A 57230-nucleotide genomic window follows, 5' to 3' on the forward strand; every position below is an offset into this window, starting at 1 on the left:
TCGCATCCAGGCATTGAGGAGTTCATCATGGATTTGGGTATCAAGAACCGTATCGCGCTTATCAGTGGCGCGGATTCCGGCATGGGCCGGGAAACCGCACGCCTGCTGCTCGAGGCGGGGGTCCGCGTTGCGATCACCGATCGGCCCGATGGTACGCTGGACGAGGCGATCGCGGACCTCGCCCCACTCGGCGAGGTCATCGCAGTCAAGGGCGACGTGACCAGCCTCGACGACGTGCGGTCGATCTGGGCGCAGGTGCGCGACAGGCTCGGCAACCCGGACATCTACGTCAACGCCGCAGGCGTGACGGGAGCGACGGGCGACTTCCTCGATGTCGACGATGCCGGCTGGCAGAATACGCTCGACATCAATTTGATGGGCGCGGTTCGGATGTGCCGGGAAGCCATTCCGGCAATGCGTGAGAATGGCTGGGGCCGGATCGTCTTGTTCGCCTCCGAAGATGCGGTCCAGCCCTACATCGACGAATTGGCCTATTGCGCATCCAAGGCAGGTATCCTCGCCCTCGCGAAGGGGCTGTCCAAGGCCTATGGCGGCGACAACGTACTGGTTAACACCGTTTCGCCCGCGTTCATCGCGACACCAATGACGGACACGATGATGCGCAAACGGGCGGAGGAACGCGGCGAGAGCTTCGATGAGGCGATCGCGAGCTTTCTCGAAGAGGAGCGGCCGGGCATGGTGCTCAAGCGGCGCGGGCGGGCCGAAGAGGTTGCCGCAGCGGTCGCTTTCCTGTGCTCCGAGCGGGCGAGTTTCATCAATGGCGCCGGCATCAGAGTCGATTCCGGTTCGGTCTTCACCATCGCCGGATAACGGTTTGCCGCGGTATCGTCGATACCGCGCATTCATCGGACGCTGGGGTGACGCAGCCAACTGGACGAGGCATCGCCGGCGATTGCTGTTGAAAGCCGTCGCGCCGGCGTCGGTGTCCGGCAGAAGAGGCTGTCTGTAACGCAGAGCTACCTGCATCCGCTGAAAAAATCTTCTAACGCGTGACGCGGCTTCCCGTAGCGCCAGAGCATTCCCGAAAAGGAACCCACGGTAGGAAAGCAGCTATTGTGGACCCCGTTGACGCCCCTCCTCGTGACCGCTTTCTCAAAACTCGTTCCAATTGCTCCTTCTTGAACCTGCATTGCATAGACGAAGTTTGGAGAACGTGAGGCGTTCTGCAAAACGCGTTTCGAGAGGGCTACCAAGACCCAAAAACGGTCATCAAGAAGCGCCGATGCGCTTCCCGGGACCAGACGTTCGTTCAAGAGGAGACTGGCCCGACCGCTACGTCAAGCGCCCGAAACGAGCGCGATGATCGATTGAGCGGCATCGATCCAATTGTCCGTGCACTGATCGTCGGTAAGCCGACGCCTCGCTATCCAGCAAAGGCGTTCGCGTCGAGTGAGCCCGCCGCGCGTAGCAGTGTCGCCTCGTACACCAGCAGATCGCTGCGACTGGCGGCGAGCGACAGCTGGGCGGCGCGGAGGCTCTGGTCGGCGATGACGATGTCGAGTGTGTTGCGCAGGCCGTAGGCGTATTCGGCCTTGATGCCGGCAAGCGCCTTTTCGGCGGCGGTGACCGCGGAGGCGTCCGCAGTGACGCGCGCGCGGGCGGCGGCGAGGTTCGCCCAGGCGGTGTCGACATCGCGCGTCACGTCGCGGCCGGAGGCGTCGACGTCGTAGCTGGCGGCGCGCGCGCTCGCCCGCGCTTGACGGACCTGCGAGGCAACGAGCCCGCCGGTGAGGAGCGGCACGCGCAACGACACGCCGGCCGCCGCGCTCCGGGCATAGCCGTCGCCGAATCCGAGCCGTGAGCCGAGCCCATAGGAATAGCCACCGACGAGGTCGACGCTGGGCGCGCCGTTCGCCCGCGCCACGCCGATCCGGGCGTCGGCCGCCTCGCGCGCGGCGACTGCCTGTCGGTATAGCGGGTTGCGTGCGAGGGCGGCGGTACGCGCCTCGTCGCGCGAGGCGGGAAGATGCAGGAGATCGGCGGCCGGCATCGCCAGATCACCCGCGTCACGGCCCACCACCGCGCGGTAGCGGGCCGCCGCCGCCTCGCGCGATGCTTCGGCGGACGCCTGCGTCGAACGGGCCGAGTCGGCCTGCGCCTCGAGCCGCGCGACGTCGGTCAGTGTGCCGGTGCCGAGGCGGAAGCGCGCGTTCGCCTCGGCGACCTGATCGTCGAGCAGCTTGATCTGCGCCCGGGCGATGGCGAGCGCCTGCTGCTGAAGCAGCAGGTCGGCATAAGCCTCGACGACATCGGATAGGACCAGCGCCAGCGTATCGCGCAAACCCTCCTCGCCCGCGCGCACGTCGGCGCTGGTCGCGCGCACCGCGCTCCGCACGCGACCGCCGGTCCAGATCGGCAGCGTCGCTGCGGCCGAGCCGGTGCCGCCGCGGCCGTAGTCGAAGCGATCGTAGCCCAGGCTGGCGTCCGCCGTGGCGGTCAGCCGGCCGAGCGAGCGCGCCTGCTCGGGCGTTTCGGCTAGCGCCTCCTGGCGGGCGGCGGCACCCGCCAGCGTCGGATTGCCCGCGATCGTCGCGCGCACCGCCTCCGCCAGCGTCTCCGCCGCCGCCGGCGTCGCCGCGACGAGGGAGGCGGCGGCGAACAGCCAGGCCCTAGTCATGGCGCAGGGCCCAGGCGGGGGTGGCGCGCGAGGCGCGGACCGACTGACCGAGCACGGTCGCCACCGCGATGATCGTCGCGAGCAGCGTCGCGCCCAGGAAGTAGAGCGGCGACAGTGCGATCCGGTCGTCGAAGCCCGCGAGCCACGTCCGCATCGCGAACCAGGCGAGCGGCCAGGCGAACAGGTTGGCAATCAGCACGGGTTTGAGGAACTGGCCGACGAGCAATCTCACCACGTCGATTGACGACGCGCCCAGCGTCTTCCTGATCCCGATCTCGCGCACCCGCCGTGACGTGGTGAACGAGGCGAGCCCCCACAGACCCACGCAGCCGATCGCCACCGCGAGGACCGATCCGATCCCGAACAGGTTCGCCATCTGGTCGTCCGACTTGTAGAGCAGGTCGAGCGACTGGATCACCGTGCGCGCGTCGAACGGCACCGCCGGCGCCTCCGCGCGCCACGCGGTGCGCGCCGCCTCCAGCATCGCCTTGGCGTCACCGTCGAAGCGGACGATCGCGACGCCCGATTCCACCGGCTTCAGTTGGAAGACGTAGACGGTCGGCGAGACCGGCTCGCGGGGGGAGTCGACGCGCATGTCCTCGACGACGCCGATGATCGTGCGCGGCGTGTCGCCGCCGATCGTCTTGCCGATCGCGGACTGCGGCGAAGCGAAGTGGAAAGCGCGCGCCGCGCTGCGGTTGATGACGATCGCCGCGATCCTTGTGTCGACGGACGGGTCGAAGATGTACGACGCCGGATCGACATCGGCGGGTCGCGCCGGGTCGAAGAGCCGACCGGCGAGCAACCGGGCGCCCAGCACGTCGAAATAGCCGGGCATGACGTGGTAGCGTTCGGCGGAGACGCCGTTCCCTGGAATGCCGGGAATCGCGAAGTTGGTGGTCGAGACGAAGAGGCCCCGACCTGGCACCGACTCGCCGGCGCCGACCGCGCGCGTGCCGGGAAGCGCGGCGAAACGATGGAGCAGGCTTGTACGCTGACCGGCATCGAGGCCGTCCCTGCCGAACGAGCGTACGAGCAGCAGTTGCTGCCGGTCGTAGCCGACATCGGCGCTCCGGACATGGCGCGTCTGCGCGGCCAGGACCATCGTCCCGACGATCAGCGCGATGGTGATGGTGAACTGGAACACGACCAGCCCCTCGCGGATGCGCGAACCAGCCTTGCCGCCGCCGGGCGAGCGCGACGCAGCGAGCACCGCCGCCGCAGGCACCCGCGCCAGAATCACCGCCGGGTAGAGGCCGGCGACGACGCCGACAACCAATGCGAGAACGAGGAGCGGCAGCAGCACGCCGTTCCAGCCGACGTAGTCGATCGACAGCGTCAGACCCGTCGCGGCGTTGATGAGCGGCACGCCCAACTCGGCTAGGCCGAGGCCGATCACCGCCGCGATCAGGGCGGTCGCGACCGCTTCTCCCAGGAAGTGCCGCATCAGCGTCGCGCGATCGGCGCCCAGCACCTTGCGCATCGCCACCTCGCGCGCGCGCAGACCCGCCCGCGCGGTCGCCAGGTTGACGTAGTTGACCACGGCGATGACGAGCGTCAGCAGCCCGATGATGCCGAGCGTGGCGACCATCAGCGTCGCGCCCGGAGTCTCGAAGCGGGTCTCGGCGAAGGGCTTCGCCCACATCGACAGCGTGAAGTTGTCGCTGTCGGGCGTCTCGTTGGTGACATGCCGGTCAGTGACGGCCTTCATGGCGCCGTTGAACCGCTCGGCCGCCGCCGCGTCGGGCAGCCGCACGAGGGTGAGCGGGCCGCCATAGTTCCACTGGAAGAATTCGGCGTTATCCGGCTTCGTCCGGTCGGCGGGCAGCACCAGCGGCGCCAGCAGGTCGAAGCGCAGTGCCGTGTTCGCCGGCAGGTCGTCGATTACCGCGATGACGCGGTAGGCGTGGCGCTCGGTGCCGATCGTCACGGGGAGCATCGCCCCGATCGGCGACGGCGAGCCGAAGTATTTGGTCGCAGTGCGCTGGGTGATGACGACCGAGCTCGGGTCGCGGAAGGGGACCGGCAGGGCACCCTCGACCGTGTGGAGGCGCAGTACGTCGAACACGGCTGGGTCGACCAGCGCCAGCCGCTCGCTGACGCCGACGCCGTTCCTGACCACAGTGGCGTTGCGGCCGAGCACGCGCGTGCCGACCGAGCCGGGCAGGTCGGCGGCAATCGCCGACCAGGCGGCGACCGGCGTCGACTGGCGGCCGCGCACGTTCTCCAGCGTGTCGCCGGTTTTCGACTCGATCAGGTAGACGTGCTGATAGTCGGGCAGCCACGTCTCGAAGCTGGTCTCGAAGCGCACGTAGAGACCAAGCACGAGAAAGACGGCGATACCGAGCGCGAGGCCGCCGATGTTAAGCGCGGCGTAGAGCTTGTGGCGGACGAGCGAGCGCCAGAAGCTGACGAAGGCGAAGCGGTTCATGGGTAGGCGCTCCCGATTACGACCGCGGACTGCAGCGGACCGAGCCGCTGCCGCTCTTCGACACGCGGCAGTCGGCCGTGCCCTCGACGCGCACAGAGCCGCTGCCCGAGGCGTCGATCGTCGCGTGGCGCGACGCGCGGGCGCGGATCGACGACGAGCCGGACGCGTCGACGTCGAGGTCGCCCGCGGCGACGCGCGTGGTATCGACCGAGCCGGAACCCGACGCGCCGATCCACAGCTGCGGCGTGCTGCCCGACGCGGTGACCGATCCCGATCCGGCGAGCGACAGCCTCGCTTCGGTGGCGCGGAGCCCTTCGACGACGATGTCACCCGAGCCATTCTCCTCGGCGGCGAAGCGCGGGCCGACCGCGGCTGTCGCGCGGATCGACCCGGAGCCGTCGAGCGTCACCGAGACGAGGCGCGGCAGCGTCACGGTGACCGTTGCACCACGATCGTGCCAGGAGCCCGGCAGCCGCCCTACGTGGAGCGTGTTCCCCCGCGTCTCTACGCGGAGCGCGGCGATGGCCGCGGGATCGCCGGTGGCGACGACCGAGGCGGCGGCGCCGGCAGTGACGATCACGCGGTCGCCGCTCGAGAGCGTCACCGCGTCGAAGCCCGAGGCAGCGAAGCGGCGCTCCCCCGGATCGGCGGCGGCGAGCAGCATGGGGACGAGGACGAGCGGGGCGAGGACGATCTTGCGCATGGGAGTTCCTGTTCAGATCTGGCGGGCGACGGAGGCGACGACGCGGCCGTCGAGCATGTCGATGCGCCGGCCGACCATGTCGGCGTGGGCGGGGCTGTGGGTGACCATGACGACCGTGGCGCCGGCCTGGTTGAGGCTCTCCAGAATGCCCATCACCTGCGCGCCGTTCTCGGTGTCGAGATTGCCGGTCGGCTCGTCGGCGAGGATCAGCTTGGGGTCGCCGACGATCGCGCGGGCGATCGCGGCGCGCTGCTGCTGGCCGCCCGACAATTGGTGGGGATAGTGGCGCGCGCGGTGCGAGATGCCGACGCGGTCCATCGCCGCCTCGATTCGGCCGCGCCGATCTCCCTTCCCGTCAGTACGGTAGGCAAGGCCGAGCTCGACGTTCTCGGCGATCGTCAGCTCGTCGATCAGGTTGAAGCTCTGGAACACGAAGCCGAGCGTGCGGGCGCGGAACTGCGCCAGTGCCTTCTCGTCCTCTACCGCGAGGTCGCGGCCGTCGAACAGGTAGCGGCCACCGGTCGGCCGATCGACGGTGCCGAGCGTGTTGAGCAACGTCGACTTGCCGCAGCCCGACGGCCCCATGATCGCGACGAACTCGCCGGCGGCGACCTCCAGGTTGATGTCGGCGAGCGCGGTGGTCTCGACCTCGTCGGAGACGTAGCGGCGCTGGATGCCTTGCAAGGTGATCATCGGCGTTGCTTTCACTTGAGGTTGATCGAGGCGGACTTGTTGAAGCCGCTGGTGTCGGAGGTGACGATGCGCTCGGCGGGCGCGAGGCCGGACAGGATCTCGACCTGCTCGGCGTTGCGACGGCCGATCCTGATCGGGCGACGGACAGCGCGGCGGCCGCCGTCGTCGAGGACGTAGGCCGCTGCGCCGCCATCGCTGTCGAGCCAGCCGCCAACGGGGGCGACGATCGCCGGCCGCGCCGCGCCGAGCGTGATCCTGGCGTCGAGCGCCTGGCCGCGATTGAGCCCGGCGGGTGGGATACCGCGGAAGCCGAGCTCGACGCGGAAGCGGCCGTCGGTAACGGCGGGCAGCACCTTGATGACGAAAAGCTTCAGTCCGCCTTCCGCACTCGCCGGCTGACCCACCGCGACACGGCCGAGGAAATATTGGTCGACATCGGCGACGAGCTTCCACTGACCCTCGCTGTCGACCTGCCCTGCCGGATCGCCAGGCTTCAGGGCCTGACCGGGCTGGATGGTGAAATTTGTCAGCCGCCCCGTCGCGGGCGCGCGCAGCGTCAGCGCGTCTAGGCTGTCGCGGACCGCGGCAAGGTTGCTCGACAGCCGCGCGCGCGTCTCGGCGAGGCGGCCGGCCTGGAGACGCGAGATGCCGCGTTCGGCGCCTTCGGCGGCGTGGAGTTGCGCGGATCGCTTCTGCTGATAAATCGCCTCCTCCTGGTAGCTTTTGAGTCCGGCGTCGGAGACGAAGCCCTGATCGTGGAGCTGCTGGCGGATCTGCAGGTCGCGGCGCGCCTTGATGAGGTCGTAGTCGGCGCCTGCTACCTGCGTATCGCGGTCGCGCGCGCCGCGCTCGAGGCTCAGGTCCTCTCCCGACACGGTGCCGAGCTGCGACGCGATCGCCGCCTCGCGGGTCAGGATGTCGAGCTTCAGCTGCGGGTTGGCAAGCGTCGCCAGCGGCTGCCCGGCGACCACCGCCGCGCCGTCCTGGACCAGCAGCCGCTCGACTTGGCCACCAGAGATCACGCCGACGAAGGTCGAGACGCTCGGTGCGACGGTGGCGCGGACGGGAACGATGTCGTCGAACGGCACGCGGGCAACGGCGCCGGTCTCGACGTCGGCGGTGGCCACGTCGGTCGAATTCGCCGACGGCAGCAGCCACCACAGCGCGGCGAGCGCGAGGACGAGGAGCATGCCGCCGCCGACGAGCTTCTGTCGGCGACCGAGGCCGCGGCGTCGCTCGACGCGGCGGTCCATGTCGGCACCGCTCGCCGGAGCGGAGGGAGAGGAGACGATCAAGGCCGATGATCCATGCCGGTGTCCGGATATGGACGGACGCTGTCCGGTTCCGGACGACGCCCGCCCCGCTCAGTTGCTCTCGACATCGGCGATCCCGGCGTCGCGGCGTGCCTGCGCCAGTACGTCGTGGCGGCAGGCCGTCTCGTTGCTCTCGATCGTGCGGGTCGGCTGGCTGCAGACCTGGTCGGCGGCGGCGGCGACGCGACGATCGAAGGTCGCCCGCCCGGCGGCGGCGGCGAGATTGAGGTCGGCGGTGACGACCGTGGCCTGGCGCGCCTCGCCGATCGAGGCGGCCGATGAGGGGTCGGAGAACGACACCAAGCCGGCAGTGCCCGCGAGGCTGAGGCAGGCGAAGACGATGCGGTTGCGGAACGTGGTCATGCGATGATCCTTTCCGTCGACGTTGGCGGTCGACGGTGACCATAGAGCATGGAGCGTGCCAACCTTGCCGAAGCACCGACAACTCGTACCTTCCTTGATCCTACCCGGGCGGCGGTCACGCTGGCGCGTCCGGTTCCGCACAATCGCTGTCCGGAACTGGCCACTGGCACGCATCTTGATTGTTGGCGCGACATGACCACAGCTGCGCCGATGAACGCTTCCCGCTACGATCTCTGCCTCGTCGTCGACGATGACGAGGACATCCTGCTCTCCGCCCGCCTCCTCCTGGCGCCATTGTTCGCCGAGGTCGCGACGATGACCAGTCCGGCCGATGCGGTCGCGGCGCTGCGGCGGCGCCACGCCGACGTCGTGCTGCTCGACGCCAACTACGCCCGCGGCGCGACCGACGGAGCGGAGGGGTTCCGCTGGCTCGCCGAGATGCAGACGGTCGACCCCGCCACGGCGATCGTCATGATCACCGCGCACGGCAGCGTCGCGGTCGCGGTCGCGGCGATGAAGCACGGCGCCACCGACTTCGTGTCCAAGCCATGGAACAACGATCGGCTCCTCGCGACCGTCCGCAATGCCGCTTCGCTCGGTCGATCGCGGCGGAACGACGGCGAGGCGGCGCCGACGACGGCAGGAACGTCGCCGCTCCTCGGCACTTCGGCCGCCATGGCGCGCGTCCACTCGCTGATCGAAAAGGCGGCGCCGACCGAGGCGAACATCCTGATCCTGGGCGAGAACGGGACCGGCAAGGAACTGGTTGCGCGCGAGATCCACCGGCTGTCGCGCCGCGCCGACCGCGACCTCGTCACCGTCGACCTGGGCGCCGTGTCGGAGACGCTGTTCGATTCGGAGCTGTTCGGCCACGTCAAGGGCGCCTTCACCGACGCGCGCACCGACCGGATGGGGCGCTTGCAGGCGGCGAACGGCGGCACCTTGTTCCTCGACGAGATCGGTAACCTGCCGCTCCATCTCCAGCCCAAGCTCCTGTCCGCGCTCGAGCAGCGCCGCGTCACGCCGGTCGGCGCCAACCGCGCGGTCGACATCGACGTGCGCGTCGTCTCGGCGACCAATGCCGACCTCGCCGACGACCGCCGCTTTCGTCCCGATCTCCTCTTCCGACTCAACACCGTTGAGATCGAGCTGCCGCCGCTGCGCGAGCGGCACGAGGACGTGCCCATCCTCCTCGCGACCTTCCTCGCGGACTATGCCCGGCGATACGGCAAGCCCGAGCGTGCGCTGCCTACCGACGTGCTCGCCGCGCTGGCCGCGCACGACTGGCCGGGCAACGTCCGTGCGCTGCGCCACGCCGCGGAGCGCGCCGTCATCCTGGCGGAGGGCAGCGCCTACGCGCTCGCCGACTTCCCGCTCGGTCGCACCGCCCCCAACACGATGCCGGCGGCGGCCGAGCCGATCGTGGTCCCCGCGGCCGACGACCTCAACCTCGACCGCGCCGAGCGCCAATTGATCGAGCAGGCGCTCAAGAAACACGCCTTCAACATCTCGACCGCCGCGGCGGAGCTCGGCCTGTCGCGCGGCGCGCTCTACCGCCGCATGGAAAAGCATGGCCTCTGACCATGACCTCTAGGCGCCGCTTCGCGACCCGGCTGGTGTGGCGCACCGCTGCGCTGTCCGCGGCCGTCGTGCTGACGGCGTTGCTCGCCGTCTGGGGCCGCGCGCCCGTCGCGGCGCTCCTCGCCGGACTCGCCGCGGTGGCAGCGCTCGTCTCGCTGTGGCAGCTGGTCGACCAGGGCAACGCCGACCTTGCCCGCTTCGTCGGCGCTCTCGCGCGCGGCGACCTGACCCAGTCGTTCCTGCGCCCGCGGCGCGGCTCGCATTTCGACCGGGTCGGCATTGCCTACGAGCGCGCGCTGGCACGGCTCCGCGACGAGCGCGCGGCGAGCGCCGCGTCGACGCGCTTTGCCGAGTCGTTGGCCGACGGCGCACCCGTCGCGCTGCTGGTGCTCGGCGAAGACGATCGCGTCACGCTCGCCAACCAGGCGGCACGACGACTATTCCGTCGGAGCGGCGACGTGCCGCTCGCCGCGCTGGCGCCGTCCGGCCCCGCCTTCCTCGCCGATCTTGCCGCCGTTGCGCCGGGGAGCAGCCGGCTGTCGGTGCTCGCGGGCGGCGGCATGCCGCAGCGGGTATCGCTCGACGCGACGCTGATGGAGGCGGGCGGCATTCGCCGCCGGATCGTCGCCGTCCGCGTCGTCCAGCCCGAGCTCGACCGCGCCGAGCTTGACGCGCAGGTCGACCTCGTTCGCGTGCTGACGCACGAGATCATGAATTCGCTGACTCCGGTCGTGTCGCTCGCCGCCACCGCCGATCGGCTGATTGCGGGCGTGGCACCCGACCTCGCCCCGGGGATAGCCGACGCGCGGCTCGCCGTCGCCGCGCTCGCCCGTCGCGCCGCCGAGCTCGAGCAATTCGTCGAGAGCTACAAGGGGTTCAGCGAGGCGCCAACGCTCGTCCGTACCCCCATCGTGGTGGACGAATGGCTTGGCCGCGTCATCCACTTATTCCGCGCGACGCCGCACGGTGAGACCGCGCGCGTTGACATCTCGGTCGCGCCCGAGATGCCTGCGATCGACGGCGACGCGGCACTCCTCACCCAGGTCTTCCTCAACCTCCTAAAGAACGCCGCCGAAGCGGCCCCGGCCGGTGACGGTGTCGCCATCCGCGTCACCGCCGCGCTTGGGTCCGACGGCGAGATCACGCTCAGCGTGTCGGACGGGGGACCGGGCGTGCCCGCGCATTTGCGCCACGACGTCTTCCTCCCCTTCTTCACGACCAAGCGCACAGGCACCGGCATCGGCCTCAGCTTCGCCCGACAGGTGATCCTGCTTCACGGCGGACAGATCGGCATCGGCGAACAACAACCCAGCCGTATCGAAATCCGGCTACCCCCGCACGCACGAGACCGGGGTGCAGGCTTGATCGACAAGATGGCATGAATCACATTCCGAGAGACGACCCAGTTACGGAAATTCTCGAACAGTTTTCGGCTTCCTACCTTCGGCCGCTCGTTCGTCTCCCCGGTCTGACCGCTTCTGATAACTGATGTTATGGCTTCGAACGTCAGGACGTGGGCGCGAACAGAAGCCCACCGCTACGGTGTCACCTTATCCTTCGCGCCGGACAGGGTTTCTCTTTTGGCCTCTTGCTGGACATCGATGGCCCGTAATCGGTAGCGGCCCGGCGGCAGCATGAGGGCAATGTCCTCGCCGGGGCGGATCGCTACCCGGTCCATCGGCACGGCGGTGGTTTGTTCGTCCTCGGGCCGGGCTTCGATCACGCGCCAGCCTTTCTTCGGGTAGAGTTCTGCAGGAATGCTGACCAGCATGTCGCCCGCCGCGATCCGCCAGACGGGGCGGCCGCGAGCGAAGCGGGCGGAAGGGTGATCGATGACGAGGTCGAACGTGCCGGCGGGTTCGTCGGCCGGGAGCACGGCAAGCCGGCGAACCTTGCCGCCACCGCGGCAGGTCGTCTGAGAGATGGTGAGCGGATCGATCCCGGTCTTGGCTTTGAGGCGCGTCGCCATCCAGCGGTCGCCCTTGGCTGTAGGTACTTCCGTCGCGTGGTGATACCCGACATGGACGATCATCTTGACGCCTGGATGGGCACCGATCCAGGCGGCGAGAGCGGTCGCCTGCGCCTCTTCACGCCGGGCGATGCTCTCCGACGGGGACATCTTGGCGTCCTGATCATTATGCGGAGCTTCGTAGGGAACGAGACTGTAATCCAGTCGCTTCGCCGTCCGTCCCAAGCGGCCGAACTCTGCTTCGCCGAGATAATAGCCATCTTCATCTTCGAGTTGTGCCGGGCTCGTCTTACGCATGAAGGAGGGATAGTATTCTGGCGGAGTGCCCGGTTCCGGGTTGGAAAGCGCTTCGATCGCCAGCGCGGAATAACCCTCGGCACGCAAGGGAGCAAGCAACTCCGTTGTGAAGCCGCGGTGCTCGGAACGTTCGTGGCTTTCGTTGATAATGACCAGCGACGTCTTGCGGGCTTGCTTCACTATCTCGTCTCTCGCGTCCCCGGCGCCCATTGCTGGAGCACAGGTGGTCGGTTGATAGTCGTCGCTGGTCGCGGCAATCAGGTCCTCGCGTCCAAACAGGCTGAGGGTCTGCAGATTGGGGTCACCCGCCAGCGGGTCTTCCGCATCGACGCTGGCGAGTGCCTTGAGCCTGAAGTCGTTCAGGCTCCCCTCCTTCGGCGTCACCGTCGCGTAAGGCTTGATTAGAACGACGCTGCTTGCCTTTGGCGCAGGTTCAGCCGCCCTGACGGTGGCGAGCGGAACTTGGGCCGTTGCGACGGTGGCGCACAAGGCGATCGCGGACAGTAGCGTCTTGCGACTAACCATCTGGCAACGAAACATGATGCGATGATCTCCCAGCGATGCGTCCTCGTTCCTGAAAGCCGCAAGGTGGAGGGTAACAGGGCTGATCGGACCGTCAATCAAGGTGAACACTGGGCAACTGCTGCCCGGATGCCTGTAGGCGCTCGCCTTCAGATAGCTGTCGTCTTACTGCAAGAAGTTGGTGCTTTTCGATGACACTGCGATCTAGACTCGAACGACCAGAGAATCCGAAAAGTGGCACTGTTACCGGGTAGACCCAAGCGCGGTCATTCCCGCCCCCTTCGGTGGCTCCCGAACTTCCGACATTCATAAAGGGGGCCGTCTCTCCGTCTGGACCTTTGCGATCGTAGCGTCGTCCGGTTGCACGACGGTTTCCGCCGATATACACAGTCATCGTCGACCTGTTCCATGCGAGCGGGCCGGCATGATCGCGTCGGTGCCCCGAGAGGGGCTTAATAGGGAACGCGGTGAAGGTGGTTCGCTGCCTGAATCCGAGGCTGTCCCTGCAACTGTAAGCGGCGAGCGCGATGCATATCGCTTCTTCCTGCACGGAAGGGGCAGCCACTGGGCCGGACGTAAGTCAGCGGGCCTGGGAAGGCCGTGCATCGTGTGATGACCCGTGAGCCAGGAGACCTGCCGGCGTCTGGTCGCTCTTGCCTGGCCCAGGGGGTGGCCGCGGCACGGTACTCCGTCGAGCGACGACGTGTGCGGTGGGGACCGCACGGGCATGCGTGCCGGTCGCGATGGCGTCCGGCCGGCGCGAATGTCGGCCGTTCGCGGAAGGTCCCTGCCGGGTTCGCTCGACGCCCGGGGATTATCGTAATGCCGTTCCTGTCATCCCGCCTCGCGTTCGCGGGCGCTTTGATGTCGCCCGTCTTCGCAGGTCCGCTCGACGCTCAGTCCACGGTCACCGCCGGCGACGAGGACATCCTGGTCGTCGGGCAGAATAGCCGTGACACGCTAACCGAACCGAATACCACCGCGAGCCGCCTGGGCCTCACGCCGCTCGAAACCCCGGCAACGATCACGGTCATCGACGGCGCGACGATCCGCGCGCGTGGCGACATGTCCGTGGTCGATGCGGAAAGCCGGGCACCCGGAGTCAGCAACGCCGGTAATCCCGGCAATGGCGGCACCGCGCTCGCCGCGCGTGGCTTCAGCGGTCAGGGATCGGTGTTGCGGCTCATCGACGGCGTACGGCTGTTTCCGGCCGCCGGCACGATCACCTTTCCGACCGAACCGTGGATGGTCGAGCGCATCGACATCCTGAGCGGTCCGGCCTCCGTGCTGTACGGCCAGGGCGCGCTTGGCGGTGCGGTCAATGTCCTGATGCGCAAACCCGATACGCAGCGGACCCAGGTGGAAGGCGAGATCGGCTACGGCTCGCAGGACAGCTTCCATGTCGCAGCGGGCGCTGGCGGACCCGCCACCGAGCGCCTCTCCTATCGGATCGATGGCAGCTATCGCCGATCGGACGGCTATGTCGATCGCGGCCGGTCGCGCAGCTATGCCGTGTCGGGTACGTTGCGCTGGGCGCCGACCGACACGCTCGTCGTCACCGCGCGCGACGACTACGGCGACCAAAAGCCGATGCGCTATTTCGGCACGCCGCTGATCGACGGCCGGCTCGACGACGGCATCCGGGAACGGAACTACAACACACGCGACGGCGTCATCCGCTACCGCGACAACCGTACCAGTCTGCAGGTCGACTGGACGGCGAACGATGCGCTCACCGTCAGCAACCAGGCCTATCGCCTGACGTCCAGACGCTCGTGGCTCAACCTCGAGAGCTATTGCTGGATCGCCGCGGACGGCGCCTGCCCCAACGGCAGCGGCAACGTCGGCACCCCCGGTCGCATCCTGCGCACCGACATGACCGGGATCGTCCACGACCAGACGCAGTGGGGCGATCAGGGCAGCGTGACGCTCAGGACGGGCATCGCCGAGGGCATCGGCAACGCGCTTGTCGTGGGTTTCGACGTCAACCTCATCAAGCTGACCTATTCGCACAATTTCGGTTCGGCCCCGCAGATTTCGGAGGTCGATCCCTCGGCTTTCGATCCCGGCCGCATCATCGACACACAGGGCATCGCGCCGCGCTATCGCACGCGGACCAACGAATATGCCGTCTTTGCCGAGGATCGGCTGACGCTCGGCAGGCACGTCTCGATCGTCGCCGGCCTGCGCTACGAGCGGGACACGATACGCCGCTGGTCGATCGACTATCCGGGAGGCGTCGCTACCGAGACATTCGCGCTCGCCAAGCATCTGCACAATGCGACCTGGCGGGTGGGAAGCGTCTACCAACCGACCTCGACCGTTTCGCTCTATGCGCAATATGCCACCGGCGTGGACCCGCTGGGGACGCTGACGACCTATTCGACCGGGCAGGTGCAGTTCAGCAACGCGGTGGGCGACCAGGTCGAAGTCGGCGCCAAGGCTGTGTTCCTTGACGGCCGCGGCACCGCAACGCTGGCCTCCTACCGCATCGTCAAGAAACGCCTGCTGGCGCAACTGACCCCATCGAGCCCGATCGAGCAGGTCGGCCAGCGATCGGCCAAGGGCATCGAGGCCGCGGTGTCGCTCGATCTGCCTTACGGAATCGGCATCGATGCCAACGGCAGCGTGCTCGACGCGACGTTCGACGATTTCCTCTCGGGCGGCACGCGCTTCGATGGCAATACCCCGCCGGATGTACCCGAGACGCTCGCCAATCTCTGGCTGCGCTGGAATGCCACGCGCGCGCTGCAGGCGCGCGCCGGGCTGCGCCACGTCGGGCGCCGCTATTCGGACAACGCCAACCGCTTCCGCGTTCCCGGCTACACCACGCTCGATGCCACGCTGTCCTATGCGGTGACGCCGCACCTCGCGGTCGATATCCACGCCTATAACCTGGTCGACCGGGACTATGCGATCAGCACGTACAACAACCAGCAATGGGTGCTTGGCCGTCCCCGCTCGGTCGACGTCTCGCTTCGTGCGATCTTTTAACGCCGGCAGGTGGCCGGCACCTGGCAAGATTGCCCGGCGCTGGCTCTACCTCGTGCATCGCTGGATCGGCATCGCCAGCTGCCTGTTCTTCGCCATGTGGTTCCTGTCCGGGCTGGTGATGCTCTACGTGCCCTATCCCTCCCTCTCGCCAGCCGAAAGGCTGGCTGGGGGCGAGGCGATCGACTGGGCGGCGGTAGACGTCCCGCCCCCGCTTGAGCGAGGGCGAGTGCCGCAGGAGCTGCTGCTCGACATGCGCGACGGCATGCCTGTCTGGCGCGTGACGGGATGGAACGGGACGCACACCACGGTCTCGGCGCATCGCGGTGCCGTCTTGCGACTGGTCGATGTTCGTTACGCCAGTCGGGTTGCCGGTCGCTTCGGAAACGCGCCGATGAAGCACGTCGAACGACTCACTCGCGATCAGTGGACAGTCGCCGGCGGCTTTGATCGACATCGACCGCTCTGGAAGGTCGCGCTCGCGGACGCGTACGGAACGGAGGTCTATGTGTCCTCGAGCACGGGCGCCGTAGTGCAGGCAACGACACGCCGCGAGCGTTTCTGGAACTGGATAGGTTCGGTGCCGCACTGGCTTTATCCGACGGTGCTGCGGCAGGATCAAACGGCCTGGCGTCAGGTCGTGCTGTGGGTATCCGGCCCCTGCATCGCCGCAGCCGTCGCGGGGATATGGATTGGCATTCTGCGCACCCGTGTCGGCGCACGCCGCTTCAAGGGCGGACGCATGACGCCCTACAACGGCTGGATGCTCTGGCATCATGTCGCGGGGATGGTGAGTGGCGTCTTCCTGATCGCGTGGATATTCAGCGGGTGGCTATCGGTCGACCCCGGCCATCTGTTCGCTGGGACGGAACCGGACGAGGCAGCGATGCGTGTCTATAAAGCCTCCGATCAGATGCCGGTCGTATCGCTCGACCGGCTGCGTGCCGTCGGGGCCGGCGCGGTAACAGCCCAACTTATCGACAACGCCGGGACGCCGCTCGTGGTGCTCTCCTATCGCGATGGCCGACGATTGGCATTGGGTGCCGTAACGCTCACGCCATCGCGCCCGACCGGACAAGCCATCATCGCTGGGGCTCGTCGACTAGCTGGACCTACGCCATCGCTTACCGTTGATCGCCTGACGGCGCCCGATGCATATTGGTATGCGGTCGCGACCCTGCCACGACTGCCGGTGTTGCGGCTGCGTCTCGCTGATCCGGCACAGACCTGGTTTTACATCGATCCCGCTACCGGCGAAATTCTGAAGAGCGTCGATGCGCGGCAGCGAGCATATCGTTGGGCATTTGATCTCCTCCACAAATGGGATCTCACCGCGCTCACTCTGCACCGACCGGTTTGGGACGTACTGATCTGGCTGGCTTCCGTCATCGGCACGATCACCTCGATAAGCGGCATCTGGCTGGGATGGAAACGGCTCCGACGATGACAGGTCCGACCCATTTCCGGCCATTCGAGTGCCCTCCTCCGCTTCTCAACTCCAGACACTAATCCATGTCCAAGGGGGAGGCAGTGCCGCAGGCAGTTCCGCGACCAATCGGCGAAGTCTCTGGTCCGTTGCTCTACAAGGCGATCCCCGGCCCCAGGATCGCGACAAACGCTACCGTCCCGAGGATGGCAACCACGCGCAGCAGCCAATTCGGCGGAAGGGTGGTTGTCGATGCGGCAGCCGTTGGCTTAATGAACCGACCCATGCTCAACAGGCCGGCATTACCGCCGAGTGCGACCCCGATCGACGCGCCGATCGTAGAGCGCCAGTCGCTGCCCGCAGCGAGCGCAGCGGCTAGCGAGATCACCCCTGTCGTCATCCACGCGATGACTGCATACCGCCGTGCCTGCGCAGCGACATCTGCACCGTTGAGCATGGGCGACAGCATTCCTGCGGCGAGGCGAACAACGGCATAGTAACCGGCGATGCCAATAACTGCAGGCGCGACACGCGCAAGAACAGGATCGGCCACCCCGGTCATCACTCCGCGCCCGTTCCAATCGCCGATCCCGAAGACTGCGGAGAAGACGAGATAGCCGAAGGTGGTCAATCCGTTGAGCGCGAACACGATCCAACCTGCAAGCCGGCCCCTCAGCACACCGCTCCCTCGCCAGACGAGCCAGCCAAGCGCGGCGAGGATGACGTTGACCGCGGTTCCCGCTCCCGCGACGATCCGCCGGCCCCACAGCGACATGGCTTGTGGGTCGCAGCCGAAGTGGAAGGTGCTCCAGTTCGACGGATGCCCCCCCAACGCGGTGCAGGCGAGGCCATGCCCCACGCCCTCGTGCAGCGCGGCCGCTGCGACCCATGCCAGTGCCGTCAGCGCGACGATGTCGGCGGGCGGCAGGCGCAGACCGGCGGATGACCCCGGCGTCATGCCCGCACCGTCGTAACGGTCAGGCGCGTCAGCACCAGCCAGCCACCGGCGACGAAGAGCGCGAGGTTCAGCGCGATCATCAATGGCCAGTGGCTGCGCGGGTCGCTCATTCGGCTGACGCCCATCATAAGATTGACCAGCAGTTCGGTGACGAAGGCCATCCACACGCCGACATAGCTCATCGCCATCCGTCGCTGATGGGTGACGAGGTCGCCGGGTTCATGCGTTAGACGCCACGGACGTAGCGCCAGCAGTCCCATCGCCAGCGTAGCGAGATTGGCGAGCGCGATGACGTGAAAGACGTTGGGTCGCCCTGTAAGGTCGTACATCGAAAGAGCGGTGCCATTGATCGCGAGGTTCGCGGCGGCATAGACTCTGTCAACGCGCCCGTGCCGCGCTGTCCCCTTGGCCAACATCAACACGGCGGCGGCGCTGACCAGCGCCACGCTTCCCATCGAAACATGCGCCGCACCGATTGTCGATATCCCACCCATCGCCCGTCCCCTTTCCCCAATACGGGAGCGGTGATGGTCGGCGGATCGCGGTTCGGTAAGGTGTGATTGCGCCGGATAGATACAAATTTCGCGAAACCGGTCTGGAGTTACGCCAGTCCACCGCGCTCCAGCCAGCCACGCGCACGACACAGTGCAATGCTGGTCTCGCTGACCGGCACGCGCGACCCGTCGACGAGCTGCAGCGACCAGCGCCGCCCGGTGCGCTCGCTGCCCGTGACGGCGCGATCGGCGACCCATGCCCCGCGGTGGACCTGAGCACCTAGCACGTCGGCAAGATCGCCGACCGCATCGCGGAAGCGATAATGGACCAGCAGCGTCCCCCCACCGCGTACCGCGAGGCGGCAGTAATGATCTTCGGCACGAACCGAGAGGAGGTCGGCCGGATCAATGCCGGCGCGGGCGAGAATGCCGAAACTCGTTGCCGGCATCGCTGGCGAGCGAGCAGTGTCGGCCACCTCGTCGTCCTGCCCGGCCGGCGTATACCGCGCGCGCGTGGCGCGGAGCAGGACCATGACGAAGCCCGTCACCAGCAGACCATAAGCGAACGGTTTCCAATCAACTGAGGCGTCTCCCCGCCCCATCAGGCGATAGAGCAGCAACACCTCGATCGGGAGCAGCAAATTAAGGACGAGGGCCCCAAGCGCCGTACGGCCGGCGCTGTCACGCTTCCCCGGCAGTGATCGTCGCCAAGCGGACCAGCCGAGCATGTTTACGCCGACCAGTGCGCCCCAAAAAACCAGCGCGAGCATTAATCCGAACGCCGTAGCGACGCCAAAGGCGTCGACGATCGTGAGAATGATTGTGATAGCTAACCAGATCACCGGTGGCATTGCGCCCGGCGCCGAGACGGTCGCAAGTCGTATCTTGGCGGACCCTGTCACTATAATCCTGCACCCCGGCTGGCTATGAAGACCGTTTAGGCGCCCCATTCGCTTACGTCGATGGCCCCGCCACCATTGTGGTCACAGCCCCCGCATCGCCGGGGTGACGACCGGATTTCGGTCACTAGGGGATCGATGCTCGCGTACCCAGCTTCGGACGTTCGTTCAGGGCGATGGGCGTCAACTTCTAGCGCTAGGAAGGTCGGCCATTTGAGCTGAGCGGCGGTCCAAACACCGACCAACCGGTGCGCGCCGCCAGCATCTCGAGCGCGCGAATTCCAAGTATCGAGTTGCCGTGCTGGTCTAGATTTGGCGACCATACGGCAATGGATGCAACCTCGGGAGCGACCGCCAAAATGCCGCCGCCTACGCCGCTCTTGGCCGGCAGCCCCACCCGCACCGCGAAGTCGCCCGAGCCGTCGTAGTGCCCGCAGGTCATCATCAGCGCGAGAACCGTGCGCATGCGTTTCGCCTCAACCTGACCGGCGTCGTCCTTTCCGGCGAGCCGAGTATGAGCTAAGAAGTGACCGGCCCTCGCCAGTCCTTCGCAGTCGACCATAATCGCGCACTGCCGCACATAGGCGTCCATTACCGACTCGCTGTCCGAGCGGACGTTGCCGTGGTGGCGCATGAAGCTGAGCATTGCCCGATTGAGGTCGCCGCCTTCGTGCAACACATCGTCATCGAGCGGGACAGTATTGCCGTCGAGTTGCTCGGCGACGAAGTCGACCACCGAGTCGGGGCCGCCGCTTTGCTCTACCAGCATATCGGCGATGACAAGCGCACCGGCGTTGATGAAGGGGTTGCGCGGTAGGCCGCCCGTTCGCTCTAGATCCACGATCGAGTTAAAGGGATCGCCGGACGGCTCGCGTCCCACCCGCTCGAATACGGCATCCCCCCACTCGCATAGAGCAAGGTTGAGCGCTAGCACCTTCGAGATGCTCTGGATCGGGAAGGTGTCGATCGCACCCACTTGAACGACGGGGCCGTCGACGGGCACGATCGCCATGCCAAAGCCGCCCGGCTCCGCGTCGGGGTTTTTCGCGTCGGCCGAGCCCTCGATCTCCAGCGCCCTTACGTCAATCTCGTCGGCGATGGCAGTCACGATGCCGGTCAGGTCCATACGGTCACTCCAGAATGTCGTCGGCCGAACGAGCATCGCGCGAAATCGGGTGCGTTATGCGACCTTGAACTGGCGTAGCGTCAGACGCTCCCTACGGAGTAGAGCTCAATCGCTCTCGGGAACGAGGTGCAGCGGCTTACCCTACGCCGTATTCCCGATGCCTGAGTAGCACCGCCGATGATCGGTCGCTCCGCGATCGCAAAGACCCACAACCGGCCATTAAGGTAGCGCTCGCTCCTTTCCGCGACCCGCCATCAATTCATGTTTGTCGCACGTCCCTTTTCCAAGAGGATCAAAGGCAAGCAGGGTCGTTTGGGCGCAGGTGCTCGGACCTGATCGGATCCGCTGATGTAGCCTAGTTCGACAGCTAGTCATCCGTCCGGGACCATGTCCGAATGGCGAATTGACCCGGATCGATTACGTTTGTAGTCATTTGCTATGAACAAGCTTTGGTCAGCACTCGGGGGCTTCGCCCTGCTTCTTCCAAGCGCAGCGCCGGCGCAGCTTCATCCGATCAAAACCGCTAGCGCGCTGCAGTCGGCTCCCGCCCGCTTTGCGGCGGGCATCGACACCGTGGTCGCCGATCAGATGCGCCGTCGGGCGATCCCCGGCATGCAGGTCGCCGTCGTCCGCAATGGCCGTATCATCTACGACAAGGTGTTCGGATTCGCCGATGTCGAGACGAAGACGATGGTGACACCGGCGACCGCCTTCACCCTCAACTCTGCGACCAAGAGCTTTACCGGGGTTGCAATTATGCAGCTGGTCCAGGACGAAAAGGTCTCGCTTGACGCGCCGATCGGGCGCTACCTCGACGACCTTCCCTTCGCATGGCAGCCAATTACTGTGTCGCAGCTGCTCTCGCACCTGTCGGGACTGCCCGACGTGCTGATCCAGCCTAAGGGTCAGGGCACGGGCTCGCTGGTCGGCGACGGAGACGAGGCGTCCGCCTGGACGGCGGTGAAGGCGATGCCCTTCCAGTCGGCGACGGGCACACGCTTCAGCTACAATCAGACCAACTACGTGCTGCTAGGTAAGATCATCGACCGGGTGTCGGGCATGCCGTTTACGCGGTTCATCCAGCGACGCCAGTTTGCGCTCGCTGCGATGCGCTACGCGGCGTTCGGCGATGGGCGCGACGTAATGCCGGGTCGGGCGCGCACCTACCGCTATCGCGGCGGCGCGGTGCAAAAGCAGACGCGAGCGATCGAACATGGCTGGGACGAGTTCTCTCCCTTCATGCGTACCGCGGGCGGGCTCAACGCAAGTGCCGGCGATGTCGCACGCTGGCTGATCGCACTGCGCAACGGCACGCTGCTGTCACCTGCGAACCGACAGGCATTGTGGAACCCCGGTCGCCTCAACGACGGCCGCCCCCGCCCGTGGGCGATGGGCTGGCCCGTGTCCGACCATGGTGGCTATCCGGTCGCGGCGGGCACCGGTGGCCGCCGCTCGGCCTTCTTCGTCTATTCGCGCGACGACTTGGCGGTAGTTGTGCTCACCAACCTCGCGGGCGCCAATCCGGAAGAGTTCATCGACGAGATCGCGGGGCAGTTCCTCCCCGACCTGCTGGCGTCGAACGGCGGCGGCCTTCCGCTGCCCGTAAAAAGTCTCAGGACCGCGCTGATCGCCGACGGCTTCATCAATCCGATGGGAACCTACGATCGTCTCAAGCGGAAGCCGGACTTCCGAGTTAGCGAGGACGATCTCAACGTCTGGGGCGGTATGCTGCTCGATGCCGGCGACGCGAGGCAGGCGGTCGCGGTGTTCGGCCTCAACGCCACGCTTCACCCGGACAGCGCGAACGCGCTCGACAGCCTCGCGATGGGATATGAGGCCGCGACCGACCGCCCGCACGCGATCGCCAACTACGAGGCGTCTCTGAGGCGCGATCCCGACAACGGCCACGCGGCTGCCCGATTGGCGGTACTGAAGGAACAGGCAAAATGAGACGTCCAACCGGGCTATCGGCGTTTGCCGCGCTAGGTCTCGAACGCAGCACGGCAAGCCGTTCATCGAGGCGTATCTGCCCCAGCTTACCGATATCGAGATCGTTTCCTCCGCCGCGATGCTCGACGCGACGCGACGCCGGAGGGCTATTGAGGACATGACCATGCACAAGGGCTTGATCGCACTCACCATTCCGTTGCTAGCCGCCGCAGCTGAGCCGCCCCGCGACTGGTCGGCAACGCTGCGGGCCGATGCGATCGCCTTCCACGACGCGATAGCGGCGAACCATCCGGGCCCGGTCAATCGCCTCGCCCCCCGTTTCACCGAGCGCAATGATGCCGGGCTCGCACTGGCGCTGCGCCGGGCGGCGAACGCACGCGACTATCCTGCCTACCTGTGGGCGATGCGCGCTTATGTCGCTGGCTTCGACGACGGCCATGTCGCGTTCGATGTCAACCAGCCGGTGCCGCTGCCGCTGCGCTGGCCGGGCTTCCTGACCACGCTCGACGGTGCCGAGCGGGCGGTGGTTGTCACCCGTGCCGACGACGTTGCCCTGCCGCTTGGCGCCGAGCTGGTAAGCTGCGACGGCATCCCCGCGAAGACCCTCGCCATGCGGAACGTCGGCGATTTCCGCGGCCGCTGGAGTCTTTTCAGCCAGCGGGCCTCAACCGCGGGCCGCCTGTTCATCGACGCGGGCAACCCGTACGTCCGTCGCCCCGCACGCTGCCGCTTCACGGTAGACGGCAGATCGCGCGAGGTCGTGTTGCAATGGCGCGACCTGCCCGACGCCGAGTTTGACACCCGCTTCGCGGCGGCGAGCCCGCGCGCGCATCCCGAGATCGGCGGGACGACGCTGCCCGATGGCACTCGCTGGTACACACTCTCGGGTTTTGACAGCGACCCTATGGGTAAGGACGCCAAAGCTCTGGTGCCGCTGATCGCGAGCATGAAGGCCGATACCGCAGGGCTCGCGGCGGCGCCGCGCATCGTGCTCGACCTGCGCGGCAACAATGGCGGCTCGTCCGACTGGTCGAGACAGGTTGCGACGATCCTATGGGGCGCCGCTGCGATTCGGAGGCTGCCATCGGATAGCGAGGCGGTCGACTGGCGCGTTTCGCCAGGCAATCTTGCGACGATCGACGGCTATCGCTCCGCCTGGCGAGCGGCGCCGGACGCTTCGCCCGAGGCGATGCGCTGGGGGGATCGTGTCTCTGCGGGGCTCAACAGCGCGCTCGCGCGCGGCGACGCGCTGTGGCGGGAGGCCGACGATGAGGCCGCGGCGCCGCCCACCGATATCACGGCTCCCGTGCTGCCGCCGAAGGGCCGGGTGTACGTGCTGACCGACCTCGGCTGCGCGTCCGCCTGCCTCGACGCGGTTGACCTGTGGACTGCGCTCGGCGCGGTGCAGATCGGGCAGGAGACGGGCGCCGACTCGCTCTATATGGACATCCGCCGCGTCCCCCTGCCGAGCGGCTTCGCGCAGGCGATCGTGCCGATGAAGGTCTATCGCGGCCGCAAGCGCGGATCGAACGTCCCTGCGGTGCCGGTTCACCGTTACACCGGCGACATGCGCGACACTCCCGCGCTGCAACGATGGGTCGCGAGCCTCTCGTGAGCGCGCTGGACTGGGGCGCCAGGGAAAGGCGGATCCGAGCGCTGCGAATGCCATAATTTGCCCGGGCGAGGTGGCGCGCGGTCGACGGATCGGTGCGCGATAGCCAAGTGTAGCCGAGCTGGAACGCTCGGTCGCTCTCTACGCAGTCGGGCCCTATCGGAATGGCCGGCCCGACGAGCGGCAAAGCGAGGGCTGCTCTCCCGCACTCGCCGCCACTGCGCTATCGCGCGGCAATGGCTAGGAAGAAGCGCTACCTGACCGCGACGATGGCCGACGGCTATGTAAAGACAATAGGCCCCACGGCTGCGCCTTTCACCCATTACTGGCGTATCGTCGCGCATCTTCACAATGGCAGGACCGAGGTGTTCTGGGGTCACACAGCATCCGCAAAGGAGGCGGCCAGCAAGAAGGCCTTACTGGAAGAAGCGGCGAAGCGGCACGGATGGAGGCGTTTCGACTTTGAGGTCGTCGAACTTGAAGAGCATTCCCGCTTCCTCAGCAACGAACCTATTTAGCGCTAGTCGGCCGTTCGGGATCTCACCTGACCGAGCGCATCAGCCAATTAGATGGGCGGCTTCGACCCAATGTCGGTCATTGAAGCCTGCTGACCTTGCTCCAGAAGCGGACGCTCATCAATGCGAAGGCATGCAGCCCCGGCCGCTATGCCTTGTCCTGCGTTGAAGAGCCCATGACGACGTTCCGCATCGCTTGCAGCGTCGCGTCGCTGACGTGGTGCTCCATTCCCTCAGAGTCGATCGCGGCGATTTCCGGATCGATCCCCAATGCGACCAGGAAGTCGACCACCACCTGATGCCGCTCGCGCGAGCGGGTGGCGAGCGCCTTGCCGGCGTCCGTGAGAAACAACGCACGGTAGCGGCGGTTCTGCACCAGCCCGAGGCTCTTCAGCCGCTGGATGATCTTCGCGACCGTCGGCTGGGTCACCCCCATGTGCTGCGCTAGATCGATCACCCGAGCTTCGCCGCGCTCCTCGATCAGATCGCCGATCAGCTCGACATAATCCTCCGCCATCTCGCTGGCATGGGCCTCGCGGGTGGCGCGAAACGCCGCGGCACGGCGGACGGCGGTATCATCGGCCATTGGCGCACCTCCTGCTCCTGTTTGCGCTTCTGCCAGCCGAAGTGCTCGCTGACCAGTCAGCTTGACATATTAGCTATGGCTAAAACAGATAGCCGAGCTGTTTATGGGGTGCCATCATGTCATGCGCAATCGTCTGTTCGTTGCTCCTTTTCGGCGCGAACACGCTGCCGATCGATGAAGGCCGCTCATCCGCTCCAGACCTGCATAAGGCAGCAACGCAGCCTACCGACGATCCGTCAAAAGACATCGTGGTGATCGGTCGCGGCGAGCGGCGGGTCGGGAGCGACCGCGCCGCCAGCGCCGGCGCAATATCGGGTGAGGACATCCGCACCCGTCCGCTGCTGCGCGCCAACGAACTGGCAGAAGCGGTGCCGGGACTGCTCGCCGTCCAGCACTCGGGCGGGGGCAAGGCGGCGCAATATTACATCCGCGGCTACAATCTCGACCACGGCACCGATTTCAGCATCTCACTCGACGGCGTGCCGATGAACCTGCCGAGCCACGCGCACGGCCAGGGCTACCTCGATCTCAACGGTCTTATCCCCGAGACGATCGACAGGGTCGAATACCGCAAGGGACCCTATTACGCGCAGGATGGCGACTTCTCGCTCGTCGCGGCGGCGTCGATGCGCACTCTCGATCGCGTCGAACGGCCGATGGTGGCGATACAGGGCGGCAGCTACGGCTATGGTCGCTTGGTCGCGGTCGGCTCAGAGCAGTTGGGGGGCGGTGACCTGCTGCTCGCGGGCGAGCTGACGATCAACAATGGCGTGTGGGCGTTGCCCGAGCGGCTGCGCCACGCGTCAGCCTTCGCCAAATACACGATCGACACCGCGCTCGGCACCGTCCGCGCGAGCCTGTCCGACTACAACGCGACCTGGCAGCCGACCGAGCAGATTCCGGTGCGCGCGATCGGCACACTGGTACCCGACCGGTTCGGCACGCTCGATCCATACCTGCGCGGCGAGACGCAGCGGCAGATCGCGACGATCGGCCTCACGAGCGAGCGGACCGACGTGACGCTCTACGCGCAACGCTACCTCTTCGACCTCGTCTCTAACTTCACCTTCTTCCTTGCCGACCCAGTTCGCGGCGACGAACTCGAGCAGGCGGAGCGCCGCTGGACCTTTGGTGGTCGGGTGCAGCACCGCATAGCGCTCGGTACGGCGTGGCAGATCACCGTCGGCGCCGATGCTCGCGCCGACCGGATCGATGACCTGGGTCTCTACCATACCGAGCGTGGCCACCGGATCGGCACCACCAGCCTTGTCGACGTCAGCGAAACTGCGTTCGCCGGCTATGCAGATTTGCGGTGGCGGCCGATCGAGCGGCTGACGCTGTCCGGCGGGGGTCGGATCGATCGCTACCGCTTCCGCTCGCGTGCGCTTGCGGGAGCGGCGACCACCGGCGCACGGAGTGAAACGGTCGTCACGCCCAAGACCAGCGCGGCGCTGACGCTGGCACGGGGCGTCGCAATCTATGCCAACTACGGCCAGGGCTTTCACTCGAACGACGCGCGCGGGGTGCTCGCCACGACTGATCCGGTGCCGGGTCTCGTGCGCGGCACGGGGTATGAGATCGGCACCCGTATCGAGCGTGGGCCGGTGGTGCTCACCGTCGATCGCTGGTGGACCCGCTCGGCGGGCGAACTGGTCTACTCGGGCGACGACGGCACGGTAGAGCCGTCAGGTGCGAGCCGCCGCCGCGGCTGGGAGACGACGCTGTTCGTGCGGCCGTTCCGATGGCTGTCGCTCGACGCGGTCTACGCGACCAACCACGCCCGGTTCATCGGGGTAACGGACGCCGACCGCATTCCGAACTCGTTGGAGGCCGCGGGATCGCTGGGCGTAACCGCTGATGCGCACGGCTGGCTCGGCGCGTTGCGCCTCCGCTACATCGGCGTTCGTCCGCTGATCGAGGATGACAGCGTACGCGGGCCTGCGACGACGATCGTCAACCTGAGGCTCGCCAAGACGATCGGCCACGTCGAGATCGCGGTCGATTTTCTCAACTTGTTCGATACGCAACGCGCCGACGCCGACTACTTTTACGCCTCGCGACTTCCTGGCGAACCGCTAGACGGTGTCGAGGGCATTCACAGCCGAGCCGCGGAACCCCGGCAAGTGCGCGTTGGAGTCAAGATAACGCTCTGAATCAGATGCGACATTCGGACTGTCATTTCGTTGCCTCAACTTCGGTGGTTCGTTCAGCTAAATATGAAGGCGGTTATCGCACGTTCACGAGGTGAGTGCCGGTGGGCTGCTGGGTAAAGACGCAACGCCGATCCAAGAACCGCTCAATCACCGTCGCCGCGGTCATACTGTGTCGGCTCGGCTTCACCGTGGTAAAAGCGCCGCCGCCGGCGAGGGCGAACGGCAGCAGTAGCTGATCCGCTAGATACGGCCCGGCAAACGCATCGGAAGCGAGATAACCTGCCATTCGCGCCGCTGCCGTCTGCGCGACCCGCTCCGCCGACACGCCGAGCTTGCCGAAGCCGCTGACCACCTCCGTCACTTGCTCGAACGCCGCTTCCAGCAGCAGGATGTTTCCCGGCCCCTGGCTCTCGGGCAACTCACGGACGGCGAACGCGTCTTCCGGCCAGTCGGCGAGCAGCCTCTTCGCCGTCGCGATCTCGCGATCGGCGACGCCGGGCGGGATGGCCGCAAACATAGCCAACGCCGAACAAGCGATCTGTGCTCCTCGCTCGAGGCAGTCGATCGGACGCAGCGGCCCGGGCATGATGTCTACCTCGATCCGCCCGCCGCCACGCGGATAGAAGCCGGGCCGCACCAGCCGCGCGGTGACGGTCGGCCCCATCCGGTTTACGATCGGTAGGAAACTACGGGCGATGAAGTCGAACGGCGGAGCCAGCATGTTGTGCGTGCCGCCTTCGAAAACGAGCCGCGACGGCGCATCAGCGATCGCCAGCGGCATCAGCACCGTCTGAAGCACCAGCCCCGTCGATCCCGCAGTACCGACGGCGAAGTGATACTCGCCCGGGGTGACCCGCCCGGGGCGGAACGTGAACGCCGACGCGCCGACGGTCAGCCCTTCGCATTCCGCTTCGCCGATCGCGCATGCCGCCTCGATCGCGGTGACGTGCTGGCGCATCAGACCCGGCTTCTCACGGCCGCCCCGCACATTGGTCATCCGGAACGATGAACCTGTGACGAGCGCCAGCGCACACGCATTGCGCACCACCTGTCCGCCGCCTTCGCCTTCGGAACCGTCGATCTCGATCATTGTCTGTCTCGTAGTGTTTGGTGTGCGTCAGCCCTTGACGCACACCACCTGCTTCAGCGTGTGGACGATCTCGACGAGGTCGGCCTGCGCCGCCATCACCGCTTCGATCGGCTTGTAGGCGCGCGGACTTTCGTCGATCACGCCTTCATCCTTGCGGCAGGCCACGCCGGCAGTCGCGGCGACGTGCTCCGCCACCGTGACTTCGCGCTTCGCCTGTGTCCGGCTCATCACCCGTCCGGCGCCGTGCGAGCAACTGTCGAACGACTCCTTGTTGCCGAGCCCGCGCACGATGAACGACTTTGCGCCCATCGAGCCCGGAATGATGCCCATCACCCCTTCCGCCGCGCGCACGGCACCCTTGCGGGTGACGAGCACGTTCTGGCCGAAGTGGTTCTCTCGGCGAACGTAATTGTGATGGCAGTTGATCGCCTCCAGCTCCGCGTCGAACGGCTTGGCGATGACGCCGCGCATGGCGCGGATCACGTTCGCCATCATCATCCGCCGGTTGAGCGCCGCATAGTCCTGCGCCCAGCCGACCGCCTCGACATAGTCGTCGAAATGCTCGGTTCCTTCCGGAAAATAGGCGAGATCCTCGTCGGGCAGGTTCAGGAACCACTTGCGCATATCCTGCTTCGCCAGCTCGATGAAGAAGGTGCCGATCGCGTTGCCGACCCCTCGCGAACCCGAATGAAGCATCACCCACACGCGCTGTTCGGCGTCGAGGCACAGCTCGATGAAGTGATTGCCCGTACCGAGCGTCCCGAGATGGACAAGGTTGTTGGTCTTGCCCAGCTTCGGATATTTGGCAACGATATGGCCGAACCGTCCGGCGAGCGTTGCCCAGGCTTCCACGATCTCGGCGGGCGGGTCGCCCCACGAGCCCGGATCGCGCTTGCCCATCTTCTTGTCGCGGCCAACGGGCACCGCCCGCTCGATAGCGGCGCGGACGCCTTCCAGATTGTCCGGCAGGTCGCTCGCCATCAGGCTCGTGCGCGCCGCCATCATGCCACAGCCGATGTCGACGCCGACCGCCGCCGGGATCACCGCGCCCTTGGTCGCGATGACCGAGCCGACGGTCGCGCCGATGCCGACATGGACGTCGGGCATCGCCGCGACGTGCCTGAACACGAACGGCATCTTCGCCGCCGACGCGAGCTGGACGCGCGCCTTGTCGTCGACCGGTACGCCGCGCGTCCACATCTTGATCGGGACGCCGCCCTCGACGGTCTGGACATCGTAATTCGCAGTCATGTTCGCCTCCGGTGATCTGTGCTCTAGGGGCGGCTGGCCTATTCCAGCCGCCCCGGCCGCGCCGTCGGATCGATCAATGCCATTCGACCCGACGCAGTTAACTAAGCAGGCGTCGTGCCAATTTGCGGTTTTTACCCCATACTTCGTCCAGGTAGCTGCGATTCCTCGCTTTATTCCTAACATAGCTATGCTGCCGATCCATAATGCACGCTCGATAGTGAGTGACAGGGATACGAACTTATCCTAGCGGATATCCATGAAGCCGCTCGTCGTGATTGGATTTCTCGGTTCCACGCTGGACGGCAGCAAGCACGATGCCTCCCGCTGGAACAAGTGGCGGCCGTCCGTAGGCCTCGCCATGCATGAGGACCTCCGAATCGATCGGTTCGTCCTCATTCACGGCTCTCCCCACCAGCAGCTCGCCGACTTCGTCGCGAAGGACATCGCGTCGGTCTCCCCCGAGACGCGTGTCGAGCCGCAACTGATCGACTTCGCCGATCCGTGGGATTTCGAGGAGGTCTACGGCAAGCTGCTCGACTTCGCCCGCGGCTGGCCGTTCGATCCGGAGACGGAGGACTATCTCGTCCACATCACCACCGGCACGCACGTCGCCCAAATCTGCCTTTTCCTCCTCACCGAGGCGCACTATCTGCCCGGCCGCCTGCTCCAGACGCAACCGCGCCGCGGGACGGCCGAGCCGGCAGGAACGTGGAACACCATAGACCTTGACCTGTCGCGCTACGACAGCATCGCCACGCGATTTGCCGTCGCGAGTGCGGAGAGCACCTCTTTCCTGAAGTCCGGCATCGAGACGCGCAGCGCCGTATTCAACGCCATGATCGATGAGATCGAGCAAGTCGCGACCCGCAGCCGCGCGCCGGTGCTACTGATGGGGCCGACAGGTGCCGGCAAAAGCCAGCTGGCGCGGCGCATCTACGACCTGAAGCGGCTGAAGCACCAGGTGAAGGGCGCCTTCGTCGAGGTGAACTGCGCGACGCTGCGAGGCGATAGCGCCATGTCCGCGCTTTTCGGGCACAAGCGGGGGGCGTTCACCGGCGCCGCCGCAGACCGGGCCGGATTGCTGCGCGCCGCCGACGGCGGCATGCTGTTCCTCGATGAGATCGGCGAGCTCGGGCTGGACGAGCAGGCCACCATTCTGCGCGCGATCGAGGACAAAAGGTTCCTGCCGGTCGGTGCTGACAAGGAAGCTGGGTCCAACTTCCAGCTCATCGCAGGGACCAACCGCGACCTCGGACAGGCCGTCGCTGATGGCCGCTTTCGTGACGATCTCTATGCTCGCCTCAACCTCTGGACCTTCACGCTGCCCGGCCTTGCCGACCGGCGTGAGGATATCGCGCCCAACCTCGATTACGAACTCGACCGCTTCGCCGAGCGTGAGGGCAATCGCGTCACCTTCAACAAGGAAGCGCGCGATCGCTATCTCGCCTTTGCGGGTAGCTCCGACGCGCGCTGGGCCGGCAACTTCCGCGATCTCGCCGCCAGCATCACCCGCATGGCGACGTTCAGCCCCAAAGGCCGCATTGATGTCGCTTGCGTCGAAGCGGAGGTCGCGCGTCTGCACCGGCTATGGTCGACCGGACCAGCGACGGACGATGGGCTGGACGGGGTTCTGCCGCCGGACCGGATCGCCGCGCTTGACGTGTTCGACCGTGTCCAACTGGCCCAAGTCGTCCAGACCTGCCGGCGCAGCCGCTCGCTATCCGAAGCAGGTCGCTCGCTGTTCGCGGCGTCACTGGCGAGGCGCGGGTCGTCGAACGATGCTGACCGGCTACGCAAGTATCTTCAGCGGTTCGACCTGACATGGCAAGAGCTGCGAGCCGAACCTTAACGACGGCCTCTCCAGCGTGTTCATGATGCAGGTTGGCTTACTTCCGGTGACCAAGGCCGTCCGCCTGTTTCCCACCTTCGGTCATTCATTCAGGACCAAGGGAAGGGTGATGCCGGAAATACCCCTTCCTGTCTGCCAGCACAGGCTCGTCCCGAAAACGATCGGGAAACGGGAATCATCCTTTGACGGCGACAGGCTCGATCAGGTCCCAGCGGTGGGCATAGAGGTCTTCGAAGACGGCAACGATGCCATAAGGGTCTGGCCAAGATTCCTCGACGAAGCGGATACCCCGTTACGTGTAGGCAAGGTGGTCACGGGCAAAATCATCTGTTTCGAGAAATAGGAACACGCGACCACCACTTTGATTGCCGATCACCTTGCACTGCCGGTCACCGACAGTCTGCGCCGGTAGCAATGGAGCCGCCGCGCCGTGCGGCGCGACCACGGCCCATCTGGGATGGCGAAACGGGAATAACTAAGATGATGCTGGTCATTGTATGCACGAACCTGAACAGCATCGTTCGTTATTGAAGGCTCGTCCATGTCCCCCCTGTTTACCGGCCTCTCGGCCTTCCCGCTCACACCCGCCGATGCCGCTGACGTCGTCGATACGGACGCGCTGGGGATTTTAGTCGATCGTCTCGCGACCGCCGGTGTCGATTCAATCGGCCTGCTCGGCAGCACGGGGAGTTACGCTTATCTCGATCGCGCCGAGCGCGTCCGTGCGGTCGCGGCCGGCATCGAAGCTGCGGCCGGACGCGTCCCTGTCATCGTTGGCGTCGGGGCGCTGCGGACAAGCTGGACGGTCGAACTGGCCCGCAACGCCGAGCGCGCCGGCGCAAGCGGATTGCTGCTTGCCCCCATGTCCTATTTCCCGTTGAAGCAGGACGAGGTGGCGGCCCACTACCGCGCCATCGCCGGAGCGACCGCGCTGCCGCTTTGCATCTACAACAATCCCGGCACGACCGGCTTCACCTTCTCCGATGCACTGATTGCCGATCTGGCAGCCGTGGCGGGCATAGCCGCGATCAAAATGCCGCTGCCGGCGGACGCGGACTATGTCGCCGAACTGGCCAGACTGCGGGCGATGACGCCGGAGACGTTTGCGATCGGCTACAGCGGTGATTGGGGCGCGACCGCGTCGCTACTTGCCGGGGGCGCAGCCTGGTACAGCGTCGTTGCCGGCCTGCTGCCCGAACCGGCGCTTCGCCTGACGCGAGCTGCTCAGGCGGGACGCCGGGACGAAGCCGAAGCGATGGACGCGGCATTCGCCCCGCTGTGGGCGCTGTTCAAGGCCTATGGGAGCCTGCGTCTCATGTATGCGATAGCAGATCGCCTCTCGCTGTCCGTCGGTGACCCACCGCTGCCGCTCATGAGGGCACCCGACCCGGTCGTTGCCGCGGTCCATGCGGCGCTCGATCGCCTCGGCGTCTGAACCCTCGTCGCCGGTGCGGTCGCGCTCACTTCATGGGCGGCGCTGCGGCCCCGTATCGGGACCGAAGACGGTTCCCGGCAGTTTCGCGATGCAGTCCCCGTTCAGGGGCGCGCCGGGATCATGAAGGAACGCCAGCGTCATCTGCCCGCCGCACCGGTTGAACATCGCACCGTGAGACTGGCCGGGTATCTGCACGAACCGCGCGTTCGGCATGGTGCGGAGCAGGCGACGCCCCCACGCGGGAGGGGTGACGGGATCGAACTCTCCGGCGAGGACGAGGACCGCACCGGCTCGTTCGCCGTCGCGTCAGCGGATGACACGCGCCATGCGGCACACATCTCAGGCGTGGCCGTGCGAGTATCCACGCCACCCAAGCCCAGCGCCGGGGACGTCTGCGAGGCCATCCGCGAAGCCGTCTCGAACGGCATCTCCTCGCCGCACTAGATCGACAGACGTAACCCCCAGTTGAATTTCGACGGAGTCTGCCGGGTCAGCGGCAGCAATCCGGCCAGCCGTCCTTCTGCCGCCTCGCTGATGATCCCCGGCAGGGCAGGGATGGTAGCGGGCTGCTGAAGACCCGCGCCGACGGCTTCGACGATATCGCGACCGCGTAGTATACCGGTCGGTGCCGCGACCCCGCTCCGATCGGCGTCGGCGACGAGCTTGGCGAAGCGAGCGTGAAGGTCAGGGTATCGGGCGTCGCACGCCGGGTCGTTCGCGCACCCGGCCAGCAAGGCGTCGATCGCCCGTCGCAGCGACGACGCGGCGGTTTCGTCTTAGTTGACGTCGATCGGCAGGACCGAATCCAGCACGACACTGCGCACCCCCTCGGGGTGGCGTTGCAGCACCGTCTGCGCGAGGCGCGTGCCATAGGAAAAGCCGATCAGGTTCCATTGCCGGATACCCAGCAGCCGGCGGAGATCATCGAGGTCGTCGGCGGCTTCGGCCGAAGTATAGCCATCGAGGTCGACCCCGGATGCAACCAATGCCGCCCGACACCGTGCGACCGCCCCGGTCTGCCTAGCAGGATCCGCATTCTGCGCGCGGAGGACGTTGATATCGGGACAGGCGAGCGACGGGCGAGCGAATGTGTTGCCCCGTCCTTCGAGGAGGATCAGGTCGCGTTCCATCAGGAACGGATTGCCTTTGCCCGTCGTGCGCCCGTCGATGCTGCTCAGGCCCGACCGCCGGGAAGATAGACGACCGGATCGGCCGCGGGAGCGGCGGCCGTGCTGCGAAAGATCATCACCGGCAGGCTGATCGTGCGACTGCGGGCCTTTCGACGGTTTTCCGGCACATACAGGAAGCCACATTCGATCCGCTCGCCGGGCATCACCTTCACGGCGCATTCGGCTTTCTCGAAGCGCGGCGCGGGACGCTTGGCATCGGACGCATGTGCCGCCGTCGCGATCATCATGAGAGCGACGATGACGGGTAGCTTGGCGAGGTTGGTTCGTATGACCATCGTTCCTGGATGCCGTCGTTGCCACTGTATCACATCACCAACACACTTTGGCAAGCGTCAGACGCTTTGCAACCAGTGCGATCAGACCATGAGACGGGTTTGCCATCGTAGCGATGCTCAATACCTCGAACCGTATTGTTATAGTAATACACATATGCGAGGATGACGGCGGGCTTTCTCCTTCGGGGTCATCGCATGAACAAGCTGGTACTGGCGGCTTTCCTCCTGTTCGCGACGCCTGCTCATGCTCAAGTCGCGAGCGACGGATTGGCAGCATTTCTCAAGGCGAAGATGCAGAAGGAGCGCATACCGGCGCTCCAGATCGCCGTCGTGCAACATGGGACGATCGTGGCATCGGCAGCCTATGGCATCGCCGATGTGGAGCATGACGTGCCCGCTACCACGTCCAGCATCTTCTCGATCAATTCCTGCACCAAGGCGTTCACGGGCGTCGCGATCATGCAGCTCTCCGAGGCAGGCAAGCTGCGGGTCGACGATCCGGTTTCCAAATATCTCGATGACCTGCCGCCGGCGTGGCGGGCGATCACGATCCGGCAAGTCCTTTCGCACGTGTCGGGGCTGCCGAACATCATCGATGACAAGGAACATCTGATCGGTGACGGCACGGAGGCGTCGGCATGGGCGGCGGTGAAGACGCTGCCGCTCGAGTTCAAGGCGGGGGCACGATACAGCTATAACCAGACCGGCTACGTCATGCTGGGCCGGATCATCGACAAGCTGAGTGGCATGCCGTTTGCGGCGTTCATCGCGAAACAGCAGTTCGCGCCTGCCGGGATGGTGCATACCCGGTTCGGCGATTCCTCCGACGTCGTGCCCCAGACGGCGCGCAGCTATTCCTATCTCGCCAACACCGATGGCGTCTGGCGGAAAGGCGACCAGCTATTGGCGACCTATGCGACCTTTCCGGGCTATTTCAGGACGGGGGCAGGCATCCTCTCCACGGCCGACGATGTGGCGAAATGGCTGATCGCGCTCCAATCCGGCAAGCTCCTGAAGGACAAGGCCAGCGTCACCGCCTTGTGGACGCCGATCGTGCTGAACGACGGCACCACGGCGGGGACCAACGAGCTGCTCAACGGATCGGGGCTGGGCTGGCCGGTGACGATGCGGACCGACCATCCGGCGGCCGGCCCGATTGGCGGAATGCGATCGGCCTTCTTCGTCTATCCGAAGAATGACCTGTCCGTCGTCGTGCTGACGAACCTTCAGGGTGCCAACCCGGAATATTTCATCGACGAGGTCGCTGCCTATTACATTCCCGGGATGCACGAGGCCGAGGGCTTCGGCCTGCCGCCGGCCGTGAAGGCATTTCGTGCCGAACTGCTTCGCCATGGCTTCCAGCAGGCACCGCGCATATTGCGTTCGATGCAGGCGAAGCCGAGCGAGGCCGAACTGAACGCCTGGGGCTACAAGCTGCGCGAGCAGGAGCAGCCGGATCAGGCTCTTGCCATCTTCAGGCTGAACGCGGCCAATAACCCCGGAAGCTGGAACGCGCATGACAGCCTGGCCGAAGCGCTGGAGGCGACGGGCGACCGCGCCGGTGCGATCGAGCATTTCAAACGATCGCTGATCCTTAACCCCGGCAACGGCAATGCGACCGAGCACCTGGAGATGCTGGAAGCGCCGCGAAGACGGCCAAATTAAGTCGGATCAGGACGACGAGCGGCGCTGCGGAAGTGGCGCGTGGATACCGCAGGATTCCCCAAAAGAACGGGTGATCGGGGTCGGACGCCTTTCCGTTGGAAGCGAGTTTCGGGAAAGCTGGCGGCAATTGCCGACGCGGATTATCGACTATCGTGCTGTCGCCGTTCCGCTCGCCATCGGACGGATAAATCGTTGTGGGAGTCGCCGTCGTTGATCGTTCACCAGGCCACCATCGCTGATCTGGACACATTGGTGCCGTTGTTCGACGCCTACCGCCAATTTTACGAGCAATCGTCCGACCTGATTGGCGCGCGATCGTTCCTGTTCGATCGCTTCGAACATCAGCAATCCATCATTCTGCTCGCCTGCAACGGAAGCCGGGTGGTTGGTTTCGCACAGCTATTTCCGTCATTCTCGTCAGCAAGGCTCGCCCGCACGTTCATCCTCAATGACCTGTTCGTCTCCCCTGACGCGCGCGGCATGGGCGCCGCACGCATGTTGCTGGATGGGGCATGTGAGTATGGCCGGAACGTCGGTGCCACTCGGCTTTCGCTCTCCACCGCCGTCACCAACACGATCGCCCAGTCGCTTTATGAAAAGGCCGGGTGGAAACGGGACAACCATTTTTACGCTTATGGCATCCCATTGATCTGACTCGGAGACGCTTTTCGTTTGAGAACGGGCCGCAAGATGGCCGGGGCGTTCCCATTGAGATGCTAAATCGGGAAAACGCATCGGTGTCAGTATAGGGTATCGGCAATCCGCTGCGGCAATGGTCGATCATAGGCGTCGCCGTCGATCGCGGCCTGCGACAGCGTTCGCAGGATGGCTCCGGCGCTGGGCAGACTGTCCCGCGCGACAATGCTCTCCTGCTTCCACAATCCAGCGCGGATCACGGCGCGGCTGCATTGAAAGAATACACTGTTCACGGTGATTCGGAGTATCAACTTCGGCAGTTGTCCCGCCGTCGCGAAACGGGCGAGCTGATCCGGATTTGCCAGTATCTCCGCGATGCCGTTCACCCGCAACGTCTCGCCGATGCCCGGCACCATGAACAGCAACGCCACACGCGGATCACCGATGATGTTTCGCAGGCTGTCGATGCGATTGTTTCCGCGTCGATCAGGCAAGATCAGGGTTTTGGCGTTTTCAATCTGGACGAAGCCCGCTGGGTCGCCGCGTGGGGTAGCGTCCAGTCCTTCCGGCCCCGCCGTCGCCAGAACGGCGAGGGGCGCAGCTTCGATGAAGGGACGATAGACCGGGTGGATATGGCCCACCTCTTTGATGACCGATGGCGGAGGCACGGTGCCATACAGCGCCTCTAGCTCTTCCACCGTCGTGATATGCCGGTCGTGGTCCATGGCCCTCGCCGCCTGCCTCACCGCTCGATCGTATACTGGGAGTAGAAGAGCGGCAACGGCAATCGCAAGCAATTCCGATTGGGAACCTGTGACGGTAATCCCGCCTCGCCGATTGAGCTGACGGACGCCTGCGAAGTCCGCTTTGCCAAAATCTGTTCCCAAATACATTTTCTCGAAACTGTAAGGTGAAGACGGAGAAACAGGAAAGCTGCGACCTTTCCACATGGCGCGTCTGAGAAGCACGATCCGCACGGTGAGCAGCCAAGATCGACTAGGTCGCTATCCGTTGCCCCGTTGCAGAGGCCCACATGCGGTCATCGGCAGGTCGTTTTCGGTTCCCCAACTTCAGTCATTCACTCATGTCCGCGGAAGGTGATGCACAAGCACCTTCGTGCCCGATGGCCCGGCAGCGCTCTTACAAGGATGGTAAATAAGGAAAGACGGATCGAGGCGACCTAAGCCTCGTCGCCTGTGTCCAACCACCCCGCGCGCGTGAGTAGATCGATCGCATCGTCGATACGACGTGTGGCGGTCGCATTGAGCTGCGCGCGATCGTCACCGATCAGCGCGCGCATCTGGTGGGGGACGAACACCATGTCGATGAACCGGCCCGCAACATCTGATGCTTGCGCGATCCGGTCGGGCATCGCGTCGGCCCCGGCAATCGCCTGAGCGACGCACGTAACGCCGCCATCGCGGCCGATCCGGTCCACCAGCCGGGCGAGATCGGGCATCCGGTGCGCGGTAGTGACAACGATACGCATCAGTGCGACCGCCTCGGGCGTCAACGCATGCTCCAGCAGGCTATGTCCCACCGCGCGCAGTCGGCCTTGGACGCACAGATGCCACGGCACCACGCCTGACGGCACCAGCGTGTGATCCACCATCCGCCGCACCACGGCCGCGAATAGCGCCTCCTTGTTGGCATAGCGGGCGTAAAGACTCGCCTTCCCCGCCCCCGCCTGCGCCACGACCTGATCGCAGCTTGTCGCGTCATATCCCATCCGCAGGAACAGGTCCGTGGCGGCGTCGAGAATCCGGCGATCGACATCGCCGGCTTGGTCGGCGGACGGTCGACCACCGCGTCGTCGTTTGGCTGAATCGGGCTTCGGATTGATAAGCGTTTGCATCGCGCAACCATATAGGCCATGCGCCCGTTGAATGAAACTGAACGGTATAGTTCAGTTTATTGCAGGGGGTTGGTGATGGCGGTGATGACGCTTGAAGACGTGAACGGCCGCGATGACGGCGGGGTCGCGCAGCGGACGATCGCGCTTGCCGGTGCGACGGGCGATCTCGGTGGACGGGTGCTCTCTGCGTTGATCCGGCGTGGCGTGGAGGTGCGGTCGCTGGTTCGCAGCGGAACGCCGGCCACGGCGCAGGATGCCGTGCGTGTGCGGGGCGGAACGCCGGTCCCGGTCAATTTTGCCGATCACGCTGCGCTCTCGGATGCGCTGGCGGGAGCGGAATGTGTCGTCTCGGTCCTGAACGGGCTGGAGCCGGTCATTCTCGATCTTCAGGGCCGTCTTCTGGATGCGGCGGTTGCGGCGGGTGTCCCGCGCTTCATTCCTTCCGACTTCTCGCTCGATTTTACAAAGACCCGCCCCGGCGACAACCGCAATATGGATCTCCGACGCCGCTTCATGGCACGCGTCGATGCGGCGCCAATCCGCGCGACCTCGATTCTCAACGGCGCCTTCGCCGACCTGCTGACCGGCGAAGCGCCAATCGTGCTGCCGCGCTTCGCCCGCATCCTGTACTGGGGCGACGCGGACCAGCCGCTCGACTTCACGACCAAGGACGATGTCGCGGATTATGCCGCCGACGTGGCGCTCGATGCCGATGCGCCCCGCGTTCTGCGGATCGCCGGCGACGTCGTGTCTCCGCGCGACCTCGCGATCCTGATGACGCGGCTCGAGGGCCGAAGGTGGAAGCCGTTCCGTGCGGGTGGGCTCGGCCGTCTCTCGATGCTGATCCGCGTGGCGCGCACGCTGTCGCGGACCAGCGATGCGCCGTTCCCGGCCTGGCAAGGCATGCAATATGTTCGCGACATGTCGAGCGGGCGCGGCAAGCTCTTGCCGCTTGACAAGGACCGCTACGGCAAGACCGACTGGACGCGCGCCGAAGCCGTCCTCGCCCCGACACTCTGATTGCATCTTGCGGAGTCTTGCCATGAGCGACGCCATTCAGCCGTTCCCGATCCACATTCCTCAGGCCGACCTCGACGATGTGGCCGATCGCCTCGCCCGCACCCGCTGGCCCGATGACGGCACGGTGCAGGACGGGTCTCAGGGCCCGCGACCGGACCGCATCCGCGCGCTCGCACGACGATGGCAGGACGGTTACGACTGGCGTGTCACGGAGAACCTGCTCAACGCCTGGGGCAGCAGCCGCACGGTGATCGACAGCCTCGGCATCCACTTTCTGCATGTCCGCTCGCCCGAACCGGACGCGACACCACTGCTCCTGACGCATGGCTGGCCGGGGTCGGTACTGGAATTCCGCAACGTGATCGGCCCGCTCAGCGACCCGCGAGCGCATGGCGCCGACGCGTCGGACGCCTTCCACCTCGTCATTCCCGCGCTGCCCGGCTTCGGCTTCTCCGACAAGCCGACCGAACCGGGTTGGGGCGTCGGACGTACCGCTGCGGCATGGGGTGCGCTGATGCAGCGGCTTGGCTACGGCGATCGCTGGATGGCGCAAGGTGGAGATTGGGGTGCCGCGGTCACGACCGCGCTTGCGCATATGCGCGTGCCGGGCCTCGCCGGCATCCACCTCAACATGGTGATGGTCCAGCCGACACCCGAGGAACGGGCGAATGCGACTCCGGCCGAGCAGCAGATGCTGGACGATGCCGCGCGTTACGACCGCGACTATTCAGGCTATATGAAGCTGCAGTGCACACGACCGCAGTCGCTTGCCTTCGCGCTCGCGGACTCGCCTGTCGGACTGGCAGGCTGGATCTACGCGCTGTTCCAGGACGTCTCGGACAGCAATGGACAACCCGAACGAGTCATTCCGCTCGACCATTTGATTGACGACATCATGCTGTACTGGCTACCGAACGCCGGTCCCAGCGCGGCACGCTTCTACTGGGAAGCGGCGCAGGAGATGGCGAAGGGGATGCCGAGCGCGCCCGTGCCGCTGCCGGCTGGGGTCAGCATGTTTCCCGGCGAGCAGGTGCGGCTGTCCCGCCGTTGGGCTGAGGCGCGCTTTGCCGATCTGCGCTATTTTGGAGAGGCGGCGAGCGGTGGGCATTTTGCGGCAATGGAGAACGCCGAAACGTTCGTGGAGCATGTCCGCGCGACGTTCCGAGCCACATAGCACCCGACGGGCTGGAAGGCGTTTGACAGTTTGCGACTGCGAGGACCCACTTCCGGTCATCCGCGGCCTCTTTTCGGCTCCCCATCTTCGGCCATTCATTCATATTGGCGTTGGAGGAGGTGCAAAGCCTCAGCCCTGCCGGTTGCCCCGCCAGCTTTCCCAAAAAGGATGGTGAAACGGAACGGAAAAGGACTTCACAGAAGCCGGTCGAGCAAATCATGCCCGCTACCGACCCTTGACGGGACCTGCACCGCGCATAGCCTGCTTCCGAACTGATCCTCTTGACTCGGGTAGGGTGCGGCTTTTCCGTTCAATATGGAGAGACTCGGATGCGTGTCCATACCTTTGGCGCCCTTTTCTCGATGACGTTGCTGCTGTCCTGCTCCGATCCGGTGACGACGACCCTAGCGATCGGGGGAGCCGGTCTCACCACGGGCAAGCTGTTGGACAGGATGAGCGACCGCGTGAACTTCTCGATTGGCCAAGCCGCGTCGGCCGGATCCCTCGCGGCCGACGCCGCAGCCAGGAACCTGCTTCTCGTCCTCGAGAACGCACGCACCTCCTTGGACACGGACTTGGACAAGCGCTGGGACAGACTCGACCGCGAGAAGATCGACGGCCTCAGGGCACTGGATCAGGCGGTCGCGAACGTGGACAGATTCGGACAACGCATTCAAGACGTCCAGGAACTGACCTTCCTCGACGCCGGCGGCCTGCTGGACAAGCTTCCGTTCGTGGACAGAGCTTACGCCATCAAGCGCATCGACGGTGCCACCCAGTACTTCAAGCAGAGCGGCTCCTATCGTCTGCTGATCAGGGGCAACCCGTTCGTCCTCGACGGCAGACCCGTCTCAATCTCGATCGGAGGCAGGCGTTTACCCAAGGACGCTCTCGCGAGCGAGCACGACTTCGAGATCGAGGCCCTGGTTCCCACCGAGATGCTTGTATTCGGTTTCCAGGACCGGAAGCTCGGCGTGGCGCCACTCAGAATCGAGGTCGACGTGCCGACTAAGGCTGCATGGTACCTTCCGTGGAAGAAGGCGGGGACACGGCACATCAGTTTCGACGTGCCCATCCGGCTGCTGCCCAGGTTTCCCATTGAATACAGTTTCGAGGCGTACTCGTCGAAGCCGGTGATAGACCGTTCGGTGGTGATGTGGATGCCGTCCCGGGTTGTCGTCGCGGGCGGCTGCGGCAAGAGCGGATGCTATGCCTATCACAACGTCTACGCGGACCTGCCGGCCGGCACGGAGGCGACGGGGAAGGTCCGCAACTGCACCGACACGTTCAGCGGCTGGGGTATGTTCGTGCGGCAGAACGGCTTCATCAACTTCCCTTTCCTCAAGCCCAACACGATTCCAAAATACGAGGAGGCGTGCGGTCCGGGGATGAAGGAGGCCGATGCCATCAAGGCGGAGGGAACCAGCGTCCTCATGGTGTATCAGCAGCATTCCCATTCGACGACGCGTAACGTCCAGTATGAAGCCGGATACCACCCCCTGAAGCAGGAGAGCGTAGTGAAACAGATCGGATTGGTCCCGCTGATCCTCGCCGACACAGCGCCGGCGGGAACCGCGGTCGGAGACGAACCGAAGCATTCGCTTCCGCCCGCGTCCCTGATCATGAGCTTCGCAAAGCTCGGTTCGATCGCCAGCTTTCCCGTACCGTCGACCCTGCACGACGCGCGCAGCGACGATGCGCCGCCGCTGAGCACCCGCCCCGTGAAGAGGGGGTATCTCCAATACGGACAGTCCTACGAGGCGCAACTTTCTCCGGGTGCGCACGGTTGGACCCTTCGCGCACGGACGTTCCTCGGCGACGATGTCGTGGTGACGGAGCAGAAAATAGACGCGCGCATCGACGCCGTCTCAAACGAGCAGACGAACTTCAGCAGGGTCGTCGTCACGCCCAAGGTGCCGTTCTAGCGTTGGTCCCGAAGGCGAGTTGGTATCACGGGAACGGAATGTCCGGCAGGCCGATGGTGCCGATCTCGCCCTCGTCCAGGCGCACCGGGCAGATGCCCTTCCCGTCGATGACGCGGACGTGGATCGCTCCTATTCCGATAGTCGTGAACTCCTTGCCGCCTTGGAAAGAGATGCGCTCGCCCCTTGGCTTTCCGAAGACCTTCACCCCCATGCCGACTTCACATCGCCGGTCTGTCGGACAGTTGACCGTCCAATGTCCGACAGCTGCGACGTAGTCGGAGAACCAGGTCCATTGGTCAGTGACGTTCTTGGAACCACTCTTCCCCATGTCGAAAGCTCCGAAGCTTGTCTAGAAGCCGCGGCCCTTGATGCCGAAGTTGTGTGCGTCAGTAAAGAAGCTCTCGTCCTCGAAGATCGCATCGATTTGCTGACACATCTGTCTCAGAGGTGGCCGAGGACATCCGCGATCACTGCGAATGCCGAGACCCATCCGATCACGCCAAGGATCGAGAGCGCCTTGCGGCATCTGCTGCGCGAAACGACCGACATGGTGAGGAGGCGTCTTCGGACCAGTCCCAGAACCACATAGGCGATCAGGAGGATCGCGCTTCCAGCGGTAGGTCAGGCCCGTGATCAATGAATGCGCAATCGTCAACCGGTCGGCGGGGGACAAGTTTTGGGCCTAGATCAGTTCGGCAGTTGCGAATCGCTGGCGGGTGGTGGCGCCCTCGAGCGCGATCCCGGTAAGGACGGCGTGGAGCTGGTCCGGCGACTGGTCGAACGCCGGCATTCAGAGCGGCGCGTAGTCGCGCGCCAGCCTTTCCGCAGGCCAGATGTCGACGTCGAGCTGCCGACATACGTACAGTGCTAGAGTGTCGTCGCCGCCGAGCGCGGCTGCTATCGCGACAGCAAGGCGGCGCTGTGGCTCGTTGAGCCTCTGATGCCATTCCACGACGTCGGGCTCGTTCGAGCGCGTGCAGATTTCCCTGAGGCGGGTCGCCACAGTCGTGGTCTAGCCGATCGCGAGGGAGAGAGAGTCGCCAAGGCGGAAGTCTGTTGTCGCCTGTTTGGCGAAGGCCTTCCACATGCCTGTCCAAGCGATCCCGCTGGTGGCGAGCGCGCTTCGCCTGGATAAACAGGCGGCGGCCGTCTGCCATCTCGACGAGCGCGTCGTCGACCGCTGACGTCGCCTCAACCCTGACCGATTCAGGCCGGTCCTTCGGCGGCCGGGGCCGCTGGTCGAGCATGCGCCCCATGTAGAGGGCCGCGACTTGGCCCTGGTAGCCGACCCCGCCCTGAGTCGCCGCGCCCCCGCCCTCCATCAACGCGCGTCCAGACCGTCCGATCGCCCCCAGCGCTCCAAGATGCGCGTCCTTGAGCCGGCCTTGGCGTCGTCGATCACTTTACTTACCTCGCCGATGTTGCTCAGGCAGCTTCGCGCGCAGGTCGGACAGGTCTAGGTTCATCCGCATGATGAAGTGGTAGGCCGGGGACAGGCGGACATCAATCTCGCGGCGACCGTCCTTTATTGCGTAGTCGCGCTGGATGGCGAGGCTCTGCTCCTTGGTCATCGCGGACCTTTGCCGGCGGGGACCGGTGCAACTCCTCACCTCAGCCGAACTGCGGGACGAGCAGTTCCGGCCACCCTCAGGCCGGTATCGCCGCTATGCTGACATCACGCCGTCCTCGCAATCATCGCGATATTGGCTGTCGCCGGCGCGCTGTTCGCGACATTCGCTTTTTCCAACATGATTCGGACGGATGTTGGAGCATGCCTCTCGTATACTTGGAGCTTGGGTCGCGGAAAGGGAAGCGACGTTTGACCATGCCGATCAAGCCTTCGCCGCCTCCGCTACCGCGAGCATCTGGATTGCTTTGGACACGAGCACCTGGTCAACCTTGCCGAAACTCTCCATCAGCAGAGACGAGCCCTTGTGATCGAGAAGGGTCTCGATGAGTTTGCTCTTCGGCAGCGTGAAACCGGGGTAATGGTCCTTCACGCCGTCTTGAGCCCAGCGCGCCATTTTCTTTCCGTGGCTTGCATCGTGCGCGGTCCCATCACGATTGATCGCGTAGAGCTTGGCGCCATTCTGGTAGAAATGCAGATGGTCTTGGCCGGGCGTCACATGCGCAGTGTGAAAATAGATCATACGACCCTGGCCGAGATCGACATGCTTACGGTCCTCGGTCAGCATGTTGGAGAGGATGAACTGCGCGAGCACGTCGTCAGCGGCGAAGTGATAGAAGGCCATCACCTCGTTCGTGCGATCGCCGTCCTCCACTTGGGCCAGATACTCTCGAAAACCCTTGAGCGGCATGGCCGTTAGTCTCCTGTTGGCGGCAGCAGGCCGCCCGGTGGAAAAATGCGTGGTGCGGGTGAATTCGGTCTCACTTTAGGCGATGATGAAGCAGGCATCAGATGATGCGGTGCGGTCGGTGATGGCCGGTACGCTCTTGTCCCCAGGCTCCAAAGCGAATCGATGTTCGCCAGATAAAGCCTTACGCGATGTTCATTGTCGCTGATGATCGCCTGTAGGAAGGTCTGATGCGGACTGTCTGGTTGGCGATCGAAACTGCCAACTTCAACCGACCACGGATCGTCGAGATCGTCCGCAATGGCTTCGATGGCGTGACGATATACCTGCAGCTGCGCCTCGCCTCCAGAGAAATAAAAGCGCGCGGCGACAATGACGGTCAGAAAGCCCTTCCGTTCGCCGATAAATTGCACGGGCGACAAGAGACCAGCCATGTAGATCCGCTCGATCGCTTCAATGATACGCGTGTCATGGTCTTCGTCCCAGACGACAGCGAAATTATGGATTTAAGGAAGCTGTAAGGGCCGGCGTGTAACGTCGAGCCATTCGACGCATCTGAAGATTGAGTGATGCGTCCCACGGCCAAGTACCCCCACGGGTTCCGACTCGTCGTGCAGACAAGTGAATAAGTTTGAGTATCACGCAACGGTCATGCTCCAACTTCTGTTTCACAGGTTGTCTATGCGGACTCCCCCACGGCAATCCAGCTTTCGGCCAGATCAGCTTGCCAGTGCAGCGTAGTCGTTTGGGGTCATGGACGAAAGACTTTTCTTTGGGATGCTGCAGGACTTGTTTTTCTGTGCTAAAGTACGGCGCACCTCATCTCGGTCTTGCGTTGTCGCGGTTTTGATATCGCAGTTGAAGAGAGGAGCGCTGACGTCCGCGACCACAATCCTTTGGGGACAGCTATTCGCGGTCTTGCTGATCGCGTTCAGTTGCGTCTGGGCGGCACACTCCTTGGCGTATCAGCCGGAGCCGGGCTGACCTTGGTGCTGGATCGCCGACCATCGGGTGTGTCAGCCTTCGCCTTCTTCTTCTGCTAATTCGGCTTCGACGCCTATGCGCCTAAGATCTTCGAGATTGGTGCTGCTATCGCAGCATCTGGTGGCCTCCTTTCGGTTGCCATGGCGATCGCGATGTCCGTCTGGCGGGCGCGGAAAGCTACAAGCGGCGGGTTTGTATATGGGCTTGGACCAGCATTCCAAAGAGCACAGAACGGCAGCTAGAGCGGTTTCCGATCATCTTGCATCATCGGCACGGAGGGGATTTTGGCGCGCCGCAAAGCGCAAGGAGGGCGCGATGCTTTGGCATCGTAACGGACAAGCAACGCCGCGGCGGGTCGAAATCACCCCGCCGCGCAGCGGGTGTCCGAAGGGCGATGACGGTGGTGCAAGATGATCGGAAAACGCTCTAACGACCTGAGCCGACATTTCAGCCTCGCGTCGGAACGACGTTTTTTGGTCGCGAGCTGCCCGGTTCGCTGCTCGGCCACTACCTCTCCGTAGGCCATCGTGGCCTCAGGACAAGCAACATGGAACGTCAGCGCTTCGACCAGCCGTAGTCGTTCGTCGCGCTTGAAACTCAGGGCGCAATGTTGGTGGGAAGGGGGCGCTAAAGGGACGGCAGGTCTGGGCCATCCGTTTCCTTCTCGATCAGCAAAGGCGCATGCGTGACCGTGCGCTGTTCGACTTGACAATCGACAGCAAGCTCCGCGGCTGCGATGTCGTGAACGTGAGGATCGGCTTGGTGCTCGGTGGGCGGGTTCGCACCCGCACCATCGTCGTTCAGGCGAAGTGGGCAAGCGGCAGCGGGCGATGGCGAACCACTTATCTGTGCCAGTTCATGTCACGACGCAGATTGACGTGGCCGAGGTAATAAAGGCGGCGGCAGGCAGCACTCTCGGCGTGATCGCGCTCGCCGCTCTTGTCCTTGGGGCGGTCGCCTACGGCCTCTTCAAAGGCTCCGGCGACAGATACAAGCTCATTGCCTTTTCCCTGCTACTGGTCGGCGCTGGTCTGCTCCTGACAGCGCTGCTGCAAGAGGGGCAGCAACAGGTGAACTCCAAAGAGGACTCCACAATTGAGCAGGGCAACGTAAGCGTCGGCGCTCACGCCGAGCAATCGGCAGCGAACGGCGCGGCAGACGACGCCCTCGGGTCACAACCCGCCGGAAACGAAAGCAATGTCCCGGAAATCAAGCGAACCTCGTCTGTAACTACCGCAGCTTGGGAACCAACGTCTTCCCCTTCGAAGCTCCCGGTCAAGCCCGACGAGACTACAGCCTGGTCAAGCGCGGTTTCCGCGTCAGAGCGCGAAGGCTGGGATGGAATTATCCTGACCTGCGATACTGATCCTCAAGCGCTTGCAACAACGAAGCGGCTTATGGCGGAACTCGACATTGAAGTTGCTGATGTCACGCCTGCTAACAAAGGTGGCTTTGATTCCAATACGGTGATGTATCTGTCTTCCAAGGCCAAGGAGGGTGGCCAAGCGTTCACCGCTATGCTCGGCGCCCGGCTGAACGAGAAGATAACCTGGGCTCAGGCGACGGCAAATGGAGCCGATCCAAACGCGGCAGCCAAGCGGCTGTTTATCTATCTAATCAAGCGGATGCACTCCCGACGCGCCAAATTAGCTTCGTGCTCATGCGGTTTTCGGCTAATCCGCCATCGACCTGATGGTCTAGACGCGAAATCTTCGCCCTCATCGTTAGGCTACGCATGGTATCGAACAATTGACACAATAGCGCAGTAGCTTGTCGGCCCTATTCGGCTCTGTTGAATAGCAAATATTAAGCGCCTTCCTGCTTACCAACTCGATGGCAGGTGAATAGCCGGTTTGGGCAAGAGCGGCCGTTTACATGCCGGTTTTGGAACGGCTTGGATTGGTCGACACCTGCCGAAGGCAGGACCCAGTTGCGGTCATTTATCGCGGCCTTGCCGTTCCCCGAGTTCTGCCGTTATTTCTTCTTGCAAAAGGCGCGCAGTTCACACCCAAATCGGATGACCAAATGCCTGGCATTGGGGAAGAGCAGACGTGGGACCACGCTCGGCGCGATCGTGCGATGAGCGCCGTCTTGGGTCACGGGGAATATCCATTGGTGGCTGGCGGCAGCGGAACGCCATCGGCCATCAGGACGATGGTCGAGCGTTCCTAAATCCAAAGTGCGATGGCTTCGACAGATTTAGCCTCGCTCAAATGCTGCAGCGCTCCCTCGCCGACAACTTGAAGAACGCGCGCTGACGACGTCCGTCCCTTCTGGGCTCGATCACCACCAATGACGGGGGAGCCGGCATTCATCCGTACGCACCGTCGATCCGCAGCGCTCGACCAAAGCCACCAATTCTCCGGTTCTCGTCCCATACCTCCAACGGAAGGTCTCCTTTGGGCATCCATGCACGACCGACCTCGATCGCCGCCGACACGGGCATCGCGGGGAGGATGTTGATTACGTCGGCATCAGGGCGGTCGGCCTTGATCCGGTTCAACAGAAGCCGCAACTTGGTTCTGAATGTCGAAAGGTCTTCCTTCCGCTTGAGTACGTCGTTGTGCGGCCCGGGCGTGGTCAAAGTGGCGCGAACGCGAAGATCGACATGTGGTTGATCTCGCCGACCTCGATGCGCTCGCTAACGCGGCGCGAGATTTGGCGTCGGAGATTGGCCGCCTCCAATGCCAGTAAGCCTGTTCGTCGTCCTCGATCACGCTGCCCTGAAGTGACAGGTCGATGGTCTCGCGACCATTCGCAGGATGACGATCGGGGAGCATGGCGCGCGCGACCTCCTCGTAGGGCATGGTCCTGCGATGCTGCCCCACGTTCGCGGCGTAACGCACGACATGACTCGCCCTCTCGGGCAGGACGCCGGTTCGGATCGACACCCGCCGCTCATGATCGGCCTTGATAGTCAGCAGGCGTTCGACCGGATATTCGTCGACCAGTTCGACGTCGATCGTCTTGTGGTGGACGTGGCAGAGCAGCCTGAGATTGCCCGGGTCGTCCGCGAGGAAATGGCTGAGTTCAGCATCCTCGCGCGGACCGTCAGGCGCGTCGGCGACGATGTGCGCGATGAAGCCGAAGTTTGCGTCCTCCGCTCCGGAGACCAGATCCCCGATCAGATCGACATTGCACATGTGACACCGCCCCCGCGCCGCGTGCCCATATGATCTGCCGCGTCACGTTGCGGAGCCTGTTGCTTCGACCCCGAGCGCAGCCGCCTTCAGCGCCGACGTCACCTAGACATCCTGCGGCGCCGACGCGTCCTGGGCCTGTCCCCGGGATGCACGCCGCCGCCACGCCATTCACCGGACCAGAGCCACTCCTCGAAGTAGAACAGCCAGAGAGCGGTCCACGGTATCATCGTCAGATCCAGCCGCTGATCCGGCGTCCATTCGTAGGCGTCGGGAAGATACAGGCAGATCTGCATCGGCGTTTCGGAGTAGACGTGCGGAATGCGGCGGCCGGCGGCGAGTGCGACAGGTCAGGCGTTTCGATCACGATCCGCGGCGCCGTCGTCAACGCATAGTCCAGCCGCGCGATGTAGCTGCGCCCGAGCGGATCAGGCCTTACCGGAAAACGCCAGGTGAGGCGTTCGCGTCGCAATCGCCCCTCGCCGGTTACGTGGCTCGCGGTACGCAGCGCCAGGTACTGCTCGGCTGCGGTAAGTGCCCGGCGTTCCATCGCTCAGCGGCCGAAGAAGGTGTTCGACCGGACGGGGGCTGACGACGCCCTCGAAGGGGCAGTCGCCGCGACGAGCCCGGCAGCCCCGTACCGCAGCGTCCCCGCCGCCCGTTCGCGAGTGGTAGTATCCCTGATGTGACCGATCGCGACGTCGGCGGGGGTGCCGCCGAGCGCCTTCTCGATCCGCTCGCCGATGAGATCGAGGCCGTCGATCGAGCAGAGATCCGCCAAGTCGGCGGCGAGCGCCCGGTGCCACGAGAAGAAGGAGGCTGCGCAATCCGGGTGATCGTTCCAGCGCTCGGCAAAGTTCTCGCCCGCGATCGTCTCGTTCCAGTTGCACCAGCGGCCGCCTTCGTGACCTATTGTGTCCGGCATGTGCCGCACGACGTCCACGAGAAGATCGTACTCGTTATCGTAGACGGCGTTGAACACGCACCACTCGTAGCTCCGCGCGAGCAGCGTCGTGACGATGACGGAGATCGGCGCGCACTCACCCCTGCGGCGAAATGCACGTCGCGGTGACGCTTGGCGATCTGCACCGCCCGGCGAAGCAGCCCCTTGAACCCGCCCGCTTCGGGATAGGGTTCGACGCTGGCGTTCGCCGCCCGGTCGGCGAACAGTTCGCGCAGGATCTCAAGACGCTGACGTAGGCGGACCTTTCCTGCACATTGCCTCCCGATCCCTCTCCAACACGCGCTTCAGGACGACGAAGTCGGGAACAGGTTACGGAAAACGGCCGCCCCCGGCGGCATCGAGAAGACCGATCCTGCCTTGGCAGTCCCGCCAGACCCTCTTCTCATGTGCGCCAAACGATCCGGACATGCCGGCTAAAACTTTTCGCAATCGATTGTTGTGCACCCTGGCTTATTGCTGATATGCCCCGCTGACGCCTGCGAAGATGGGCATCAGCCATTGAGGATGTCGATGCCCCTGCCCGGTTCGAAGCCACACCTATCGCTACCGCGAATCCTCGAGATGAACCTCGGCTTCCTCGGTCTCCAATTCTCGTTCGGGCTGCAGCAGGGGAATATGGCGCCGATCTACAGCTATCTAGGAGCTTCGGAGGCGTCGCTGCCGCTCCTGCAACTGGCGGGACCGATGACCGGTCTGCTTGTCCAGCCCCTGATCGGTGCGATGAGCGACCGGACCGACAGCCGCTGGGGGCGACGAACGCCGTATTTCCTGATGGGAGCGTTGCTCTGCGCGGCAGGCTTGTTCTTCATGCCGCTGAGTTCGTCGCTGCTGATGGCGGTGTCGATGCTGTGGATCCTCGATGCCGGCAACAACATCACGATGGAACCGTATCGTGCCTATGTTTCCGACCGGCTGAACGAGGACCAGCACCAGATCGGGTTCCTGACGCAGAGCGCCTTCACCGGCCTCGCGCAGATGCTGGCGTTCCTTACCCCGTCGCTGCTGGTCTGGGCGGGGATGAACCAGGACTGGGTCGATGCGCACAACATCCCCTATACGGCGCGGATCGCCTTCATGGTCGGCGCGGCGTTGAGCTTCACGACAATCCTTTGGTCGATCCGCCGGGTTCCCGAACTGCCGTTGTCGGCGGAGGAGAAGCTTCGGATCGCCGCCGAGCCCAAAGGGTTCGGCGCGATGCTGGCAGAGATCGGATCGGCGATCCACGACATGCCCGTTGCCATGCGCAAGCTGGCGCTGATGAGCTTGTTCCAATGGTATGCGATGGCCGCATACTGGGCCTATGTCATCTATTCGGTCGGGCGATCGGTGTACCGCACCGACGTACCGACATCCTCCGGCTTCCATTCCGCGGTGCTGACCAACGGCGAGATGGCGGCGTGGTATAACGGCGTCGCCTTCGTCGCGGCATTCGCGATGGTGCCGCTGGCGAGGCGGATGGGCGCGGCGAGCCTGCATGCCGCCTGCCTGATCCTGGCGGGCGCCGGCATGCTGTGGCTGCCGCACGTCACGGACAAAGCCATGCTGTTTCTGCCCGCGATCGGCATCGGCATCGGCTGGGCCAGCATCATGGGCAATCCGTACGTCATCCTGGCCGGGGCGATCCCGGCGGAACGAACCGGCGTCTATATGGGCATCTTCAACATGATGATCGTGATCCCGATGCTGGTCTTCTCGGGTACGATGTGGCTGTTCTACGACCGATTGCTCGGCAGTGACCCGCGGAACGTCCTGACATTGTGCGGTGTGCTCATGTTCGCGGCAGCCGCGGCGGTCTGGAGCGTGCGCGAGCGCAATGCTCAGGGACTCCCCGTCGGAGCCAGCGCCCGATGATCGTACACAACGGACCAACCACCAGTCTGGTGCTGGAAGCACGTGGCGATCGGCCGCCGGTATGGCGGTGGTGGGGGCCAAAGGTCGATGCCGCGGCCTTGCCGCCGCTTGCCGACGTCCGTCCGCCGACGTCCTTCTCGCTCGACGTGGATCAGCCGCTGACCGTGACGCCGGCGTTCGGCTCCGGCTGGTTCGGATCGCCGGCACTGCGCGCGCATCGGGCGGGACGGGCCTTCGCGCACTGGTTCGAGACCCGGTCGATCGTGGCGAGGGACGACGGGATCGTCGTCACGCTGGTCGATCCGACCGCGCGTGTCACCGTGGTTCAGCGGATTTCCGTCCGCGGTGACGGCATCACGCTTTCGGCGAGCGTGATCAACGATGGCGACGGTGTGCTCGACGTCGAATGGCTCGCCGCGGGAACCCTGCCGCTGCCGGCCGACTGCACCGGCATCCGCAGCTTCCAGGGCCGTCACAACGCCGAGTTCGTCCCGCAGGTCGAACCGATGCCGTCGCACGGCTGGTTGCGCGAGAACCGGCGCGGGCTGACCGGGCACGCCGGGCCACCGGGCCTGTTCGTCATGGGACCGGATGCGGGATGGCACGGCGGCCGCGTGCATGCGGCCCAACTGGCCTGGTCGGGCAACCACCGGCTGTCGATCGAGCGCGACGACGATGGCGTATGGCTGCTCCAGATGGGCGAGGCGCCGGCACCGGGGGAATGCCGGCTCGCACCGGGCGAGCGCTACGACACGCCGGACATGCTGGCGGTATGTTCGGTCGCCGGGCTGAATGGCGCGATGCAGGGCTTTCACACGGCGATCCGCGGCCGCGCGCCCTGGCCGGCAACGGGGATGCCGCCACGCGCCGTGCATGTGAACAGCTGGGAAGGGTTCTACTTCGACCATGACGAGGCGGCGCTGATGGCGCTCGCGGATCGCTCCGCCGCCTTGGGCGTCGAGCGGTTCGTGCTCGACGACGGCTGGTTCAAGGGGCGCGACGACGACACCGCGGCGTTGGGCGACTGGGTGACGGATCGCACCAAATATCCGAACGGGCTGGCGCCGCTGGCGAATCACGTCGTGGCCCTCGGCATGACGTTCGGGCTGTGGATCGAGCCGGAGATGGTCAACCCGGACAGCGATCTGGCGCGGACGCATCCCGATTGGGCATTGCAGGCGGATGGTGTTCCGTTGCTGACGTCGCGGCATCAGCTGGTGCTGGATCTCGGTCGGGCGGAGGTGCGGGACTATCTGTTCGAGGCGATCGATGCCCTGCTGCGGGATCTGCCGATCGCCTATCTGAAATGGGATCACAACCGCGACCTGGCACCCGCGGGGGGCGCGGACGGACGGCCCGGCTATCATGCACAGATCGTCGGCGCCTACGCCGTGCTCGACCGCCTGCGGGTGGGGCATCCGGCGGTGGAGATCGAGGCCTGTGCAGGCGGTGGCGGGCGCATCGACGCCGGTATCGCGGCGCGGACACACCGTTTCTGGACCAGCGATTGTATCGACGCGGTCAGCAGGGTGCGGATGCAGCGGGGGTATCTGCACTTCATGCCGCCGGAGATGATGGGCAGCCATGTCGGCGCCAGCCCGGCACATTCCACCGGGCGGCGACAGGGCATGGCGTTCCGCGCTGCGGTCGCGCTTCCCGGGCATTTCGGGGTCGAGCTGGATCCCGCGACGCTGACCGATCGGGATGCGGCGGTGCTCGGCGAGGCGATCTCGCGGTACAAGACGCTACGGGATCGGCTTCACACGGGCCGCGTCTGGCTGGGCGACGGACCCGACGGGCTGGTCTGGCAGATGCATGGTGACATCGGCGACCTGTTGCTGAGCGTGACGCGGATCGATCCGACGATCGTCCGCCGTCCGCCCGCGGTGACGCTGCCGCCGCTGGCCGGTGCCGGGCCGGTGCGTGTCCGCCTGATCGACCTTGCGAGCGAAGACGGACACCCGCCGCCCGATGCCCCTCTGTTCGCCCGGATGCGGGCGGAGGGCGTGCTGTTCGACGGCGACTGGCTGGCACAGGCCGGTCTCCCGATCCCGATGATGAAGGCGGAGAGCGTCGCGCTGTTCGCACTGGAGACACCATGATCCCGACCGCTCCCTCCCCGGCTTTTCGCGATGATCCTGAAATCCCGACGCCCTGGACCGAGGCGCAGGCACGAAGGGCGGCGGACCAGCCCGCCGCGGCGCTTCCGGTCATCATGGCGACCGATGTCGTGCCGATCATCGCCGGTCACGACCTGTGGGATATGTGGCAGATCGCCGATGCCGACGGCCGGACGGTGATCGTCGAGGGCTGCAGCTGGTGGTTCTTCCTCGCGACGCCGCGGTTCGCCGATCCCGACGACCGGCACGACGCGGCGCGCATCCGGCTGACCAGCCATGGCGCGGACGGCTGGCGCGATCATGGAAATGCCTTTCCGGACGGGTTCACACCGGGCAGCCGCGAATGGTCGGGGTCGGCAGTGCTGGACGACGATGGCGTCACGCTGACGATGTATTTCACCGCATCGGGGCGCAAAGGCGGACCGCGCACCTTCGAACAGCGACTGTTCGAAACGCGCGGGCGCTTCGCCGACGGGCGGGTTGGCTACTGGAGAATGCCGATCGAGTCCATCGCGGCGGATGGCGAATTGTACCTCCGCGCCGACCAGGTGGACGCAGTGGACGGCCGCATCAAGGGCTTCCGCGATCCCGGATATTTCCGCGACCCTGCGGATAACGCCGAATATCTGCTGTTCAGCGGATCGGCGGGCCGGGTCGACGACGTGCATGATGGCGTTGTCGGTGTCGCGCGCCGGGCGAGCAGCGACGATGCGTGGACGCTGGCACCGCCGCTGGTCGAAGCGATCGGCGTCAATAGCGAGCTGGAACGCCCGCACATCGTGCACCGCGACGGCCTGTATTATCTGTTCTGGTCGACCCAGGCGAAGCGCTTCGCCGATGGCCTTGGCGCGCCGACCGGATTGTACGGCATGGTCGCATCCGACATGACGGGCCCCTGGCGACCGCTCAACGGTTCGGGCCTCGTCGCCGCAAATCCGCCGGCGGAGCCGTATCAGGGCTATTGCTGGTGGGTGACGGGCGAAGGCGACGTCATCAGCTTCGTCGATTTCTGGGGGTTGGCCGGCAAGCCGCTGGATGACGCGACGGTCCGCCGCGCGCATTTCGGCGGAACGGCGGCGCCCTGGTTCCGGCTGGCGTTGCAGGGCGATACGGCGACCATCATGGTGCCGCGGTGATGCGACGCCTGTGGCTCGGCCTGCCGTTCGTGGTTCTGGCGATACCGGCGCAGGCGCGGGTTACGGCAGCGCCGGGCGCGCGGGTGTTCCGGCTCGATGGCAACGGCGTGACCTATGCGCTCGGTATCGACGACAAGGGCTATCTGCGATCGATCCACTGGGGCGGTGCCGTAGCCGAGAGCGATCCCATCGTCGTGCCGATCGTCACCGAACCGTCGAGCTTCGATCCGACACCCACCGTGACGGCGCAGGAGTTTCCGGGGCAAGGCGAAGGGCTGGTCACCGAACCGGGCGTCGAAGTTGCGTTTGCGGACGGCAATCGCGACCTCGTCCTCAAATACCGCAGCCACCGCGTCGATGGCGAAACGCTGACGGTCGAACTGGCCGATATCGCGCAGCCCTTCACGGCGACCCTGCGCTACACGATCGATCCCGACACGGGCATCCTCGCGCGCTCGGCGACCATCCACAATGGCAGCCGTCGCCCGGTGCGGGTCGATCAGCTCGCCGCGGCGGTGTTCACGCTGCCGAGCGGCGACGATTATCGTCTGAACTATCTGACCGGGCGGCATGCCGCGGAATGGACGTTGAAGACGGTGCCGGTCACGCCGGCCCTGACGGTGATCGAAAGCCGGCGCGGCCTGACCGGCCATGGCAACAACCCATGGTTCGCGATCGGCAAAGAGGGCAAGACCGCCGAGGAAAGCGGCCCCGTGTGGTTCGGCGCCCTCGCCTGGTCAGGCTCGTTCCGGATCAGCGTCGCCCAGGACGTGCTTGGTCGGGTGAGGATTGCGGCGGGGTACAATCCTTACGATTTCGCGTGGCGACTGAAGCCGGGCGAAACGCTGGAGACGCCGGTCTTCTATGCCGGATATTCGGATCATGGCATGGGCGGCGCATCGCGTACCTTCCACGATTTTCAACTCGCACACATTTTGGCGGACCATGCCCGCGCGAAGCTGCGCCCGGTGCTGTACAACAGCTGGGAAGCAACCGCGTTCGACGTAACGGAATCAGGGCAGATGGCGCTCGCGGAGAAGGCGGCGGCGATCGGTGCCGAGCGGTTTGTGGTGGACGATGGCTGGTTCGGCGCACGTGACAGCGACCGCGCCGGACTGGGCGACTGGACCGTCAACCCGCGCAAATTCCCCAATGGGCTGAAGCCGCTGATCGATAAGGTGAAGTCGCTCGGTATGGATTTCGGCCTGTGGGTCGAACCGGAATCGGTCAATCCCGACAGTGACCTGTATCGCAAACATCCCGATTGGGTGATTGCCTTCCCCGGGCGTCCCCGCACCGAAGCGCGCAACCAGCTCGTCCTGAACCTCGCGCGTGCCGATGTCCGCGCGCATGTCCTCGGCTGGCTCGACCGGCTGGTGAGCGAGAACGACATCGCCTTCCTCAAATGGGACGTCAACCGCCGCTGGACCGAACCGGGCTGGCCCGGGCAGGCACCCGAGGATCAGCAAAGGCTTTATGTGGACTATGTCCGCAACCTGTACGCGATCCTCGATACGCTGCGGCAGCGCCATCCGGGTCTGGAAATCGAGGGGTGCGCGGGGGGTGGCGGCCGCGTCGATCTGGGGATGATGGCGCGGGTCGACGAGGTTTGGCCATCGGACAATACCGATCCATCGGACCGGCTCGCAATCCAGGACGGCTTCACCCGCGCGTATGCGCCCGCAACGATGATGGCGTGGGTGACCGATAGCCCCAATTGGGCGAACACGCGTGTCACCTCGCTCGACTATCGGTTCCTGTCCGCGATGCAGGGCGGGCTTGGGATCGGCGCGAACCTGATCAAATGGCAGGCGGAGGACTTTGCGACCGCGACGAAATGGATCGCTGCCTACAAGACCATTCGCCCGACCGTGCAGCGCGGAAAACTCTATCGCTTGGTAAGCCCCGATGCGTCGGTCTCGACGTCCGCGACGATGTACGTGGGCCGGGATCAGCGACAGGCGGTGCTGTTCCAGATGCTGCATTCATCGATGTGGCGCGACAACCCGGGTGCGATCCTGCCGTTGGGGCTGGCGCCTGAACAGCGCTACAGGGTGCGGATGCTTGGTGGCGGTGCACTGCCGGCAGGCATACCCATGATCGCTAGCGGGCGCTATTGGATGACGCAGGGCATT

General features: G+C 65.2%; 50 protein-coding genes, 2 pseudogenes and 1 riboswitch (1 of these 53 running past the window's edge). Of the genes and pseudogenes, 23 read left to right on the forward strand and 29 right to left on the reverse strand.

Going from position 1 to position 57230, the window contains the following annotated elements; all coding sequences use genetic code 11:
• Positions 1-27 precede the first annotated feature (27 nt).
• Positions 28-831 (forward strand): SDR family NAD(P)-dependent oxidoreductase, encoded by an 804-nt coding sequence (locus AC07UH_RS15480; RefSeq protein WP_495181169.1) that lies wholly within the window; start codon positions 28-30, stop codon positions 829-831.
• A gap of 553 nt (positions 832-1384) precedes the next feature.
• Here AC07UH_RS15480 and AC07UH_RS15485 read toward each other — a convergent pair.
• The 6 genes from AC07UH_RS15485 to AC07UH_RS15510 all read right to left on the reverse strand — a co-directional run bounded on the left by AC07UH_RS15485 (position 1385) and on the right by AC07UH_RS15510 (position 8141).
• The gene (locus AC07UH_RS15485) at positions 1385-2638 is read right to left on the reverse strand and encodes a TolC family outer membrane protein (protein ID WP_495180943.1); all 1254 of its coding nucleotides are present in this window, start codon (positions 2636-2638) and stop codon (positions 1385-1387) included.
• A complete protein-coding gene (locus AC07UH_RS15490) occupies positions 2631-5069 on the reverse strand; it encodes an FtsX-like permease family protein (protein WP_495180944.1) in 2439 nt (812 codons plus the stop codon). The genes AC07UH_RS15485 and AC07UH_RS15490 overlap by 8 nt, the downstream gene beginning before the upstream one ends.
• 16 nt (positions 5070-5085) lie before the next feature.
• Positions 5086-5772, reverse strand: coding sequence for a head GIN domain-containing protein (locus AC07UH_RS15495; protein WP_495180945.1), 687 nt, complete (start codon positions 5770-5772; stop codon positions 5086-5088).
• 12 nt (positions 5773-5784) lie between these two features.
• Positions 5785-6465, reverse strand: a complete 681-nt coding sequence (locus tag AC07UH_RS15500; protein WP_495180946.1) for an ABC transporter ATP-binding protein — start codon at positions 6463-6465, stop codon at positions 5785-5787.
• A gap of 11 nt (positions 6466-6476) precedes the next feature.
• On the reverse strand, positions 6477-7718 hold the full coding sequence (locus AC07UH_RS15505; protein ID WP_495193954.1) for an efflux RND transporter periplasmic adaptor subunit: 1242 nt from the start codon (positions 7716-7718) through the stop codon (positions 6477-6479).
• 111 nt (positions 7719-7829) lie between these two features.
• Positions 7830-8141 (reverse strand): UrcA family protein, encoded by a 312-nt coding sequence (locus AC07UH_RS15510; RefSeq protein ID WP_495180948.1) that lies wholly within the window; start codon positions 8139-8141, stop codon positions 7830-7832.
• Positions 8142-8351: 210 nt separating this feature from the next.
• Here AC07UH_RS15510 and AC07UH_RS15515 point away from each other — a divergent pair, with 210 nt between their 5' ends.
• Both AC07UH_RS15515 and AC07UH_RS15520 read left to right on the forward strand, forming a co-directional pair.
• Positions 8352-9722, forward strand: a complete 1371-nt coding sequence (locus AC07UH_RS15515) for a sigma-54-dependent transcriptional regulator (RefSeq protein ID WP_495180949.1) — start codon at positions 8352-8354, stop codon at positions 9720-9722.
• A 2-nt stretch (positions 9723-9724) separates the two neighbouring features.
• A complete protein-coding gene (locus tag AC07UH_RS15520; protein ID WP_495180950.1) occupies positions 9725-11104 on the forward strand; it encodes a sensor histidine kinase in 1380 nt (459 codons plus the stop codon).
• Between the two features lie 155 nt (positions 11105-11259).
• On the opposite strand, the gene AC07UH_RS15525 is transcribed toward AC07UH_RS15520, so the two are convergent.
• Positions 11260-12621, reverse strand: a complete 1362-nt coding sequence (locus tag AC07UH_RS15525) for a hypothetical protein (protein WP_495180951.1) — start codon at positions 12619-12621, stop codon at positions 11260-11262.
• A 308-nt stretch (positions 12622-12929) separates the two neighbouring features.
• Positions 12930-13165: riboswitch (cobalamin riboswitch) on the forward strand.
• A 209-nt stretch (positions 13166-13374) separates the two neighbouring features.
• Between AC07UH_RS15525 and AC07UH_RS15530 the strand changes: the two genes are divergently transcribed.
• Both AC07UH_RS15530 and AC07UH_RS15535 read left to right on the forward strand, forming a co-directional pair.
• The gene (locus AC07UH_RS15530) at positions 13375-15504 is read left to right on the forward strand and encodes a TonB-dependent receptor (protein WP_495180952.1); all 2130 of its coding nucleotides are present in this window, start codon (positions 13375-13377) and stop codon (positions 15502-15504) included.
• A 52-nt stretch (positions 15505-15556) separates the two neighbouring features.
• Positions 15557-16948, forward strand: a complete 1392-nt coding sequence (locus AC07UH_RS15535) for a PepSY domain-containing protein (protein ID WP_495180953.1) — start codon at positions 15557-15559, stop codon at positions 16946-16948.
• A 133-nt stretch (positions 16949-17081) separates the two neighbouring features.
• Here AC07UH_RS15535 and AC07UH_RS15540 read toward each other — a convergent pair whose 3' ends face one another.
• The 4 genes from AC07UH_RS15540 to glsA all read right to left on the reverse strand — a co-directional run bounded on the left by AC07UH_RS15540 (position 17082) and on the right by glsA (position 20404).
• On the reverse strand, positions 17082-17885 hold the full coding sequence (locus AC07UH_RS15540; RefSeq protein WP_495180954.1) for a hypothetical protein: 804 nt from the start codon (positions 17883-17885) through the stop codon (positions 17082-17084).
• Positions 17882-18331 (reverse strand): DUF2306 domain-containing protein, encoded by a 450-nt coding sequence (locus AC07UH_RS15545; RefSeq protein ID WP_495180955.1) that lies wholly within the window; start codon positions 18329-18331, stop codon positions 17882-17884. The genes AC07UH_RS15540 and AC07UH_RS15545 overlap by 4 nt, the downstream gene beginning before the upstream one ends.
• Before the next feature lie 155 nt (positions 18332-18486).
• Positions 18487-19230 (reverse strand): LytTR family transcriptional regulator DNA-binding domain-containing protein, encoded by a 744-nt coding sequence (locus AC07UH_RS15550; RefSeq protein WP_495180956.1) that lies wholly within the window; start codon positions 19228-19230, stop codon positions 18487-18489.
• Positions 19231-19474: 244 nt separating this feature from the next.
• Complete coding sequence (gene glsA / locus AC07UH_RS15555; RefSeq protein ID WP_495180957.1) at positions 19475-20404, reverse strand: glutaminase A; 930 nt, start codon at positions 20402-20404, stop codon at positions 19475-19477.
• A gap of 438 nt (positions 20405-20842) precedes the next feature.
• Here glsA and AC07UH_RS15560 point away from each other — a divergent pair, with 438 nt between their 5' ends.
• The 3 genes from AC07UH_RS15560 (at position 20843) to AC07UH_RS15570 (ending at position 24484) form a co-directional block, all read left to right on the forward strand.
• Positions 20843-22354: a serine hydrolase gene (locus tag AC07UH_RS15560; protein ID WP_495180958.1), complete on the forward strand. Its 1512-nt coding sequence runs from the start codon at positions 20843-20845 to the stop codon at positions 22352-22354.
• A 118-nt stretch (positions 22355-22472) separates the two neighbouring features.
• The gene (locus tag AC07UH_RS15565; RefSeq protein WP_495180959.1) at positions 22473-23969 is read left to right on the forward strand and encodes a hypothetical protein; all 1497 of its coding nucleotides are present in this window, start codon (positions 22473-22475) and stop codon (positions 23967-23969) included.
• A gap of 233 nt (positions 23970-24202) precedes the next feature.
• The gene (locus AC07UH_RS15570) at positions 24203-24484 is read left to right on the forward strand and encodes a hypothetical protein (protein ID WP_495180960.1); all 282 of its coding nucleotides are present in this window, start codon (positions 24203-24205) and stop codon (positions 24482-24484) included.
• A gap of 145 nt (positions 24485-24629) precedes the next feature.
• Here AC07UH_RS15570 and mntR read toward each other — a convergent pair whose 3' ends face one another.
• Positions 24630-25067: a manganese-binding transcriptional regulator MntR gene (gene mntR, locus AC07UH_RS15575; RefSeq protein WP_495180961.1), complete on the reverse strand. Its 438-nt coding sequence runs from the start codon at positions 25065-25067 to the stop codon at positions 24630-24632.
• A 251-nt stretch (positions 25068-25318) separates the two neighbouring features.
• Between mntR and AC07UH_RS15580 the strand changes: the two genes are divergently transcribed.
• Complete coding sequence (locus AC07UH_RS15580) at positions 25319-27220, forward strand: TonB-dependent receptor (protein WP_495189963.1); 1902 nt, start codon at positions 25319-25321, stop codon at positions 27218-27220.
• A gap of 73 nt (positions 27221-27293) precedes the next feature.
• On the opposite strand, the gene rtcA is transcribed toward AC07UH_RS15580, so the two are convergent.
• Positions 27294-28310 carry an RNA 3'-terminal phosphate cyclase gene (gene rtcA / locus AC07UH_RS15585; protein ID WP_495180963.1) on the reverse strand — a complete coding sequence of 339 codons (1017 nt, stop codon included), beginning with the start codon at positions 28308-28310 and terminating at the stop codon, positions 27294-27296.
• A gap of 27 nt (positions 28311-28337) precedes the next feature.
• Complete coding sequence (locus tag AC07UH_RS15590) at positions 28338-29561, reverse strand: RtcB family protein (protein WP_495180964.1); 1224 nt, start codon at positions 29559-29561, stop codon at positions 28338-28340.
• A 256-nt stretch (positions 29562-29817) separates the two neighbouring features.
• Between AC07UH_RS15590 and rtcR the strand changes: the two genes are divergently transcribed.
• The 3 genes from rtcR (at position 29818) to AC07UH_RS15605 (ending at position 32845) form a co-directional block, all read left to right on the forward strand.
• Positions 29818-31410 (forward strand): RNA repair transcriptional activator RtcR, encoded by a 1593-nt coding sequence (gene rtcR, locus AC07UH_RS15595; protein ID WP_495180965.1) that lies wholly within the window; start codon positions 29818-29820, stop codon positions 31408-31410.
• Positions 31411-31456: 46 nt separating this feature from the next.
• Complete coding sequence (locus AC07UH_RS15600; RefSeq protein ID WP_495189962.1) at positions 31457-31753, forward strand: hypothetical protein; 297 nt, start codon at positions 31457-31459, stop codon at positions 31751-31753.
• A 198-nt stretch (positions 31754-31951) separates the two neighbouring features.
• Positions 31952-32845, forward strand: coding sequence for a dihydrodipicolinate synthase family protein (locus AC07UH_RS15605; RefSeq protein WP_495180967.1), 894 nt, complete (start codon positions 31952-31954; stop codon positions 32843-32845).
• A 30-nt stretch (positions 32846-32875) separates the two neighbouring features.
• Here AC07UH_RS15605 and AC07UH_RS15610 read toward each other — a convergent pair.
• The 4 genes and pseudogenes from AC07UH_RS15610 to AC07UH_RS15625 form a co-directional block, all read right to left on the reverse strand.
• Positions 32876-33073: pseudogene (locus tag AC07UH_RS15610) on the reverse strand (hypothetical protein); the annotation flags it as partial.
• 212 nt (positions 33074-33285) lie between these two features.
• Positions 33286-33579 carry a hypothetical protein gene (locus AC07UH_RS15615; RefSeq protein WP_495180968.1) on the reverse strand — a complete coding sequence of 98 codons (294 nt, stop codon included), beginning with the start codon at positions 33577-33579 and terminating at the stop codon, positions 33286-33288.
• Between the two features lie 42 nt (positions 33580-33621).
• A complete protein-coding gene (locus AC07UH_RS15620) occupies positions 33622-33975 on the reverse strand; it encodes an alpha/beta fold hydrolase (protein ID WP_495180969.1) in 354 nt (117 codons plus the stop codon).
• Between the two features lie 44 nt (positions 33976-34019).
• The gene (locus AC07UH_RS15625; protein WP_495189961.1) at positions 34020-34310 is read right to left on the reverse strand and encodes a hypothetical protein; all 291 of its coding nucleotides are present in this window, start codon (positions 34308-34310) and stop codon (positions 34020-34022) included.
• Positions 34311-34505: 195 nt separating this feature from the next.
• Between AC07UH_RS15625 and AC07UH_RS15630 the strand changes: the two genes are divergently transcribed.
• Both AC07UH_RS15630 and AC07UH_RS15635 read left to right on the forward strand, forming a co-directional pair.
• Complete coding sequence (locus AC07UH_RS15630) at positions 34506-35975, forward strand: serine hydrolase (RefSeq protein WP_495180971.1); 1470 nt, start codon at positions 34506-34508, stop codon at positions 35973-35975.
• Positions 35976-36185: 210 nt separating this feature from the next.
• On the forward strand, positions 36186-36629 hold the full coding sequence (locus tag AC07UH_RS15635; protein WP_495180972.1) for a GNAT family N-acetyltransferase: 444 nt from the start codon (positions 36186-36188) through the stop codon (positions 36627-36629).
• An 86-nt stretch (positions 36630-36715) separates the two neighbouring features.
• Here AC07UH_RS15635 and AC07UH_RS15640 read toward each other — a convergent pair whose 3' ends face one another.
• Together AC07UH_RS15640 and AC07UH_RS15645 are read right to left on the reverse strand one after the other, a co-directional pair.
• Positions 36716-37336: a pyridoxamine 5'-phosphate oxidase family protein gene (locus tag AC07UH_RS15640; RefSeq protein ID WP_495180973.1), complete on the reverse strand. Its 621-nt coding sequence runs from the start codon at positions 37334-37336 to the stop codon at positions 36716-36718.
• A 455-nt stretch (positions 37337-37791) separates the two neighbouring features.
• A complete protein-coding gene (locus tag AC07UH_RS15645; RefSeq protein ID WP_495180974.1) occupies positions 37792-38466 on the reverse strand; it encodes a TetR/AcrR family transcriptional regulator in 675 nt (224 codons plus the stop codon).
• Positions 38467-38541: 75 nt separating this feature from the next.
• Here AC07UH_RS15645 and AC07UH_RS15650 point away from each other — a divergent pair, with 75 nt between their 5' ends.
• From AC07UH_RS15650 to AC07UH_RS15660, 3 genes are all read left to right on the forward strand, one after another.
• Entirely contained in the window at positions 38542-39486 is a 945-nt protein-coding gene (locus AC07UH_RS15650; RefSeq protein WP_495180975.1) for an aromatic alcohol reductase, read from the forward strand.
• Positions 39487-39508: 22 nt separating this feature from the next.
• Positions 39509-40660 (forward strand): epoxide hydrolase family protein, encoded by a 1152-nt coding sequence (locus AC07UH_RS15655; RefSeq protein WP_495180976.1) that lies wholly within the window; start codon positions 39509-39511, stop codon positions 40658-40660.
• A 329-nt stretch (positions 40661-40989) separates the two neighbouring features.
• On the forward strand, positions 40990-42585 hold the full coding sequence (locus AC07UH_RS15660) for a hypothetical protein (RefSeq protein WP_495180977.1): 1596 nt from the start codon (positions 40990-40992) through the stop codon (positions 42583-42585).
• 25 nt (positions 42586-42610) lie between these two features.
• On the opposite strand, the gene AC07UH_RS15665 is transcribed toward AC07UH_RS15660, so the two are convergent.
• The 5 genes from AC07UH_RS15665 to AC07UH_RS15685 all read right to left on the reverse strand — a co-directional run bounded on the left by AC07UH_RS15665 (position 42611) and on the right by AC07UH_RS15685 (position 45334).
• The gene (locus AC07UH_RS15665) at positions 42611-42796 is read right to left on the reverse strand and encodes a hypothetical protein (RefSeq protein WP_495193955.1); all 186 of its coding nucleotides are present in this window, start codon (positions 42794-42796) and stop codon (positions 42611-42613) included.
• Between the two features lie 579 nt (positions 42797-43375).
• Positions 43376-43588, reverse strand: coding sequence for a hypothetical protein (locus AC07UH_RS15670; RefSeq protein ID WP_495180980.1), 213 nt, complete (start codon positions 43586-43588; stop codon positions 43376-43378).
• Positions 43589-43988: 400 nt separating this feature from the next.
• Positions 43989-44156 carry a BrxR family transcriptional regulator gene (locus tag AC07UH_RS15675; protein ID WP_495180981.1) on the reverse strand — a complete coding sequence of 56 codons (168 nt, stop codon included), beginning with the start codon at positions 44154-44156 and terminating at the stop codon, positions 43989-43991.
• A 261-nt stretch (positions 44157-44417) separates the two neighbouring features.
• Positions 44418-44903: a hypothetical protein gene (locus AC07UH_RS15680; protein ID WP_495180982.1), complete on the reverse strand. Its 486-nt coding sequence runs from the start codon at positions 44901-44903 to the stop codon at positions 44418-44420.
• Positions 44904-44908: 5 nt separating this feature from the next.
• Positions 44909-45334 carry a hypothetical protein gene (locus AC07UH_RS15685; RefSeq protein ID WP_495180983.1) on the reverse strand — a complete coding sequence of 142 codons (426 nt, stop codon included), beginning with the start codon at positions 45332-45334 and terminating at the stop codon, positions 44909-44911.
• A gap of 1144 nt (positions 45335-46478) precedes the next feature.
• Here AC07UH_RS15685 and AC07UH_RS15690 point away from each other — a divergent pair.
• A pseudogene (locus AC07UH_RS15690) lies at positions 46479-46694 on the forward strand (integrase); the annotation flags it as partial.
• A gap of 68 nt (positions 46695-46762) precedes the next feature.
• Positions 46763-47653 carry a hypothetical protein gene (locus tag AC07UH_RS15695; protein WP_495189960.1) on the forward strand — a complete coding sequence of 297 codons (891 nt, stop codon included), beginning with the start codon at positions 46763-46765 and terminating at the stop codon, positions 47651-47653.
• A 542-nt stretch (positions 47654-48195) separates the two neighbouring features.
• On the opposite strand, the gene AC07UH_RS15700 is transcribed toward AC07UH_RS15695, so the two are convergent.
• The 4 genes from AC07UH_RS15700 to AC07UH_RS15715 all read right to left on the reverse strand — a co-directional run bounded on the left by AC07UH_RS15700 (position 48196) and on the right by AC07UH_RS15715 (position 50006).
• On the reverse strand, positions 48196-48468 hold the full coding sequence (locus AC07UH_RS15700; protein WP_495180985.1) for an SAVED domain-containing protein: 273 nt from the start codon (positions 48466-48468) through the stop codon (positions 48196-48198).
• Positions 48359-49027, reverse strand: coding sequence for a hypothetical protein (locus AC07UH_RS15705; RefSeq protein ID WP_495181174.1), 669 nt, complete (start codon positions 49025-49027; stop codon positions 48359-48361). Before AC07UH_RS15705 ends, AC07UH_RS15700 begins: the two co-directional genes overlap by 110 nt.
• A gap of 98 nt (positions 49028-49125) precedes the next feature.
• On the reverse strand, positions 49126-49320 hold the full coding sequence (locus AC07UH_RS15710) for a type II CBASS E2 protein (protein WP_495180986.1): 195 nt from the start codon (positions 49318-49320) through the stop codon (positions 49126-49128).
• Between the two features lie 257 nt (positions 49321-49577).
• Positions 49578-50006 carry a hypothetical protein gene (locus AC07UH_RS15715; protein WP_495180987.1) on the reverse strand — a complete coding sequence of 143 codons (429 nt, stop codon included), beginning with the start codon at positions 50004-50006 and terminating at the stop codon, positions 49578-49580.
• 543 nt (positions 50007-50549) lie between these two features.
• Here AC07UH_RS15715 and AC07UH_RS15720 point away from each other — a divergent pair.
• The 4 genes in view from AC07UH_RS15720 to AC07UH_RS15735 are tightly spaced (each overlapping or abutting the next) and all read left to right on the forward strand, a layout consistent with a single transcriptional unit that may run on beyond the window.
• Positions 50550-51839 (forward strand): MFS transporter, encoded by a 1290-nt coding sequence (locus AC07UH_RS15720; protein ID WP_495180989.1) that lies wholly within the window; start codon positions 50550-50552, stop codon positions 51837-51839.
• Positions 51836-53941, forward strand: a complete 2106-nt coding sequence (locus AC07UH_RS15725; RefSeq protein WP_495180990.1) for an alpha-galactosidase — start codon at positions 51836-51838, stop codon at positions 53939-53941. The genes AC07UH_RS15720 and AC07UH_RS15725 overlap by 4 nt, the downstream gene beginning before the upstream one ends.
• Positions 53938-55095, forward strand: a complete 1158-nt coding sequence (locus AC07UH_RS15730; RefSeq protein ID WP_495180991.1) for a glycoside hydrolase family 68 protein — start codon at positions 53938-53940, stop codon at positions 55093-55095. The genes AC07UH_RS15725 and AC07UH_RS15730 overlap by 4 nt, the downstream gene beginning before the upstream one ends.
• Positions 55095-57230 carry the 5' portion of an alpha-galactosidase gene (locus tag AC07UH_RS15735; RefSeq protein ID WP_495181170.1) on the forward strand. It continues 60 nt past the right edge of the window, so 2136 of the gene's 2196 nt are visible here — the first part of the coding sequence; its start codon is at positions 55095-55097; the stop codon falls past the right edge of the window. Before AC07UH_RS15730 ends, AC07UH_RS15735 begins: the two co-directional genes overlap by 1 nt.

The organism is Sphingomonas sp. GW821-FHT04B01 (genome assembly GCF_059420425.1).

What these genes read in the sequence shown, in the direction of transcription:
- AC07UH_RS15625 (WP_495189961.1), bottom strand. Translation starts at nt 34,310, where the DNA reads ATGGTCATACGAACCAACCTCGCCAAGCTACCCGTCATCGTCGCTCTC.
- AC07UH_RS15725 (WP_495180990.1), top strand. Translation starts at nt 51,836, where the DNA reads ATGATCGTACACAACGGACCAACCACCAGTCTGGTGCTGGAAGCACGT.
- AC07UH_RS15540 (WP_495180954.1), bottom strand. Translation starts at nt 17,885, where the DNA reads ATGACGCCGGGGTCATCCGCCGGTCTGCGCCTGCCGCCCGCCGACATC.
- AC07UH_RS15520 (WP_495180950.1), top strand. Translation starts at nt 9,725, where the DNA reads ATGACCTCTAGGCGCCGCTTCGCGACCCGGCTGGTGTGGCGCACCGCT.
- rtcA (WP_495180963.1), bottom strand. Translation starts at nt 28,310, where the DNA reads ATGATCGAGATCGACGGTTCCGAAGGCGAAGGCGGCGGACAGGTGGTG.
- AC07UH_RS15650 (WP_495180975.1), top strand. Translation starts at nt 38,542, where the DNA reads ATGGCGGTGATGACGCTTGAAGACGTGAACGGCCGCGATGACGGCGGG.
- AC07UH_RS15480 (WP_495181169.1), top strand. Translation starts at nt 28, where the DNA reads ATGGATTTGGGTATCAAGAACCGTATCGCGCTTATCAGTGGCGCGGAT.
- AC07UH_RS15620 (WP_495180969.1), bottom strand. Translation starts at nt 33,975, where the DNA reads ATGGAACGCGACCTGATCCTCCTCGAAGGACGGGGCAACACATTCGCT.
- AC07UH_RS15515 (WP_495180949.1), top strand. Translation starts at nt 8,352, where the DNA reads ATGAACGCTTCCCGCTACGATCTCTGCCTCGTCGTCGACGATGACGAG.
- AC07UH_RS15565 (WP_495180959.1), top strand. Translation starts at nt 22,473, where the DNA reads ATGCTCGACGCGACGCGACGCCGGAGGGCTATTGAGGACATGACCATG.
- AC07UH_RS15665 (WP_495193955.1), bottom strand. Translation starts at nt 42,796, where the DNA reads ATGGGGGTGAAGGTCTTCGGAAAGCCAAGGGGCGAGCGCATCTCTTTC.
- rtcR (WP_495180965.1), top strand. Translation starts at nt 29,818, where the DNA reads ATGAAGCCGCTCGTCGTGATTGGATTTCTCGGTTCCACGCTGGACGGC.
- AC07UH_RS15655 (WP_495180976.1), top strand. Translation starts at nt 39,509, where the DNA reads ATGAGCGACGCCATTCAGCCGTTCCCGATCCACATTCCTCAGGCCGAC.
- AC07UH_RS15605 (WP_495180967.1), top strand. Translation starts at nt 31,952, where the DNA reads ATGTCCCCCCTGTTTACCGGCCTCTCGGCCTTCCCGCTCACACCCGCC.
- AC07UH_RS15630 (WP_495180971.1), top strand. Translation starts at nt 34,506, where the DNA reads ATGAACAAGCTGGTACTGGCGGCTTTCCTCCTGTTCGCGACGCCTGCT.
- AC07UH_RS15495 (WP_495180945.1), bottom strand. Translation starts at nt 5,772, where the DNA reads ATGCGCAAGATCGTCCTCGCCCCGCTCGTCCTCGTCCCCATGCTGCTC.
- AC07UH_RS15645 (WP_495180974.1), bottom strand. Translation starts at nt 38,466, where the DNA reads ATGCAAACGCTTATCAATCCGAAGCCCGATTCAGCCAAACGACGACGC.
- AC07UH_RS15490 (WP_495180944.1), bottom strand. Translation starts at nt 5,069, where the DNA reads ATGAACCGCTTCGCCTTCGTCAGCTTCTGGCGCTCGCTCGTCCGCCAC.
- AC07UH_RS15560 (WP_495180958.1), top strand. Translation starts at nt 20,843, where the DNA reads ATGAACAAGCTTTGGTCAGCACTCGGGGGCTTCGCCCTGCTTCTTCCA.
- AC07UH_RS15510 (WP_495180948.1), bottom strand. Translation starts at nt 8,141, where the DNA reads ATGACCACGTTCCGCAACCGCATCGTCTTCGCCTGCCTCAGCCTCGCG.
- AC07UH_RS15530 (WP_495180952.1), top strand. Translation starts at nt 13,375, where the DNA reads ATGTCGCCCGTCTTCGCAGGTCCGCTCGACGCTCAGTCCACGGTCACC.
- glsA (WP_495180957.1), bottom strand. Translation starts at nt 20,404, where the DNA reads ATGGACCTGACCGGCATCGTGACTGCCATCGCCGACGAGATTGACGTA.
- AC07UH_RS15660 (WP_495180977.1), top strand. Translation starts at nt 40,990, where the DNA reads ATGCGTGTCCATACCTTTGGCGCCCTTTTCTCGATGACGTTGCTGCTG.
- AC07UH_RS15640 (WP_495180973.1), bottom strand. Translation starts at nt 37,336, where the DNA reads ATGGACCACGACCGGCATATCACGACGGTGGAAGAGCTAGAGGCGCTG.
- AC07UH_RS15570 (WP_495180960.1), top strand. Translation starts at nt 24,203, where the DNA reads ATGGCTAGGAAGAAGCGCTACCTGACCGCGACGATGGCCGACGGCTAT.
- AC07UH_RS15590 (WP_495180964.1), bottom strand. Translation starts at nt 29,561, where the DNA reads ATGACTGCGAATTACGATGTCCAGACCGTCGAGGGCGGCGTCCCGATC.
- AC07UH_RS15675 (WP_495180981.1), bottom strand. Translation starts at nt 44,156, where the DNA reads ATGACCAAGGAGCAGAGCCTCGCCATCCAGCGCGACTACGCAATAAAG.
- AC07UH_RS15500 (WP_495180946.1), bottom strand. Translation starts at nt 6,465, where the DNA reads ATGATCACCTTGCAAGGCATCCAGCGCCGCTACGTCTCCGACGAGGTC.
- AC07UH_RS15485 (WP_495180943.1), bottom strand. Translation starts at nt 2,638, where the DNA reads ATGACTAGGGCCTGGCTGTTCGCCGCCGCCTCCCTCGTCGCGGCGACG.
- mntR (WP_495180961.1), bottom strand. Translation starts at nt 25,067, where the DNA reads ATGGCCGATGATACCGCCGTCCGCCGTGCCGCGGCGTTTCGCGCCACC.
- AC07UH_RS15730 (WP_495180991.1), top strand. Translation starts at nt 53,938, where the DNA reads ATGATCCCGACCGCTCCCTCCCCGGCTTTTCGCGATGATCCTGAAATC.
- AC07UH_RS15710 (WP_495180986.1), bottom strand. Translation starts at nt 49,320, where the DNA reads ATGCAGATCTGCCTGTATCTTCCCGACGCCTACGAATGGACGCCGGAT.
- AC07UH_RS15505 (WP_495193954.1), bottom strand. Translation starts at nt 7,718, where the DNA reads ATGGACCGCCGCGTCGAGCGACGCCGCGGCCTCGGTCGCCGACAGAAG.
- AC07UH_RS15705 (WP_495181174.1), bottom strand. Translation starts at nt 49,027, where the DNA reads ATGTGCAATGTCGATCTGATCGGGGATCTGGTCTCCGGAGCGGAGGAC.
- AC07UH_RS15720 (WP_495180989.1), top strand. Translation starts at nt 50,550, where the DNA reads ATGAACCTCGGCTTCCTCGGTCTCCAATTCTCGTTCGGGCTGCAGCAG.
- AC07UH_RS15685 (WP_495180983.1), bottom strand. Translation starts at nt 45,334, where the DNA reads ATGGCTGGTCTCTTGTCGCCCGTGCAATTTATCGGCGAACGGAAGGGC.
- AC07UH_RS15550 (WP_495180956.1), bottom strand. Translation starts at nt 19,230, where the DNA reads ATGCCACCGGTGATCTGGTTAGCTATCACAATCATTCTCACGATCGTC.
- AC07UH_RS15680 (WP_495180982.1), bottom strand. Translation starts at nt 44,903, where the DNA reads ATGCCGCTCAAGGGTTTTCGAGAGTATCTGGCCCAAGTGGAGGACGGC.